Source organism: Vallitalea okinawensis (assembly GCF_002964605.1).
GTDB classification, from domain to species: Bacteria; Bacillota; Clostridia; order Lachnospirales; family PQDH01; genus Vallitalea_A; species Vallitalea_A okinawensis.
In genome coordinates this window covers 2,043-52,302 of the sequence record NZ_KZ672986.1, presented here as the reverse complement: position 1 = coordinate 52,302, position 50,260 = coordinate 2,043, and the positions used below count along the sequence as shown (strand labels likewise).

At 33.9% G+C, this 50,260-nt stretch carries 42 protein-coding genes and 1 riboswitch; all 42 genes read right to left on the bottom strand.

Annotated elements, in window-relative coordinates; genetic code table 11:
* Nucleotides 1–438 precede the first annotated feature (438 nt).
* Nucleotides 439–2,907: a beta-mannosidase gene (locus tag C1Y58_RS00270; protein ID WP_105613989.1), complete on the bottom strand. Its 2,469-nt coding sequence runs from the start codon at nucleotides 2,905–2,907 to the stop codon at nucleotides 439–441.
* Nucleotides 2,908–2,922: 15 nt separating this feature from the next.
* Nucleotides 2,923–3,762, bottom strand: coding sequence for a carbohydrate ABC transporter permease (locus C1Y58_RS00265; RefSeq protein ID WP_242985298.1), 840 nt, complete (start codon nucleotides 3,760–3,762; stop codon nucleotides 2,923–2,925).
* On the bottom strand, nucleotides 3,752–4,642 hold the full coding sequence (locus tag C1Y58_RS00260; RefSeq protein WP_170311469.1) for a carbohydrate ABC transporter permease: 891 nt from the start codon (nucleotides 4,640–4,642) through the stop codon (nucleotides 3,752–3,754). The genes C1Y58_RS00265 and C1Y58_RS00260 overlap by 11 nt, the downstream gene beginning before the upstream one ends.
* A gap of 80 nt (nucleotides 4,643–4,722) precedes the next feature.
* Nucleotides 4,723–6,114 (bottom strand): extracellular solute-binding protein, encoded by a 1,392-nt coding sequence (locus tag C1Y58_RS00255; RefSeq protein WP_157949867.1) that lies wholly within the window; start codon nucleotides 6,112–6,114, stop codon nucleotides 4,723–4,725.
* A gap of 166 nt (nucleotides 6,115–6,280) precedes the next feature.
* Entirely contained in the window at nucleotides 6,281–7,882 is a 1,602-nt protein-coding gene (locus tag C1Y58_RS00250) for a response regulator (protein WP_105613987.1), read from the bottom strand.
* Nucleotides 7,860–9,638 (bottom strand): sensor histidine kinase, encoded by a 1,779-nt coding sequence (locus C1Y58_RS00245; protein WP_105613986.1) that lies wholly within the window; start codon nucleotides 9,636–9,638, stop codon nucleotides 7,860–7,862. Before C1Y58_RS00245 ends, C1Y58_RS00250 begins: the two co-directional genes overlap by 23 nt.
* A 131-nt stretch (nucleotides 9,639–9,769) precedes the next feature.
* Complete coding sequence (locus C1Y58_RS00240) at nucleotides 9,770–10,030, bottom strand: HPr family phosphocarrier protein (protein WP_105613985.1); 261 nt, start codon at nucleotides 10,028–10,030, stop codon at nucleotides 9,770–9,772.
* Between the two features lie 22 nt (nucleotides 10,031–10,052).
* Nucleotides 10,053–11,777: a phosphoenolpyruvate--protein phosphotransferase gene (gene ptsP / locus C1Y58_RS00235; protein WP_242985297.1), complete on the bottom strand. Its 1,725-nt coding sequence runs from the start codon at nucleotides 11,775–11,777 to the stop codon at nucleotides 10,053–10,055.
* A gap of 9 nt (nucleotides 11,778–11,786) precedes the next feature.
* Complete coding sequence (locus tag C1Y58_RS00230) at nucleotides 11,787–12,764, bottom strand: sugar-binding transcriptional regulator (protein WP_105613983.1); 978 nt, start codon at nucleotides 12,762–12,764, stop codon at nucleotides 11,787–11,789.
* A 71-nt stretch (nucleotides 12,765–12,835) separates the two neighbouring features.
* The gene (locus C1Y58_RS00225) at nucleotides 12,836–13,540 is read right to left on the bottom strand and encodes an L-ribulose-5-phosphate 4-epimerase (protein ID WP_105613982.1); all 705 of its coding nucleotides are present in this window, start codon (nucleotides 13,538–13,540) and stop codon (nucleotides 12,836–12,838) included.
* Complete coding sequence (locus C1Y58_RS00220) at nucleotides 13,530–14,396, bottom strand: L-ribulose-5-phosphate 3-epimerase (protein WP_105613981.1); 867 nt, start codon at nucleotides 14,394–14,396, stop codon at nucleotides 13,530–13,532. Before C1Y58_RS00220 ends, C1Y58_RS00225 begins: the two co-directional genes overlap by 11 nt.
* A gap of 23 nt (nucleotides 14,397–14,419) precedes the next feature.
* Nucleotides 14,420–14,698: a PTS sugar transporter subunit IIB gene (locus tag C1Y58_RS00215; protein ID WP_105613980.1), complete on the bottom strand. Its 279-nt coding sequence runs from the start codon at nucleotides 14,696–14,698 to the stop codon at nucleotides 14,420–14,422.
* A 41-nt stretch (nucleotides 14,699–14,739) separates the two neighbouring features.
* Nucleotides 14,740–15,804 carry an L-ascorbate 6-phosphate lactonase gene (gene ulaG, locus C1Y58_RS00210; protein ID WP_105613979.1) on the bottom strand — a complete coding sequence of 355 codons (1,065 nt, stop codon included), beginning with the start codon at nucleotides 15,802–15,804 and terminating at the stop codon, nucleotides 14,740–14,742.
* 34 nt (nucleotides 15,805–15,838) lie between these two features.
* Nucleotides 15,839–16,282 (bottom strand): PTS sugar transporter subunit IIA, encoded by a 444-nt coding sequence (locus C1Y58_RS00205; RefSeq protein WP_105613978.1) that lies wholly within the window; start codon nucleotides 16,280–16,282, stop codon nucleotides 15,839–15,841.
* A 174-nt stretch (nucleotides 16,283–16,456) separates the two neighbouring features.
* Complete coding sequence (locus C1Y58_RS00200; RefSeq protein WP_105613977.1) at nucleotides 16,457–17,878, bottom strand: PTS ascorbate transporter subunit IIC; 1,422 nt, start codon at nucleotides 17,876–17,878, stop codon at nucleotides 16,457–16,459.
* Between the two features lie 139 nt (nucleotides 17,879–18,017).
* Nucleotides 18,018–19,043, bottom strand: coding sequence for a hypothetical protein (locus C1Y58_RS00195; RefSeq protein ID WP_105613976.1), 1,026 nt, complete (start codon nucleotides 19,041–19,043; stop codon nucleotides 18,018–18,020).
* A 372-nt stretch (nucleotides 19,044–19,415) separates the two neighbouring features.
* Nucleotides 19,416–21,230: a metallophosphoesterase family protein gene (locus C1Y58_RS00190; protein ID WP_105613975.1), complete on the bottom strand. Its 1,815-nt coding sequence runs from the start codon at nucleotides 21,228–21,230 to the stop codon at nucleotides 19,416–19,418.
* A gap of 138 nt (nucleotides 21,231–21,368) precedes the next feature.
* Complete coding sequence (locus C1Y58_RS00185) at nucleotides 21,369–22,934, bottom strand: Na+/H+ antiporter NhaC family protein (protein WP_105613974.1); 1,566 nt, start codon at nucleotides 22,932–22,934, stop codon at nucleotides 21,369–21,371.
* 150 nt (nucleotides 22,935–23,084) lie between these two features.
* Nucleotides 23,085–23,266: riboswitch (Lysine riboswitch) on the bottom strand.
* Nucleotides 23,267–23,427: 161 nt separating this feature from the next.
* Complete coding sequence (gene panD, locus C1Y58_RS00180) at nucleotides 23,428–23,784, bottom strand: aspartate 1-decarboxylase (protein ID WP_105613973.1); 357 nt, start codon at nucleotides 23,782–23,784, stop codon at nucleotides 23,428–23,430.
* On the bottom strand, nucleotides 23,784–24,632 hold the full coding sequence (gene panC, locus C1Y58_RS00175) for a pantoate--beta-alanine ligase (protein WP_105613972.1): 849 nt from the start codon (nucleotides 24,630–24,632) through the stop codon (nucleotides 23,784–23,786). The genes panD and panC overlap by 1 nt, the downstream gene beginning before the upstream one ends.
* Nucleotides 24,633–25,475 (bottom strand): 3-methyl-2-oxobutanoate hydroxymethyltransferase, encoded by an 843-nt coding sequence (gene panB, locus C1Y58_RS00170; RefSeq protein ID WP_105613971.1) that lies wholly within the window; start codon nucleotides 25,473–25,475, stop codon nucleotides 24,633–24,635.
* Nucleotides 25,426–26,331, bottom strand: a complete 906-nt coding sequence (locus C1Y58_RS00165) for a Rossmann-like and DUF2520 domain-containing protein (RefSeq protein WP_105613970.1) — start codon at nucleotides 26,329–26,331, stop codon at nucleotides 25,426–25,428. The genes panB and C1Y58_RS00165 overlap by 50 nt, the downstream gene beginning before the upstream one ends.
* Nucleotides 26,332–26,470: 139 nt before the next feature.
* A complete protein-coding gene (gene coaBC / locus C1Y58_RS00160) occupies nucleotides 26,471–27,676 on the bottom strand; it encodes a bifunctional phosphopantothenoylcysteine decarboxylase/phosphopantothenate--cysteine ligase CoaBC (RefSeq protein ID WP_105613969.1) in 1,206 nt (401 codons plus the stop codon).
* 175 nt (nucleotides 27,677–27,851) lie between these two features.
* Nucleotides 27,852–29,312, bottom strand: coding sequence for a DUF4489 domain-containing protein (locus tag C1Y58_RS00155; RefSeq protein ID WP_105613968.1), 1,461 nt, complete (start codon nucleotides 29,310–29,312; stop codon nucleotides 27,852–27,854).
* A 40-nt stretch (nucleotides 29,313–29,352) separates the two neighbouring features.
* A complete protein-coding gene (locus C1Y58_RS00150; protein WP_105613967.1) occupies nucleotides 29,353–30,789 on the bottom strand; it encodes a DUF4489 domain-containing protein in 1,437 nt (478 codons plus the stop codon).
* The gene (locus tag C1Y58_RS00145) at nucleotides 30,786–32,258 is read right to left on the bottom strand and encodes a DUF4489 domain-containing protein (RefSeq protein ID WP_105613966.1); all 1,473 of its coding nucleotides are present in this window, start codon (nucleotides 32,256–32,258) and stop codon (nucleotides 30,786–30,788) included. Before C1Y58_RS00145 ends, C1Y58_RS00150 begins: the two co-directional genes overlap by 4 nt.
* 48 nt (nucleotides 32,259–32,306) lie before the next feature.
* Entirely contained in the window at nucleotides 32,307–33,686 is a 1,380-nt protein-coding gene (locus tag C1Y58_RS00140; protein ID WP_105613965.1) for a DUF4489 domain-containing protein, read from the bottom strand.
* Nucleotides 33,687–33,948: 262 nt separating this feature from the next.
* Nucleotides 33,949–34,665, bottom strand: coding sequence for a DUF4489 domain-containing protein (locus C1Y58_RS00135; protein WP_105613964.1), 717 nt, complete (start codon nucleotides 34,663–34,665; stop codon nucleotides 33,949–33,951).
* A gap of 84 nt (nucleotides 34,666–34,749) precedes the next feature.
* Nucleotides 34,750–35,463, bottom strand: a complete 714-nt coding sequence (locus tag C1Y58_RS00130) for a DUF4489 domain-containing protein (protein ID WP_105613963.1) — start codon at nucleotides 35,461–35,463, stop codon at nucleotides 34,750–34,752.
* A gap of 394 nt (nucleotides 35,464–35,857) precedes the next feature.
* The gene (locus C1Y58_RS00125) at nucleotides 35,858–37,231 is read right to left on the bottom strand and encodes a DUF4489 domain-containing protein (RefSeq protein WP_105613962.1); all 1,374 of its coding nucleotides are present in this window, start codon (nucleotides 37,229–37,231) and stop codon (nucleotides 35,858–35,860) included.
* A gap of 72 nt (nucleotides 37,232–37,303) precedes the next feature.
* Nucleotides 37,304–38,644 (bottom strand): DUF4489 domain-containing protein, encoded by a 1,341-nt coding sequence (locus C1Y58_RS00120; RefSeq protein ID WP_105613961.1) that lies wholly within the window; start codon nucleotides 38,642–38,644, stop codon nucleotides 37,304–37,306.
* A gap of 43 nt (nucleotides 38,645–38,687) precedes the next feature.
* Entirely contained in the window at nucleotides 38,688–39,167 is a 480-nt protein-coding gene (locus C1Y58_RS00115; protein WP_105613960.1) for a DUF4489 domain-containing protein, read from the bottom strand.
* A gap of 53 nt (nucleotides 39,168–39,220) precedes the next feature.
* Entirely contained in the window at nucleotides 39,221–39,718 is a 498-nt protein-coding gene (locus C1Y58_RS00110; RefSeq protein ID WP_105613959.1) for a DUF4489 domain-containing protein, read from the bottom strand.
* Nucleotides 39,719–39,758: 40 nt separating this feature from the next.
* Entirely contained in the window at nucleotides 39,759–40,235 is a 477-nt protein-coding gene (locus tag C1Y58_RS00105) for a DUF4489 domain-containing protein (RefSeq protein ID WP_105613958.1), read from the bottom strand.
* Between the two features lie 196 nt (nucleotides 40,236–40,431).
* The gene (locus tag C1Y58_RS00100) at nucleotides 40,432–40,617 is read right to left on the bottom strand and encodes a hypothetical protein (RefSeq protein ID WP_105613957.1); all 186 of its coding nucleotides are present in this window, start codon (nucleotides 40,615–40,617) and stop codon (nucleotides 40,432–40,434) included.
* 121 nt (nucleotides 40,618–40,738) lie between these two features.
* Entirely contained in the window at nucleotides 40,739–41,767 is a 1,029-nt protein-coding gene (locus C1Y58_RS00095; RefSeq protein ID WP_105613956.1) for a galactose ABC transporter substrate-binding protein, read from the bottom strand.
* Nucleotides 41,768–41,803: 36 nt separating this feature from the next.
* On the bottom strand, nucleotides 41,804–42,826 hold the full coding sequence (gene mglC, locus C1Y58_RS00090) for a galactose/methyl galactoside ABC transporter permease MglC (RefSeq protein WP_242985296.1): 1,023 nt from the start codon (nucleotides 42,824–42,826) through the stop codon (nucleotides 41,804–41,806).
* A 12-nt stretch (nucleotides 42,827–42,838) separates the two neighbouring features.
* Complete coding sequence (mglA, locus tag C1Y58_RS00085; protein WP_105613955.1) at nucleotides 42,839–44,335, bottom strand: galactose/methyl galactoside ABC transporter ATP-binding protein MglA; 1,497 nt, start codon at nucleotides 44,333–44,335, stop codon at nucleotides 42,839–42,841.
* Nucleotides 44,336–44,443: 108 nt separating this feature from the next.
* Entirely contained in the window at nucleotides 44,444–45,478 is a 1,035-nt protein-coding gene (gene mglB / locus C1Y58_RS00080) for a galactose/glucose ABC transporter substrate-binding protein MglB (RefSeq protein WP_105613954.1), read from the bottom strand.
* Between the two features lie 166 nt (nucleotides 45,479–45,644).
* Nucleotides 45,645–46,604: a substrate-binding domain-containing protein gene (locus C1Y58_RS00075; protein WP_105613953.1), complete on the bottom strand. Its 960-nt coding sequence runs from the start codon at nucleotides 46,602–46,604 to the stop codon at nucleotides 45,645–45,647.
* Nucleotides 46,601–48,373 carry a sensor histidine kinase gene (locus tag C1Y58_RS00070; protein ID WP_105613952.1) on the bottom strand — a complete coding sequence of 591 codons (1,773 nt, stop codon included), beginning with the start codon at nucleotides 48,371–48,373 and terminating at the stop codon, nucleotides 46,601–46,603. Before C1Y58_RS00070 ends, C1Y58_RS00075 begins: the two co-directional genes overlap by 4 nt.
* A 9-nt stretch (nucleotides 48,374–48,382) precedes the next feature.
* A complete protein-coding gene (locus C1Y58_RS00065) occupies nucleotides 48,383–49,996 on the bottom strand; it encodes a response regulator (RefSeq protein ID WP_105613951.1) in 1,614 nt (537 codons plus the stop codon).
* Nucleotides 49,997–50,260: the final 264 nt, after the last annotated feature.

Here is a 50,260-nt window from a genome sequence, read left to right as displayed (position 1 = left end):
TAGAATTAAATTCTAACGAAATCAAAGTTTATTTCTTGGGTATGTGTTACACTGTTCAGTTTCCAATGTTCTAAATTGTCATCTGTTGTTTTCGCAACAGAATTATATTCTATCAAATGTTTCGACATTTGTCAATAAGTTTTTGATATCAATTGTAATAATTTGATTTTTATTATTAAATATTGTAATCAATTCACTTTATTTACTTTTATGTCGTTTTGTGTTGTTTTCCTGACAACGAAGACTAGTATATCATCTCTCTCCTACACTGTCAACAGCATATGTAAAGTTATTATTTTCAATCAATTTCTATAATTGATGAAAATCATATTATTAAATAAAATTCAATAGAATAGTTTCTAAAAAGCAAATCAATTGCATATTAACATTCACAATAGCGAAGGGACTCTACACCCCTTCGCCATAGTTACCTTTCTTTTATTGACTCATATCATAGATACTTCTAATACAGATATGATCACTAAGCCATTCTCGATTAATATTTTCAGGTAAAGTATCTTTAGATACATTAATTATTCTCCCAATATCTTTATTCATATCAAAGTAATTATCCTCTAATACTATATCCATATCTTTAAAATCAATTTCTATATATTTCGCATAATTAATTGTTTTAAAGCTGAGTGTAAAGTCTTGACCATTATCAATGACTTCAAATGAAATTTTGGGATCTAAGAATTTAAAATATTTAGGTTCAGTAAATAGGGTACTACCACTACCTATAATTTGATCATCGCATATTAAATAATAATCCATATAGGTAGAGAACCTCTCTTCTTTTGTTAAAAGGTCATTACTAAAGTCTAATGAATCCATATATTTAGATGATAATTGCTTAACTTCAGCATCAATTGTATCACTGTCTAATACTTCACCATTATTCTTTCTTAAATACCATTTTATCTGACCTTTAAAAGTATCAAGTGTTTCATTAGCAACTGCAAAGCGAACTATTGAGTCGGTATCTTCTACAGATAACATGATAGGAGCAAAAAATCTTTTTGCAAAGTAATGTAATGCTTTCCATCTCCCGTAATAATCAATACTAGCCCAAGAGGCTACAGGCCAACAGTCGTTTAATTGCCAATATATCGCTCCCATACATCTATTTCTATTTCTTCTCCAGTGCTCAACACCGTATTTAATAGCCTCTGCTTGTAGTAATTGTGAAGTATAAAGTAAAGAATCAAAGTTCTTAGGATATTTAAAGGTTTGAGCTAAGTACCCTAAAATTCTACCATTAGCTTGGCCATTCTTTTGATGATTTTCCATGACATAAGAAAAAATGTTTCTGTCTTCAGGCAGCGTAAACGATTCAACTGTTTTCAGACATGGAAATGATTGGAATCCAAACTCAGAGCAGAATCTAAAGTAATATTTACGATACTCTTTAAAGGGTTTTAATCGATGCCACACTTCCCAATAATGAACATCACCTCTGTTTTCATCATTTGGATGATCAAAAGATCCACCTGAAGAAGGTGAAGCAATCCAATAGAATCTATTAGGATCATGTTCTTTCGCTACTTCAGGTAATATATATTCAAATTGCTTAATATAATTCGCCTTTAATTTAGGATCTGTACCAAATCCCATATCCCAGTCTGTCCATCCCCACTCTAATTCATTATTTCCGCACCATAATCCTATACAGGGATGATTCCTCAATCGTTTGATATTATCTTCTGTTTCTTTTTTAATATTTTCAATAAAATCATCTGTCAATAAATAGGGTGCACAAGCAAAGAGTAAATCTTGCCATACAATCAATCCCATTTCATCACATAGCTCATAAAAATAATCATCTAAGAAGTAGCCGCCGCCCCATGTACGAATACAGTTAAAATTGACTTCAATACATTGCTCAAGCAGTTTTCTTGTTCTCTCTTTATTACATCTCGTTATAATACTATCTTCTGGGATATAGTTAGCCCCCATTGCAAAAATTGATAGTCCATTAATCTCAAATTCAAAGGATTGACCCCACTCATCTTTTTCTTGCTTGACAGATAGGGTCCTTAAGCCTACTCGACATTCATATGTATCAAGAGTTTCATCCTCATTTTTTAATATAACTTCCACATCGTATAGAGGTTGCTGTCCATAGCCATTAGGCCACCATAATTCTGGGGATGAGATTTCAATAGATAGTTTTTCCTTTTCCTCTTTTAACGCCCTTACCGCCGTCATTATTTCGCCACTTGGTGATGTCACATTGACTGTACAATTTAAAGGGCTGTTATTTAATCTTTTTGTATGAACAAGTAAATCCAGTTGTACTCTATTTTCTTCGTGATTTTGAACAATATAAACATCTTCTAATTCAGCTTGATTATAGCCTACTATTTCTATATCTCTAAATATGCCCATATCCGGTAATTTTGGACCCCAATCCCATCCATACATGCAATGAGCCTTTCGGACTTGTTCAAAACCACTTACCGTATCTGATGCATCATAAATTGGATTCTCTTCATGCTTTTTTAACGCATAGTTGATCATTGAATGGAAATAGAATTTTATTTTATTTTCACCAGCAATTAAGTAATCTTTCACATTAAACTTATAGGTTCGATGCATGTTATCGACCTGAGCTAATAACTGATTATTTAAATAAATATCAACCACTGTATCGAGACCTTGACATACTAAGTTTAATTGGTCCATAGTAAGGAAATCTTGACTTACTTCAAATGCTTTTTCATATACGAAATCATTTTTTAATACCTCATAGGTAGTCCATTCATTATCTCTATAGAATGGATTCTCTAATAATCCTACTCTTAATAGATCTTTACAAACTGATCCCGGTACTTCTGCATTTATCCACTCTGTTTCAGTAGCTTTTCTAAAAAGCCACTCACCGTTCAAGATGATTTGTTTCATACATTTCCCTTCTTCCTATCCTTTTACAGCTCCTTCTGCCATACCTTCTATAATTTTTTTATTAAAGATAAGATATAAAACGAGTACTGGAGCTATTGCTACTACCATAGCTGCCATTTGAGTAGGGTAATCAGTAGCATATTGCCCACTAAAACTCTGTAAAGCCAAAGAAACTGTTTTATACTTGTCAGAGTTAATTAATACTAAAGCAAAAGAAAATTCATTCCAGTTTCCAAAAAAACTCAATATCCCTACAGCTACTAGCATAGGTTTACATAATGGTAGTATAATTGTAAACATTGTCCTAGATAACCCACTTCCATCGATCATGGCTGCTTCATCCAATTCTTTTGGTACACCATTTAGATAACTTTCTAAAAGAAATAATGTAAATGGTAAACCAAATGCAACATAGGGTAAAATGAGTGTAAAACGTTTATTAAAAAATCCAGCATTTTTAAATTGAATAAAAATAGGTATTAATAATGCATGAACAGGAACAAGCATACCAAATAAAAACATGATATATAATATCTTTCTTCCCTTAAAATTAAAACGAGATATAAAATAAGCTAATATAAAGGCTAATATAATAATGATGGTTGTTGATACAGTAGCATTAAACAAGCTGTTAAATGAGTATTTTGCTAAATTACTGTTTTGAAATGCTTTAATATAGTTATCAAAATTAAGCGATTGAGGTAAGGCTATAATATCCCGATTGAATTCACTTGATTCTTTCAATGATGAATAAAAAATCCAAGCAATGGGATAAACACATGAGATAGAAAATATACATATAAACATGTTAATGATTAATTGTCCAACTTTTCTTAGAGTATGATTAATTATCACTTTTTTCCCTCCCTGCTATATACCGAGTGGTTAGTACGATACCCAAACTAATAATTAATATTAATACCGATGCTGCACTACCATAGCCTAATTTATATTTTACAAATGATTGCTTATACGCATATATAGCTAATACCATGGAGCTTGTTCCGGGTCCTCCACCAGTCATAACTAATATATGATCAAATATTTTCATATTACCTGCGATACATAGCATGATACATACAATAATTGTACTTTTAATAAGAGGAAAAATAATATAGACAAGCTTTCTCCATCCTGTAGCACCATCAATTTCTGACATCTCCAGTACAGATGTTGGAATCGTTGACATTCCTGATAAAAGTAAAACCATGTAATAACCAATGTACTTCCATATAAGAGGAATACTAACAAACAAAAGTATGGTTTTAGGATCATCTAAATATGGATGAATTAAAAAATCTAAGTTCAATGTAGATAATAGCCAGTTTAATAGTCCATAATCCTTATTATATATAATAGTCCAAACGAACCCGATAACGACAGAGGATAAAACAACTGGAAAAAATATAACTGATCGATGGATTTTTTTGAATTTTATGAATTTTGATTGTAATAATGCTGATAATACAAGTGCGATACCAATCTGTCCAATAATGCAATATAGAATGATGACTAAGTTATTCTTTAAAGATCTCCAAAATAAATCATCCTGTAAAATATCCATATAATTAGCAAATCCCACAGCCTCCATGTTCGGTCCACCTGACCAATCAAAAAAACTATACCTTATGGCTCCAAATACAGGTAACAATACAACAAAGGAATACCAGATAACAGGAATACCTAAAAATAATAAGAATTGACGCTTACTTGGTTTTAAACTATCATTAATCAAATATCTCACCTCTACTTCATAAACATCTATGTAAACATCTCTCACCAAATGGAGAGATGTTTACATTTATTTGTGTCAATTTACTTAACGTCCTCATATTCTTTCTGAATTCTATCAGCTAACTCTTCAGGGCTTATTGCATCAATTAATAATTCTTGAAGTCCAGAATTCATAACTTCGATTACAGCAGGATCAAAAACTAAGTCATAAGTTGAACAAGGTTCAAATCCAGCTACTATATTGAAATAATCAACTTGTAATGGATGTAATTTTGATTTATCATATGTATCACTTTGAATACTTGGAGTCTTACCATTTTCATACATTTTCTTTGAATACTCTTCAGTAAATAATGACTGATAAAAATCCGTAACATAGGGTACCTTTTCATCTTCTAATTGTGCATTAAGTGAAAGGGCCCAGCCGCCTGTACCACCACTAATATAATTTTGAGGCTGTGATGAACCTTCAACTGCAGGCCAAATTGCTAGTTGAGTTGCATTAAGAACTTCCTCAGAACAATCCTTAATTAATGAACTTAATGCCCAGTTTCCTTCAACAAACATAGCAGCTTCTCCGTTATAATAAGGAACTCTTTGCTGCTTATATTCAACACTATTTAAGTCTTCGTTAAAAGCCCCCATCAATGCTAAATCATACATCACTGCTAATCCTGAAATAAATTCTGGATCTGCAAAGGATGCACCTGTTCCTTCTACAATACTTTTATTCCAATCTTGACCAGTGAATCTTGCACCAATTGTACTTAAATAACATGACTCAGCTAACCAATTTCCTTTATTACCCATTGAAATAGGCAGATACCCTTTACTTTTTATTTTTTCAATGGCTTCAACAAACTCTGGCATTGTTTCTGGGAAGATTTCAATACCACATTCATTAAAGATATCTTCATTATAGTAAATGACGTGAGTAAGTCCACCAGAATCCATGCATAATCCATATATTTGATCATCTACTAGGAAGTTTAGATAACCCCCAGGAATAAAACTATCTCTCCATGCTGGATCTGAATCCAAAATATCATTTAAACTACGCAATCTACCATTTTCAACGAAATTTTTAGTCCAAGATCCTTTCACTTCAAAAAGATCAGGCAATTCATCTGCTGCAGCTAAGATTTGAGCTTTATCTTGATAAGCATCATGAGGAATATATTCGACTTCTATTTTAAGATTTGGATTTAGTTCTTTTGTTTTATCGACAGCATCATAGAAAATCTCTACACGAGCATCTTCATCTTTACTTGCTTCGTTATGTGTTGACATCATTGATACAACAACTTCTTTTTTCTCAGTTTTTTCTGGCTCTGACTTTGTTGTATCACTTTCTTTAGTCACATCTTCACTTACATTATTCGCTACATCATTACTCTCATTATCTTGAGTGCATCCCACAAATGAAAAAACCATTGCCATACAAATTATAAACGCTATTAATTTTTTTAACATATTTCGTAACCTCCCATTAAATTCGTAACAAGGCCTTGTATGTATATTCATTATATAATAATGTGTTAAGAAAAAAAGAGATGTAATCTATAAAAAAGTACTATAATTATCACAATTAGAGTGTGTTGTAAAACTTACAACACACTCTGTAAATATAACTTGTTGTTTATACACTTTTTTTCTTGAATTCTCTTGGTGTACAGCCTTCATATTTCTTAAAATTGTGGGTAAAGTAACGATAATTACTATAGCCAACCATCTCAGCTACCTCATAAGTTTTATATCTAACATCCTTTAATAAATGCTTGGCTTGTTCCACCCGGTATTTTGTTAAATACTCTTTATAATTTTCTCCTGTTTCTTCTTTGAATACTCGACTAAAATAATTAGGTGTGACATAAACAATATTAGCTAATGTTTCCAGAGTAATATTTTCATTATAATGTTGATTCATATAATCAATAGCAACTGTAACGATTGTATTATACGTATTCTTTCTATTCTCTTTAATAAATTGAATGATTGCTTCAAAAACTTCCTTCATCCATTTCTTTAGGTCATATACTGTTTCTAACTTATTAATCTCCATAAAAGGATCTTTTAAGGTTAATTGATCGTAATTAAGTTCCATCTCTTCAAGCAAGTTTAGTCCTAAATAGATAATTCTTAAACACATACTTTTTATTGTATTATAATCTAGTTTTCTATAAATACAATCTTTGATAAGGAGATCGATGGTCTCATTTATACCTTCATCCTCTAATGATTTCACATGCTCAATCATCTTCTTATCATAATCATTTCTTTCTTCAATTAAGAAAAAACCTTCTATAGCTGTATCGTCATTTGAAAACTGAATAATTTTCCCTTTGCCTATATAAGCTTTTTTTCTTAATGCAGTAAAAGCTTCATTATAGCTTTGATCCATTAATGTAACTTTATTGTACTTTTTCCCTACTCCAATTGTAACCGATATCTTAAAGCTATTAAATAGCGTATCCTTTATTTCCTCGCATACATCAAAGATATCCATTTGTGATTGTTTAATGTTGATTACTCCAATAATATAATTAGAGTTATTGGAAAAGATAGTCCCCTCCACATAATCATCTAATATTTCTTGAATGATGGTCATCATATCTTGAGTGATAGTATTCTTTTCAGAAACGGGTAATTCATCTAACATAAAATAATAATTATCTATCTCTAAAATGAATACCTGATACCAAGGTCCATTGAAGTTTAATTTTAACTGTTCACTTTTTGTCATGATGTTTTTTACATCAGTCATTTGCTTATTAATAATTTCATTTAAAAATTGAACCTGCAAAATAGAGAGATTCTCATAAATTAAATGATGATTTAACCTTTGTTGCTCTTTACTTTTTCTTTCCTTTTCAATTTGATCTTTAAGATTGGTTACAGTATGAATCAGTTCATCAGCCCCTATAGGCTTTAATAAAAAATCTTCTACTTGGTATTTAATAGCTTGTTTTGCATACTCAAATTTATCATAGCCTGTGAGAATAATGACTTTAGTGTTTGGAAAATGCGTCTTTATTTTTTTAGTACACTCTAATCCATCCATCATTGGCATTTTAATATCAATAACAGCTATATCTGGTTCATATTGCTTAGTCTTCTCTAGTGCCTCTTCCCCGTTTGATGCTTCAGCAACAATTTCAATACCATACTGATACCAATCAATAGAATCTTTAATTCCTTTCCTTATGACCTTTTCATCATCAGCTACTAACATTTTGATCATTCAATAACCCATCCCCTCTAATAAAAGGTTGCTTTACAAGAACAGTAACTCCTTTTCCCTCCTCTGAAAAGAAATCAATCCCATAACCTTCTCCAAAATGCAATCTTATTCGTTCATTAACATTTTTCATGCCATAACCTTGACTATTTTCTTTCTTATATAAAATTTCATCGATAATATGTTGGTCTATTCCAATACCATCATCCTTGATAATATACACAAGATCCTCCTGTTGTTTGATGATTTTAACCCAAATATTTCCTTCCTCCACCCTCTTGCCTACACCATGAATTAAAGCATTTTCTACTATAGGTTGTAAAACTAACTTAATGACTTTACAATCGAGAATATCATCATCAACATTGATACTAAATGTAACATCATCTTCATATTTAACCTGCTGTATGGTCATATAACTTTTTAGATGATCTAACTCCTTACCAAGTGTAGTAAATTCATTCCCTTTATTTAGAGTCAATCGAAATAATTTTGATAACGCAATAATTAACCGTTCAGATTCATGAGCTTTTTCCATTCTACACTTCCAATAGATCACATCCAATGTGTTATATAGAAAATGTGGATTAATTTGGGCTTCTAAAGCCTTCAGTTCTGCTTCCTTTTGCATAATCTTAGCATAATAAACTTGAGTGAGTAATTCTTCTAATCTTTTAGACATTTTATTAAAAGTAGCGGCTAAGATACCTATCTCATCATTTCGCTTTAAGGTTAGTCTAGCAGAGAAATCTTCTTGTTCAACATCTTCCATCACGTTTTTTAGTTCCTTTAATGGATGAAGAAACTTATAGGAAATTAACCTTGAGAGTATTATGCAAATGATAATACTAATGACCAGAATCATAACGGTTATGTTACGTATAATGTTCATTTCAGATAAAATATCCTCGATGGGTATTAAATTGATCAAATACCAATCTAAATCTTGCATGTAATAATACGTCACTAAAAATTGTTTATTTTCCATGACGGTTTCATAATACCAGAATTGTTCTTCTTGATTTATTCCTTGTAGTAGACTTTTATTGATCTTACTGTTTAACATCTTTTTGTCAGATGAGGAAATAATATTTTGATTGGAATCAATGATATAATAGCTCCCTTTCTTACCATTGATATCTTTTTCATAAATTTTAGCAATATTCTCTTCTTTTACATTAACCCGTAGTATGCCTAATGGTTCTATATTAAGATAGTCATTAATTAACCTGACTTGAGAATATACTGGTACGTTTTTTCTCTGAACATTGACTGTTTCTAATTCTTCGTAAACCCAAATACTTCCTCCATTTTTTTCTATAGCACGTTTTTGCAGCTCCTCATTAATGGATATGACTAACCCAGTTCCATTGATAGTAAATGATAATCCATTATCCCCTTCTATATACATGGAATCAATATACTCTGTTGAGCTAATATGAAACAATAATTGCTCATATATTTCATTATTTAGTTGTGATATATCTTTATGGGACGTATCAGAAGGCATCATTAATAATTGCCTCACTGCTTCATTATATATAATATGTAAGGAAACTTTGTTCACATCTGAAACCACATGTTCCATCATTGAACCTATTTGCTGGACAGTACTTAAGTTGGATTCAGCTATATTCTCTTTTAATATGACAGATACTTGTTTATAAACCATATAGCTTGTCAATATGATTGGTACAATGGATAACAGTATAAAGCAAATGAGTACTTTATGTTCCAGGCTAAAGAATCTTTTTTTCATAGATTTACTCCTTATAGTAGTCTTACTTACATATTTTCAAAATATTTTAAGACTATTATAACATTGTAGAAAAATAGAATAAAGAAAAAAACTCCTTTTAAAATATCTTAAGGAGTTTTATAAATTTAAATCTATTCTTTTATGTTTTTAACAAAATCAACTAACTTTTTTAACCCATCTTGCTCACCTTCACCATCAGTAATAATATCTATACAATCTCCTTTAGCTATTGCTAAAGCTAAAAGTCCAAGTATACTTTTGGCATTCACTTCTTTACCATTCTTCTCAATACTTACGTCGCAAGGAAGACTTGATGCGATTTTTATAAAATCTGCTGCAGGTCTTGCATGTAAACCTGTAGGGTTTGTTACTTCAACTGTTTGTTTTACCATACTAACTAATCATCCCTTTCCATTAATCTTCAATATTAGTCAGAAAATCTTCAACCAATTCTAGGACTTGTTCCTGATTTTCTTTCATGAGCGATTCTTCAAGTAATACCTTAGCATCAATTTTTGATATTTTGGAAGCCAATGAACGTACTTTTAAAACCGTAGGAGCGCTCATACTAATTTCATCCAGCTCCAGTCCAAGTAATAACGGTAGAGCTTTTGTATCGCCACCCATTTCACCGCACATGCCAACCCATTTCTTTTCTTTATGAGCTGCATCTACTACCATGTTAACTAATCGAAGTAGTGATGGGTGAAAGGGTTGATATAGATATGATACCTTTTCATTCATTCTGTCTGCAGCAAATGTATATTGAATAAGATCGTTGGTACCAATTGAGAAAAAGTCCACTTCTTTAGCAAAAACTGATGCTGAAAGTGCTGCTGAAGGAATTTCTATCATAATCCCTAATTTATATTCCGGATTAACTTGAACCCCTTCACTAATCAGCTCTTTTTCTATCTTGTGAATCTCATTACGAACACTACGGAACTCATCGATTGTGGCTATCATTGGAAGCATGATATGTAAATTACCATAAACACTAGCTCGTAATAATGCTCTGATCTGGACTTTGAATATTTCTGGTTCATTTAAGCAAAGACGAATGGCTCTATTCCCTAAGAAGGGATTCAACTCTTTTGGCATTTGATAATAATCTAATTCTTTATCTCCACCAATATCTAAAGTACGAATGACCACTGGACGCTGTTCCATTTTTTCTAATACTGTTTTATAGGCTGAAAACTGTTCTTCTTCTGTAGGGAACTTTTCCCGGCCCATGTATAAAAATTCTGTTCTAAATAGTCCAATGCCATCTGCTCCAACTTCTAAGACTTGATCAATATCTTCAGGGCATCCAATATTAGCAGCAATATCAAAAGAAATACCATCTCTCGTCTTACTCTTAAAGTTCTTAAACTCTTGTAACTTCTTTTTATCTTCAATAAACTGCTGTACGCGCTCTTTATAAGAATGAATAGCATCTTCTGTTGGATGAAGAATGATTTCACCTGTGATACCATTAAGGATAACCCTATCACCTGTCTCTAATTCCTCATAAACATTAGAAGCACCTGTTACTGCTGGTATCTGCATTGTTCTAGCCATTATAGCACTATGACTGGTTCGTCCACCTATTTCTGTTATAAATCCCATGACGTAATGTTTATTAAGACTAGCTGTATCAGATGGTGTTAAATCTTTAGCAAGTATAATAACAGGTTCAAAAAGACTATCTAAGCCCTGAGACTGTACACCTAGTATATGTTCAATCATCCTTTTAGCAACATCTTTAATATCAGCAGCACGTTCTCTTATATACTCATTATCCATAGCTTCAAATATTGAAAGGAATTGCTTCGTAATGGTATCTACAGCATATTCTGCATTAACTTTGTCTGCTACTATCAGATTTTTTATACCATCAATGAGTTCTGGATCTTTAAGTATCTCTAGATGAGCACTAAAGATCGCAGCTGCATCTTCTCCCATGTTTTCTAAAGTATTACATCTAATTACCTCAATCTCATTCATACTTTTATCTAAGCTGACCTCTAATTTTGCCAACTCTTTATCAATATCAATAATATCTTTTTTAATAATAGATAACTCAGTAACTTCGTATTTATAAATCTTTCCTATTTGGATACCCTCGCTTGCGCCAATACCATTAATGATCTTCATAATTCCTCCCTATTTCCTCTCTTCATTATAGAGTTCCATAACATCCTTTAAGGTTTCCTCATCAGATACTAAGGTATGAATAAAACCACCTTTAAGAACACTATAGATAGCTTTAGCTTTCTTACGTCCAGAGGCAATAGCTATGATTTTTTTCTCTTTAATAGTTTGTGTTTTAATTCCAACTACATTTCTGTTGATATCCATATCTAAGAAATTCCCATTCTTATCAAAGAAATGCGCTAGCAAGAAGCCTGTTCCCCCTTGCTGAACTATCTTTTCTTTAATATTAGACTCCACGTAATTATCCCATAAAGTCTGTAACGTATTATCAAGTTTTGATTCCCCATCTTGAATGGAACCTATGCCAGTAACAATTAAATCGCAGTTCTCAATCATTGATAAAGTGTCTTTAATGACGGGCGTATTGATAATAGCTTCTCTGGCTATTGGATCATTAATATAGATGGGAGAGGGTAGTGGATACAATTTCCCTTTAAGTTTACTCGATAATGAACGTCCTATACTCAACATATCATTCACATCGATATCATAACTAATGGCACCGAATAATTCTACAATCCTCATATTTGAAAAGGATTTCGGTTTCATGTGTTTAGCTGTAGTACGCACATGTTTTCCCCAAGATATTCCAAGAGTCATATCGTCTCTAAGAGCCATACTCAATTCCTTCGCTGCTGCTTTACACACCTCATCCAATGTATTCTCACGATTGGATAATGTCTTAGATATAACCACATGAGGTACATTGAAAGACCGTCTAACTTCACTTTGGAGTTTTTCAAACTCACCGTTTTGATAATTGATGGTTATATTAACGATCTGTAAATCTCTCGCTTTTTTTAATAACCTAGATACCTTAGGTCTTGATAAATAAAGTTCTTTAGCTATTTGACTCTGTGTCTTTCCTTCAAGATAATAAAGAACAGATGCATCAATAATAAGTTGATATTCTTCTTTATTGAGCATTTTATCACCTTCTTTCTTTCTAGATTATTTTACATTAACACTTCATATATGGTTGTTGTGATCTATTTAATTTATTGTCCATAATAAGCGTTTTTACCGTGTTTTCTCAAATAATGCTTATTTAATAGCGTTTCTTTAATAGGCTTTATTCTATTACTTATTATTTCAGTACGATAAGCCATTTTAGCCACCTCATCAAGTACCTTGGCATTATGTACTGCATCCTTAGGCGTTGTTCCCCAGCTAAATGGACCATGATTAGAAACTAACATACCGGGTAACTCTAAAGGGTTTAAATTGTTCTGTTGAAGCGTTTCAATCATAACTAATCCTGTATTATATTCATAATCTTGTTCTATTTCTATATCGGTCAGTTCTCTTGTACAAATCACTTGACCATAGAAATAATCTGCATGTGTTGTACCATAACAAGGTATCCCCGTGCCAGCTTGTGCCCAGCATGTTGCCCATTCTGAGTGCGTATGCACAACACTTTGAATAGTGTCAAAAGCCTTATAAAGTACCAAATGGGTCTTCGTATCTGAGGATGGTCTTTTTGTTCCTTGGACAATGTTCCCATCAAGATCAAGTACCACCATATCTCCTGCACTCATTTCTTCATAGCTAACACCACTTGGCTTAATGACCACTAATCCAGACTCTCGATCAATAGCACTTACATTTCCCCAAGTGTAAATCACTAACCCTTGTTTCACCAACTCCATATTGGCTTCAAAAACCTCTTCTTTTAACAGGTCAATTCTTTTATCCAACATTAAACAACTCACCTGCCTTTTCTATTAAATGATTCTTTGCATCCTCTATATAAGCAACGCTCTCCTCAAAAGTAATATCTTTTGTATTATCTGCCCACATCTCAATTAAGAAAGGACCTTTAAAATCTAGTTCACTGAGCTTATTAAAAACTCTGACAAAGTCCACCGTTCCTTCACCAAATGGTACACATTTAAACTGTCCCGGTTTTGTATCTTTAAGATGAATTGCAATAATATGATGAATTCCCTTTTCAAGTTCTATGAAAGGGTCACTAGTCCACTGGCTTAAATTACCTACATCTGCATAAATCTGTAACCAAGGTGAATTAATCATCTCTATATATTCTAAACATCTCGTAATAGTACCTATAAATGGTGTATCCATTATCTCGATAGATAGCATAATATTAGCACTGGCTGCTTTCTTTGTAGCATATTGAAGCCCTTCTAGAAAATACTTCTTAGTTGTTTCATCAGACTCTTCATAGTAAACATCATAACCTGCTAACTGAATATTTCTAACCCCTAAATCTTTTGCCAGTTCAATGGCTTTGTCCATAATAACATAAGCTTTTTGACGTACTTTCTCATCCTTACTCCCAAATGGATATTTGCGATGTGCACTTAAACAGATGGAGTTAATATACATATCTTTTTTGTGAAGCTGTTCTTTAATATACAACCGTTTCTCTTTACTCCACTCTAATCGGTAAAGCCTCTCATCTGATTCATCAATGGACATTTCGATAAATTCAAAACCTGCTGCTTTGGCAATTTTAATCTTTGTAGCCCAGTCAAATTTGTTAGGAATAGCTTTCTCATAGATGCCTAATGGATTGTCACATAATTTATACATAATCGTTCCTCTATTCCCATCAATCAGCTAAGAGCTGATTCAACTTTTTCTTTGATTTCTTGTTCAGATAATAGATTAACCAAGCCAACAACCTTTGCATTACCGGCATTGGAAAACTCCTTAACAAAAACTTGGGATACTAACACTAAATCAAAGTTTCTAGCATCTGATTTTGCTTGCCCAACACTAGCATGATGCACTTCACAATCATAACCCATTTCTTTAAGGACCTTCTCAATTTTCATTTTTATAATTAAACTTGAACCCATTCCATTTCCACATGCAGCTAATACTTTTAACATATTAATTCCTCCATTTTTTTGAATTCAAATACTATACATGACTACAACAATGATTTAAAAGGTAGATCTGGTTCAATGGTAAATGCATCGTGGAATCCTCGATTATACATATATACCATGTCATCTTTATCATCTGGCCATGTAAACTTGCCACCTACTTGCCATATAAAAGGTTTAAATCCATATTTCAAACGGTCTTTTTTCATATTCCATAGAGTCATTATCTCATTAGGATCAGCCATAAAATTGGTCCAAATATCATGATGAATTGGGATAACAACCTTTGTTCTGAGACATTCAGCCATTCTAAGAATACCTTCAGCTGTTAACTTATCTGTCATTCCTCTAGGGTTCTCTCCAAATGAGCCTAAAGCTACGTCTATTTCATGTTCGTTACCATGTTTAGCAAAGTAGTTGGAATAATGGGAATCCCCACTATGATATAAAGTACCACCTGGAGTTTTGAATAAATAATTGAGAGCTAGGTCATCCATCTCTTGTGGCATTTGATTTTTCAGTGTCTTCCCAGCAGGTGCTGTAACCAGTTCAGTTCTATCAAAAGACTCAAGTGCAACAATTTCTGTATCTTTAACTTTGTAGCTTTCCCCTGGTGAAAGAGTAACAAGACGCTCTTCTGGAACACCCCAACTTCTCCATAATTCAACACATGCCTTAGGACCTATGAACTTAATTGTATTATCCGTATTTTGACATACTGCAGCTGCTACATTTTCGTCAATGTGATCCCCATGATCGTGGGTAGCTAAGACAGCATCAATTTCTTTTATTTTAAATGGATCGATTACCACAGGTACGTTTCTTAAATTAGGTTGCAATGCCACACACCCAATCATCCTTTGATGCTGGTGTTGTTCTCTCATTAAGCCATCACCATGTGTTCTCTTACCAGATTTAACCCATAGATCTACACATAAGTTTGTATTATTCTCAGTCTTTAGCCAGATTCCTGTACAACCTAACCACCACATGGCGAATGTTCCTGGTTCTACTTGCGTTTCCTCAATTTCTTCGTTTAGCCAACTACCCCATTCCGGGAAAGTATTAAGAATCCAACTTTCTCTAGTAATATTATTAATTTTACTCATTTTTCTACCATCCATTCCACTATAAATTTATGTTCTAAGTATTAAATATCTCTAATACTTCTTCTGCATTCATTGCATTAAATAATGCTTCTTGCTTGTTTTCATCAGATAAAACCATAACAATAGCCTGTAGCATCTCCAAATGCCTATCAGCATCGACACAAGACAAGGAGATTAATAATCTTGCCTTATTTTCTTCATCATCAGTAAAGGATACTGGTTCCTGTAGTAATGTGACACTATATCCTATTTCCACAGACCCTAATTCAGGTCGTGCATGGGGAATTGCTATATTTGGGGCAATAACAATATAGGGTCCATGTTCTTTTACAGATTCTATCATCCCATCAATATAAGATTGTTTTATCTGTCCTCCAATTAATAAAGGTTTTGCGGCAAGCTGAATAGCTTCTTCCCAACTGCCTACACTATCATAAAATTGTACATAATCTGTTGTTAACTTAAACCCTTGAATCATGAAACATTCCTCTTTCCTTATGATTAAGTCATTTATATTTAATTGAACTTATTCTCACAATATGAACAAGCTATTGCTTCACATATATCTTTTGCACAATTGTTCATCCTAGCTTATGAAAATAGGCTCCCTCGGCTATTTCAAGGTAGCCTATTTATCTCTTGTCTTGTGCTCTTATTTATCTCTCATTGTTGTGAAGTAAGTTTCTTTATGACGCTTGTATTGTAACTGTGGAATAATTAAAAGTAATGGTATTAATACTATAGGAACAATAATACCTAAATAGTTGGTTAAGATAGTCGTTCCCGCAAATAATGTTGCCCAGTCAAACATCCCCATCCATCCAATAACCTCTGCTGGACCAATAAGGAAGTGAAGCACAAGGGCTGAACCAAACACTTGAATAAGTCCTGCACAGAATGGAATTATTGCAGCTGCTCTTCTTCCACCTGCTTTGTTGGCAAATACAGCTAAAGTACCATTATCAAAGAACAAGCAAATGAAGCCAGCAATAATAAGTATAGGCGCTTTTAATATTATAAGTGTAAATATAGCAATCATCTGACCAAAGAAACCAAAGATAAAGCCATATGTTGGTGCTTGAGGTGAGAAACCAAATGTAACAGCACAATCTACAGCTGGTACAGCACCAGATAATAATTTATCAGAGATACCTTGGAATGATGCTGTTAACTCTGCTACGAACATTCTTACACCAGTTAAAAGGATAGTGATGTATACAGCAAAGTAAGCACATGTTTCCCAAATGTAAGTACCAAATAGATACTTATCCGTGTTGTAAGAGAAACTGTCTTTACCAAGAATGATCATAATCGTACCAACGAAAGCTGTCATAATAAGTGAATTGGCTACAACGTTATCATTAAGTATAGAAAGGAAGCCTGCTGTTTTTACAGAGTTGACGTCGTGTTCTTTATTACCAATTTTACCTGCGATCTTATAAGCAACCCAAGAACCAAACATTTGTTGATGACCAATAGTAAATCCTGCACCATCTGTTACCTCTTGTGTGGCTTCTATGATTAAGTTGGACATGACTGACCAATATGTACCCATCAATAATCCAGTTACCAAAATTAATGGTACGGATACCGCTTGACCGCCAGCACCTTCAATTACCCAGTAAAGGGCCCAAAGTAATACCGCAGATTGCTGATACATGATATGTCCTGTTATAAATAATGTTCTAATCTTGGTATACTTTCTAAGTGCTACTAAAAGAATATTAAATGCAAAAGCTATCATCATGACATATCCAACAAATGCTAAAGAATCAACTGTTGATAAAAACTCTGTAGCTGAAGTCTGACCAAAGTATGGATCGATGACCAATGCCTCAATACCGTATCTCTCTGAAAGTGTTGTAATAATAGGTTTAAAAGTAGCAACTAAGCCCCCTGTACCAACTTGCAAAATCTTAAAACCTACGAATGTCTTAATGAAACCTGCTAAAGATTCATACCACTTCTTTCCAAGCAGCATGTAACCAATAAATACAACTGTACCAAGCAACAATGGCGCTTGCCCTAAAAACTTATTAATGAAACTTAAAAAGCCTTGTAAAATGAGTTCCATATTTTTTCCCCCTATTTATTTAGCCTTCTGGCTACATTTTATTTGATGATAGTCCTCCTAGCTTATGAAGCTACTTACCCATGGAGGTCTATCATGACATACATTCTCCAGTTTAACCCCAACTCTATAATGAATTACATTAATCAGTGATTTCGTAAATGGCTACTTCACCAATTTGACGATTAGCAGCTAAAATAATGTCTTTATCTTCTAGATTAACCACAGCAATATTACTTGGTCCACCAGTGTTGTCAACTAGAGTTTCCTTTATTTCCCCATTATCACCAACAGTATAAATAATCATCTCCATATCACCTTTTCTACCGGCAATGATAAATGCTGACTGACCAAGAATTTTCCCACCCCATACGACGTGGCCAAATTCATAATTGTGTTCATAAATGACTTTCCAATTACCATCTATTTGCTTATAAATTTTTCCTTTATCACCATGGAACTTTTCAATCGTTGCGATTTCTAACTCTCCATCATCATCAATATCACAAATGGCGCAATCACTGACTTCAAAATTAAAAAACTGTTCTATTTCCCATTGTCCAGTAGGAGTACTAGGTGGATAGGTAACAAAAATACCTTCAACACCTGTAATCATAAAAGCTTTCTTACCTTGCCAAGTTGTTGCACAAAATCCATGGTTTTTAGTAATCCCTTCATATACCACTTGAAGGTCAAAAGGTTTACAGATATCTTTGTGAAACTTACCTACGACGATTTTACCTGGATCTGACCAATCTTCTTTAAAAGCCTTACTATTGCATAGTATACCTCCAATAAAGTGAAGCTCATCGTCTAGAAGAAATACATCGAAGCGGTGAAGATAAGGTATCGTCATAATTGGCGTAACTACCCATTGATCCTTTTCTGTTAATTTTGCATGAACAATTCTACTTTCTTCAGCATTAAAGGTTGGTAAGAATTTTTGAGTGGCAATAAACTCATTTTCTTTACCTGGAACTGGGATGATGTTCATTGTTCCACCTGGACCATCCCATACTATAGTATGTTCTAATGTACTGGCATTATAAGCTCTACATTGGTTTGCACCCTCCGAGGCAATAATGTAATGCATTTCTTCATTTAAATCCATAATGGCAGTGGCATATGCTCTCTCAAGTTGCCCTATTACTTTTTTTGTTATATTCATGTCTTCTTTCCCACCTCATTAAATATGACTTATTATAAGATCACTCTATTATTAGTTATTCTTTTGATTTTGTTAAAATTTTATAGGTTTTTAACTGCTAAGCTGTTTTGTATGTTATAAGTATACAACATATGATTACATAATTGCACATATCCAATGATTATGAACATATTCTCACTATTTTTTAGAATTAAACTGCACATTTGTTCACTTTCAAGTTTCGACTAAATATTTTTTCAATATTTTTTTACAAAAAAGTAATACTTTTCACCAACATAAGTAAAGTAACTGCACGTATATACAGGAAAGTAGGGTCAAAAAAAAGGACAGTTTCATACTGTCCTTAACACTCTCTATATAGCCTATGTATTCTTAAAATACCCATGATCCGATATATGTATTATCTTTATGACCTCTTTCATTGAACTCAGTCAGCAAAACCCTTTTATTATTACTTTCAACTACAAGTATTTCTCCAAAATCAAAATCTCCAGATAGAAGTTCAGTAATAGTGACCTTTTCATTTGTAAAATCATATAGATAAATACCATTATCAATTTTGATAACAACACTGTTCTCATTCAAAATCTTAAATACTACATTATCGGGTAAGTGAATATTCTTGGATGATTTAGTTACAATGCTTCCTTGCTTTCGTCGCACAAACCATAGGTTGTCTCCATCATCCTCTATGGTTAATAAAACATCATTTTTCATCTCCATGGCTTTTACTTCATTACTACTTATTTGAGTGGTATTTCCCTTAGGGACATTAAGTTTAAATAGGTGACGGTTACTATCTATGATATACAGTTCTTCGCTATCTCCCTTGATACTTACTGGTAGAAATTCCATCTTCATAACAGATTTTAGATGACATTTAGCTTTCTTACTTAACTCAATGATATGTATTCTATCCCTTATCCCAATAGCAAAAACTCTAACCGTTAAGGCGTGTATAGCACTTATCTTTCCTGGAGACTTCACATGAACGAAAGAATCAGCTTTCACATCTCTAACATATTTTCTCGGATCTCTACTTTTTGCAAAGCTTAAGTTACCTGATTGGGCTTTAATGATATATTCCTCTGTGGCACAAGCAGCATCCAATGTTTTTCCTACATGATAACTCCCCATCAAACAACCATGCTCCATATTGCTATCCCATAGATATCCCTTCTCAGTCAACAGTAAATAACGGTCATCTATAAAAGACATCATACCATCCTCTATTAATCGATCATCCCCTAATCTACAATGAGCTATGAACGTTGCTTCTTTGCTTGATGGCAGCTTCAGATTCTGTTTCACTCGTGTTTGAATTTCGGGTTGAGAACCTATAAGATTAGTAATGGATTTATTCATCAACCAATCCGGCTCTTCTTTTACCCCTCTCTTAACATGATCCAATGTAGATACCATTATTGCATCATCTAGTATATCAATTACACGGCTATGGCGATTACCGTCACGTGTATGATGACTATGTACTCCGGTTGTAAAGAAGTGTGTACCATTCCTTTTACTATAAGCATCCTGATGATCGTGACCTAGATGGTAATGAGCCGAGAACCACATAGTAATTTCAGGATAATTTTTAACTAACTCCATTAATTTAAATGGATTAAAATTTTGGTTAAGATAAGCATTGGTTGAACGAATATGAACTTCAGGTATATCCCTTAGTCCAGTAGTGGCGATAGGTGCATGAGAAAAAAATAGACATGGTATACCGGGTCGTTCCATTAGTTTTTCCTCGATCCAACTCAACTGTTCTTCTGAAATATAACATTCTTGGACACATAAGCATTCTATATCTTCTGGCATTTTATCATTGCAAACAAAGAATAATCTATAGGAAGGAAACTCTAAAACATCGTAAGTGGAACTAAGATTGAATGTCTCCATAAAAGCCTTAGCAAATGTTCCTTTTTCAATCATATAATTTCCCATTTCAAAATGGAGATCATGGTTACCTATAATGGGTCTAATGGGAGATTTTAAATGAGATAAATGTTGGAAAGCTTCTTTCAATCCCTCTACTAACCCTATGTTTTTGTTTGTTCCAAAGTCGCCTAAAGGTATGACTAAATCAGGTTTCACCGAGTTGATATCTTCAATCATTTGAGCTGTTGTGTTTTGATCATGTTTGTCCATATGAAAGTCACCTAGAACTACAATTCTCATGTCTTCACTCCTCGTATTATTTATTCTTCTCGATTATACTATAGTTCGAGTCATATTCACATAGTCAAAATGAATTAAATGATGATATAAAATAACCCAGCCTATCTATAAGAGATCTAGGCTGGGTAATTCAATCTATTATGCTCGAATCTTATTTGTAGATTTACTTTCATCAGTGGCTTTTACACCAAATAACATTACAATAGCGATCAGTGCGCAAACGCCTAAGAATAAAGATACAAAAGGATTTAAGCCAAAACCAGCTGGTACGAATCCTACAATAATGGCTACACCTGCAACAACTAAAGCATAAGGCGTCTGTGTCTTGACATGTGCTATATGATCACATGCACTAGCCATAGATGACATGATTGTTGTATCCGATACTGGTGAACAATGATCACCAAATACAGCTCCTGTTAAAACAGCTCCGATAACAGGTACTAGGAATTCTGGTCCACCAATTTGAACAGCTAAAGGTATGGCTAATGGCATAACGATAGAATTAGCTCCCCATGATGACCCTGTTGAAAATGCAACGATACATGGGATAATAAACATCATAATTGGTAATAAAAATCCTGGTAAGTTAATTTGTTGAGAAAGATCCACTATAAACTCAGCGGTTCCTAACTCTCCATTAACACCACCTAATGACCATGCTAATACTAGAATAAGTGCTGCAATGGTCATGGATTTTACACCCGAAATCCATGAATCCATGATCTCTTTGATTGAAAGTAGTCTCTGTACTAATGTCATAATAGCAGCTATGATCAATCCTCCAAAAGAAGCCCAAAGTAATACAACACTAGCATCAGCATCACCAAAAGCTTGTTTCACTGTTGCACCGTCCAGACCACCACCATTGATAAAAAGACCTATTAAGGTAATTGCAATGACAGAAATAATAGGAATAATGGCATTGTACCACTTACCGTTTTCAATATCCGAATCCATTGAAGAGACTTCATCAGACACTAATGGTGTGGCACCGTCTGCTAAGAGTTTTCCCATTTTAGAAGCTCTTCTTTCAGCTTTAGCCATTGGACCGAAGTCACGTCTAGATACGATAATGATGACTACAAAGATTAATGCTAGAATACTATAAAAACGATATGGGAGTGTATCTAAGAAAACATCATAAGCACTCAAATTAAGAGACATTTCTTGAATCCCATCATTAATTAATCCTAGCTCGAAGCCAACCCAAGTTGAGATTAATGCTATACTGGATACAGGTGCCGCAGTTGAGTCAACAATATAGGCTAATTTCTCACGTGGAACCCCCATCTTATCAGTAATACTTCTCATGGTATTACCAACAATTAATGAGTTAGCATAATCATCAAAGAAGATCAATAGACCCATTGCCCAAGTTGCTAATAAAGTTGACCGACTATTTTTAGCTTTTGAAACAATAAGATTAGCAATTCCCTTTGTCCCACCATTCTTGCTGAGGACTCCAATAAGTCCACCGATGGATAAACAGAAAATCAATATAGAAATATTCCAAGAGTCCGTAAGTGACCCAACAATATGTGTGTTTAAGGTTTCAGTAAATCCAAGTAATGGATTACCCCCAACTAAAATTGTAGCTCCAATGAAAACAGCTACGAATAATGATAATAATACTTCACCAGTTACAAGTGCAAGCACAATAGCAATTACTGGCGGTAACAATGATAACCATCCAAAATCCATGATTATTTCCTCCCTCTTATATTCGAGTTATATATTTAATTGAGTCTATCTTTTAGGTAATGAACAGACGGGAGGCATTAAAAAAACACCTAACAAGAGTTATTAGGTGTATATGATCTATACTAGACATACCTATCCCTTCTTAGCCCTATATGAGATAGCTCTCCATCAGGTAATGGGCATCTAACCTGATGACAGTCCTACACCTGTTTGATGTAGACCCAGCTCTAGATGTTGGTTTCTAAAGCTTCGGCGATGGCTCCTTTCACTATACCTCACAGGCTTCCGGCCTCAATACAGTTACTGATAGATATCGCACCTCTACCTCATCTTTTGGGATGAGGTATCTTTTGTTTAATTTACCTCTAATAATTTAACATAGCATTTCTCCAATGTCAACAACTTTTATACTGTAAATTTCATCCTTATAATCTAACTTAGTTCACTAAGGCTTCATTAGATATGATTATGTGTATCATAATAGTTTGCAAATCTAAAAATGCTTAACTATCTTATTATGTTCATCTAATAAAGCAACTTTTGGAACTAACTCTTTTGCTTCTTCACGATCCATCAACGCATAAGCAATAATAATAACTACATCTTCTCTTTGAGCTAGTCTTGCAGCAGCCCCGTTTAAGCAGATAGTTCCACTATTTCTCTCTCCTTTAATCACATAGGTTTCAAAACGAGCTCCATTATTATTGTTAACAATCTGCACTTTTTGCCCAGGTAAAATACCTGTAGCTTCAATCAATGCTTCGTCAATAGTGATACTTCCCTCATAGTTAAGGTTAGCATCTGTTACTCGTGCTTTGTGTAATTTACCTGTCATCATTTCAATTAACATTAATTTACCTCCAATCGAAGATTATCTATAAGTCGTGTCTTACCCATTTTTACTGCTAAAGCTATAAGAATTTTACCTTCTAATACATCTATGTCTTCTAGTGTTTTCTCACTTACTATACTAACATAATCAATTGTAGCGGCTGGTTGTGTTTGAATCATCTGCTCCATCAAGTCTCTGATCTCGGTGGCAGAACGCTGCCCTTGTTCAATCCGTGATTTAGCTTCCTGTAAAGCTTTATACAGAATAGTAGCTTGTTTTCTTTCTTCCTTGCTTAAATAAGCATTTCTAGAGCTCATTGCCAAACCATCTTTTTCTCGAACAATCGGACAAACTACTACTTTTAAAGGCATGTTAAGATCTTCAACCATTCGCTTAATAACAATAGCTTGTTGAGCATCTTTTTGCCCAAAATAAGCTCGATTAGGTTGAACGATATTAAATAATTTTGTGACAATGGTTGTTACCCCTTCAAAATGTGTTGGTCTAGAAGCACCACATAAATGATTTGTAAGTCCATTAACATTGACAAAAGTGGCATGATGAGTTTTATACATCATCTCATTATCTGGTATAAATATTATATCTGCTCCAGCTTCTTCGGCTAATTTCTTATCATTTTCTAAGTCCCTTGGATATTGATCTAAATCCTCATTAGGTCCAAATTGAGTTGGGTTAATATAAATACTCAATACTGTTATATCATTTTCCTTAGCTGATGATTCAATTAGGGATAAATGACCTTTATGCAAATAGCCCATGGTTGGTACAAATCCAATAGCCTTACCATCATAACGATATTGATCTAAAAGATTTCTTAATTTCTTAATCTCTTGACAAACTTGCATTTATTCCCCTCCTCCATATATTTTCCCAATAACCTCATCACTGAGGTGGAAGCTATGTTCTTCTGCTGGAAACTTTTTATCCTTTACTTCATTGACATATGCTTTTGTTGCAGTTTGCATCTCAGTTCTCATATCGGCATACTGTTTGACGAATTTAGGGATCATACGAGAGTATAACCCTAAGACATCATGACTGACTAACACTTGACCATTACAACTCACACCAGCACCAATACCGATGGTTGGAATACTAATTTCATCTGATATCATCTTAGCCAGTTCCATAGGTACACATTCAAGAACAATTGCAAAAGCTCCAGCTTTCTCAAGTTCTTTTGCATCTTCTAAGAGTCTTTTAGCCTCTCCCTCTGTTTTTCCTTGAATATAATACCCACCTAATTGATTGATGGACTGTGGGGTAAGCCCTATATGTCCCATAACAGGTATTCCTGCATTAACGATAGCCTTCACTTGGTCTAATACTTCTTTACCACCTTCAAGCTTAACAGCATTAGCTTTTCCTTCCTGTATGAGTCGCCCAGCATTTCTAACAGCCTCATACACCCCTAGGTGATAAGAAAGAAATGGTAAATCAGCTACTATTAATGCTCTTTTACTTCCTCTACTTACTGCTTTGACATGATGGAGCATATCTGCCATGGTTACCCTTGTGGTATCCTCATATCCTAAAACAACCATGCCCAATGAATCGCCAACTAATAGGATATCAACCCCAGCTTCATCAAAAATTTCAGCTGTTGGATAATCATATGCCGTTAGCATGGTTATGATTTCATTTTTCGTTTTCATTCTTCTGATAGTTTCTGTTGTTACCTTTTTCATTTTGTAATACCTCCTTAAGACCATCTAGAGTGTATTCATCTAATTGATTTTGTTTACGCACAATGCTTAAGGTGCTTTCACCTAATAAACGATAAATTTCTTCTATATGTTTATTCTCTTTAGAAATAGCTTGTAAATGTGTTCTTATTGTTCCAACATCACCTCGAGCAATAGGTCCTGTTAGAGCTGCTTCAGACCCTTTTTCTAAAAAGTTATGCAGTGTACCAGTTGCTAAAGGTTCTATAAGTTCTATAGCTGAATGTTGTTCAAATCCAGCTTTAACTAAGCATTCTATCCCTATATCCATTAATGTAACAAGATAATTGGATACTATACAGGCTGCAGCATGATATAGGGATTTTTGTTCAGTTTTTAATTCACGCACTTTTAGATGAACAACTTGCAATATCTTTTTTAATTCGTTCATCTGAGTACCTTTTCCTTCTAATGTAAGTGGTGTTTGACCTAATACTTTTAATGCATAATCCTCATCAGCAAAAGATAACATGGGGTGTAGAGATGCAACGGTAACTCCTTGTTGAAATAAGGGTTCTAATAATGCCGAAGAGTGAACCCCACTGGTATGGCATACTATTTTACTCTTCCAGTCAAGGTTGAGCTTTCCTAAATGTACAGCCATATCACCAATCCTATCATCAGGCATAGTCATCATAATTAACTGTGATGTAGTAATTAAGTCACGTAATTCTTTAAAGGCTTGACTTTTAGTGAGTTCTGCACCTTTACTTGCTGATTCATAGGATCGACTATAATAACCAGTAATTTGTACTCCATGCTTAGCAAAATACCTTCCTAATGTTTTCCCTACTTGTCCTGCTCCAATAAATCCAATCATATTGAACCTCCTGCTAGCTTGCAATCAAAAAACCCTCCTTGAACAGACAGTGTCCAAGAAGGGTATACTTCACCTAAGGTATCTTGTCCGTCTCTGTCCATGGGATCAAAGCAGATATAAACGATAATATTTTATTATTCTATCCATCTTTTCTGATATCAATAATATTTTCAAGTATGATATGGGCTAAATCTTTTTTAGGCATTAGAGGATAACTTTTTTCGTTTCCATCTTTATGCACCAAGGTTACTTTATTCGTATCTGACTTAAAACCTGCCCCAGCTTTTGTTATATCATTTATAACAATTAAATCCGTTTGTTTAGCTTTTAACTTCTTAATACCATTTTCCATGACATCATTGGTTTCAGCTGCGAATCCCACAATAATTTGGTGGTCTTCTTTATGCATACCGATCCATTTTAGTATGTCTGGGTTACGATTTAATTGAAGTTCTAAGTCTTCATCGGACTTTTTAATCTTATTATCACGATAATATCTTGGTCGATAATCTGCTACTGCGGCTGATTTAATGATAATATCTTGCTCTGATAAGTTTTCTTTAACAATGCTAAACATCTCTTCAGCTGTTTGGATCTGTACAAAATCCTTTAAGCCAGTAGGTTCTCTTAGGGTAACAGGGCCTGATATTAATGTAACCTCTGCTCCTTTTAAGACGGCTGCTTCTGCAATGGCATAACCCATCTTTCCTGAAGAATGATTCGTTAGATAGCGTACAGGATCTAAAGGTTCCCTAGTTGGTCCCGCTGTTATAAGAACTTTAAGACCTTTCATGGGCTGATCCTTTATTAATTCTCGATTTATTGCTTGGATTATTGTATCAACATCGGCTAATTTTCCTTTACCCATATCACCACAGGCTAATCTTCCTGATTCCGGTTCAATGAATTGATAGCCAAATTCTTTAAGACTTTTAATATTCTTTTGAACAATAGGATTGTCGTACATATTGGTATTCATAGCAGGTGCTACAAGAACAGGCGCTTTTGTAGCCATGACTGTTGTAGATAGCATATCATCTGCTATACCATTGGCCATTTTACCAATTATATTAGCTGTGGCTGGCGCTACTAAAAAGATATCCGCTGCCTTAGCCAAAGCAATATGCTCGATATCCCACTTCTCCACCTTTTCAAACATATCTACCACAACTGGTTGCTGACTCAATGATTGAAAAGTTAAGGGTGCAACAAATTCTGTAGCTGCTTCAGTCATGATGACATGGACAGTAGCATTTAGCTTTTTTAAACGGCTTACCACATCACAAACTTTATAAACGGCAATACCACCACTTACACCTATTACAATGGTTTTTCCTTTTAACATCTCGGAATCTCCTTTCGGTGTATTATCTTCAATATAACATGACAGTTATCAAAAATCAATATGAAATAGTTGACTACCTCTTTTAAGAATCCAAAAGCTATAAGTCTTCATTTACTGACTTATAGCTTTATATGCTAATTAATTCAAAATTACTATATTTCTAATAAATCTTAGTTTAGTAACCTTCTTGTACTAATACAGCTATCCTTCCGTTGCTAACAGTGACCTCTGCCGCTTCTATTTCGATTGGTGTTACCTTTACAAAATAAGTACAACATCCTCTATTACATATTGTTTGCTCACAGAATGTAAAATCAAATGATTCTGTAACCTGAATGCTATCCTGATCTATACGAGCAAGTGCCCAAACGCCTTGCGATTCCTCAATACCATCCTCACAAACTCTAAGTAATTCATATCTAAGTAAGGCATTTAACTCCTGACCATCAAAATTTGTTCTTTCAAAACTTACAATACTTGAAAACTCGATATTGATTTTGGGTTGACATAAATTATTAGTATCTATGGTAACCTGAGCTAATTGAAAAGCTGAGTCATCAGAAGAAGTAAAGGTTCTACTCCCTGTGCCACTTCCACATTCCAATAATGTTCTTTTAGGTTCACTCTTTGGTTGTACTAATTTTTTACTTTCCAATTTAGATGATTGAGCTAGTGCAGTCATCCTAGAATTACTGATCATTGCAAATTCTTGCTCCTCTGTAGGTACTTCAATAGGTGTTAACATCACGAAATACTCACAGCATCCAATAAAACTCAAACATTCACAATAAGTAAATCCAAATCCCTGAGCTGTTTGAATTTCTCCACTTATTGCTCCTACATTATATATCCAGTTCCCCAGTGAAATTGCTGATCTTTTACCACATCTTCTAAACAGCTGGAATTGAAAATTAACTGATTCGGCGGGAACTTCCTCATGGATATAGCTTATAATGCTGGAAAACTCAATCAAAACAGTAGGTTCACAAAGAGATGCGGTATCTAACTCAACACTTGCAATTCGAACCGGGGGCTCATCTTCTGTTCCAAAGATAACACTTCCATTACCTTGTCCACAAGATAATATGGTTTCTTTTGGTTTAACATATTCAGAGACATAATCCTCCTGGAAGTCATGTGAAATGCAACCCTCAGCAGATTGACCCATAGCAGCCATTCTGCCATCACTGACTGTTACTCTAACATCAGTTATTTCAAGAGGCGTTACCTTTACAAAATAATCACAACAGTCAGGACAGTTATTGCATTCACAGAAAATAAAATTAAACGATTCTTGGGCAACATCTAAAAAATCAGAATCGGATATATTAATTTTTTCAAAATTCCACGTTCCCAGTGAAAATGGGGATTCCCCTTTACAAGTTTTAAATAATTCATACTTTAATCGAACTGTTCCGTTAGAATTCAATCTTTCTACTCGGACTAAACTGGAAAACTTAAATAGAACTCTAGGTTTATCTAAACAACTAGTATTAAGAGAAACTCTTGCCATTTGGAAGGGCGTATCATTAATTGAAGTAAAGGTTTTACTTCCACTTCCTAGACCACATTCTAAAAGTATGTCTCCTTTCTCTCGTTGGTAAGGTATATATTCTACGTATTGACTATTTGACATATCTAAACCTCCAATTGGTTATTCTATATTTGGATCACACTTAATCACAACATGAAGAACTTACTATAGCAGCAATTCTACCATTGTCAACTGTTGCCACAGTTTGTACATCAGTACCTACTGTCACTTCTAGCGCAGTAACCGTTACAAAATAATCACAACATCCTTTACATATGATCTCATCACAATAAACAAAATCAAATGACTCAGTAGTACTATTCCTCTGGCTGCCAACACCATTAGTCAATTCGAATTCCCATACACCTAATGTAAGAGGTTGTCTATTATCACACACTCTAAATAATTCATACCGTAATTGTATAGCAGAATTAGCGTCATCCAGCAAATTCTCCACGTTTGCACTTACAATACTTGAAAACTGAATATCTACTATCGGTTTAAATAAAAAAGTGCTATCAATTGTAACATGGGCTAATTGAAAAGCTTGTTCACTAGCTGATGTAAATGTCCTGCTTCCACTACTGTCTCCACATATGAGCATTATTTCATTCTGTTTTTTATGCAATAATCTTCTATTCAAATAGTCTTTGAAAAACATCTTGGTTCCTTGTGCTGTTGCTACCATCTCAGCACTGTAAACCGTCACATCATCATTAACCCCGGTGCCTGACTCTTCAATTACTCGTGGAATAACTCTTACAAAATATTCACAACTACAGGATATGGCTTGACATTCACAAAAGATAAAATTAAAAGTTTTGTTGGTTAACTCTCGGGAGTTCTCGACTTCAAAGGTCCATAGACCACGAGATACTGGCTCACTATCACCACACACTCTCAATAATTCAAATTGAAGTATTGTATCTACAATATCCTCAGATAGCTTAATAATACTTGAAAACTCGATTAAGATACTTGGTTGATCTAACCAAGTAGTATCTATTGACACATGGGCTATATCAACTGGAAGGAACAAGCTATTTTCTTTAAATACAGCGCCACCATTGCCTTCTCCACAGACCAGTATAGTATCTCTTGGTTCTATCTTTCTTCTCTTTTCATCTTTTAATGATATTAATGCAGCCATCTGTCCATTACTCACCATTGCTGAGGTGTTAATTAATTGAAGAGGTGTGACACTCACAAAATAATCACAACAATCGGTCACCTTTTGCTGATCACAGTAATTAAAGTTAAATGATTCTTCCAATCGTCGAAGTCTGGTGTTAAAAGAATCCTCTTTCTCAAATATCCACGTTCCTAAACATGTAGGTTCTACACCCTCACAGCTTCTAAATAATTCATACTTTAACCTAGCTGTTCTGCCTCCCTCAGCTTCTTTCTCTAATACAACTTCACTTGAAAACTTGATTAATACTTCTGTTTTATCCAAGCAGCTTGTTTCAAGTGTAACATGAGCTAATTGAAAGGATGTCTCATTAGATGATGTAAATGTTCTACTTCCAGACCCTTCACCACATACAAGTCGTATATCACAATCTCTATCTACACTCATTTAAATTGAACCTCCTTTCCTTCTGCTAAGGCAGCTATTCTACCATTCCCCACTGTAGCAACACTTAATATGTCGGTACCTTCTATTATTTCAATAGCTGTAACGGTTACAAAATAATCACAACAACCTGGATCTACTGAACGGTCACAGTAAACAAAATCAAATGTTTCTGTACCGGCTATGTTTTCAGCACCGTTTTCAGTCCGCTCAAATTCCCAGACTCCTAATGAAGTGGTTCTTTTATTCTCACATTTTCTAAACAGTTCATAGCGTAATTGTATCGATGCCTCCAAGTCCTCTCCTGCTCCTACCAGTTGATAACTGACTAGACTTGAAAATTGAATATTGACTATAGGCTTACATAAGCAAGATGTATCTACAGAAACATTAGCTAATTGAAAAGTCTGATCACTTTGTGATGTAAATGTTCTACTTCCAGTGCTTGTACCGCATGCTAGTAATAAGTTTTTAGATTGTGTACACTTTAATAGAGGATCTTTGGTTGGATATACATTAGATGATTGAATAACAGCAATCATTCTAGCACTATAAACTGTTACATCATCATCAACCCCTCCTCCTTCACTTATATCAAGTGGTGTTACCCTTACAAAATAATCACAGCAATCTGATATATCTTCAATATCACAATATATAAAACTAAAAGCTCTATTAACCAAAATATCCGAGTCTGTTGCTTCAAATATCCAAGATCCTCGTAATACAGGTTCTCCCTCATCACATCCCCTCAATAAATCAAATCTTAGAATTACATCTTCTATATCTTCTGCTAGTTTAATTATGCTGGAAAATTCAATTAAGATTTTAGGTTTCATTAAACCTGTTACATCAACAGAAACATGTGCTATATCGCTTGCTAACCGTAATCCATCTTCTTTAAAAACAATGCCCCCATTCCCTTTTCCACAAGCAATAGTACTATTGATATCAAATTTCTTATTATCGTAATCCACACTATGAAGACATACTTGACTCAATGCCGCTATTCTACCATTACTAACAGTAGCCGTATAATTTGTTATTTCCAAAGGTGTAACTCTTACAAAATAATTACATTCATACACACATTTTGAAGAATCACAGAAAACGAAATTGAAGGATTCCTCTACGGTATTAAATCTATTATTAGCAATATCAGATTTCTCAAAGATCCATGAACCTAAGGTTATTGCCTCCTCTCCATCACATGATCTTAATAACTCGTACTGTAACTTTACAGCACCCGAAAGAGCATCCAATCGATTTAATCTAACTGAGCTAGAGAACTTTATCAAATTTTCTTTTTTATTTATTCTTATGGTCTCTAGAGTAACGAAAGCTATTTGAAAAGGAGTATCATCAGTTGAGAAAAAAGTTTTACTCCCTGAGCCTTGACCACATTCTAAAAACACTTTTTGCTCTTTACAGTTAATTGGTTTATACTCTTGATAATGTTGATTGTATGGCATTTATATACCTCCATTCTTTTATATTTATTGATTATTTTTATACTCACTTCAAGATGATTGAGCCAATGCAGCCATTCTACCATTACTTACAGTGGCAGTTATTAACCCGTCTGTTAGTTCAATGGGTGTAACCTCTACAAAATAATCACAGCATCCTACACAAGTCTTACAATCACAATAGGTGAAGTCAAAAACACCGGTTGATCGATCTATAATACGAAAGTCTATCCACCCAACTATCCAAACACCTATGGACATGGGTTCTCTATTGTCACAAACCCTAAATAGTTCATACCGTAATTGAGCTCTTCCTTGATCCACAAGCTGTTGGAAGCTTAAAATACTTGAAAACTCAATGTTCACAATCGGCTTACATAGACAAGTTGTATCGATAGTTGTATGAGCCAATTGAAAAGCAGAATCACTTGATGATGTGAATACTTTACTACCAGTTCCTGAACCACATTCCATTAACGTTTTCTTACCTTTATTCTCAATACTTTTGCCATAGACTCTGACATCACTATCTGATAATTGAGCTATAGCTACTAGATTTGCATGATCGACTGTCACACCTAAATAAATGGCTGGAGCCCCTACAATTAACTCAATAGCTCTTACTGTAACAAAATATTCACAGCAACCCGTACAAGGTATATCATCGCAAAAGACAAATGTAAAGGTATTATCTATGGCCGATGGTACAGCAGTATTTTTCCTTTCAAAAGTCCAAATCCCTCGAGATAGAGCTTCTTTGTCATCACAGACTCTAAATAATTCAAACTCCAGTCGAACATCTTGTACTCTAAAAGCACTTTCTATAACACTGGAAAACTCTATTAAAATCTTAGGTCCTGTTAAACATGAGGTATCAATTGCAACATGTGCTACATTAACAGGCGGTTGTGACACCGTTGCTTGTCTAAAAATTGCACTGCCATTCTCTTGTCCACATACCAAAAGGATATCTTTTGCTTTTGGTAGTCTTCGCTCTACATTTAAAGTATTAGAAAGTGCCGCTATTCTACCATTACTCACCGTTGTAGTAGCTCCTGTAATTTCAAGAGGTGTTACTCTAACAAAATACTCACAACATTGTGAACAGTTGATAGACTCACAAAAAATAAAACTAAAGGACTCTTCTTGGCTCTCAAATACAACAGGTGCAGACCCAACCTCCTCAAACATCCAAGTTCCAATAGATACGGGGTCCTCATTACCACATACTCTCAATAACTCATACTGCAAACGTACAGTTGCACCACTGACGAATGCCTCCATAAGAACTAAACTAGAAAATTTAATTAATACATCTTGTCCATTTATATAGCTTGTATCTAGATTGACATGTGTTAATTGAAAGGGCATATCTTTAGCTGATATAAAAGTTCTACTACCAGTTCCTTCACCACACTCTAGTAATATCATTCAAAGTCCTCCTTTCGATTAATATTGTAGTATATAAATAAATTAGAGATAATTTGTCTAAATCTTGCAGATTAACTATTGTTGGATAAGGATTGGGGTATAATTTCTCTATTTTATACTATATAATATGTTTTTAGTTTGAATCCGTGCTATTCTCGCACTAAATGAATCTGAAGTAACAGAAAGAATATTTTCCTCAAAAAAAGACCGCCAACTTTGTTGACAGTCTAAACTAATTAATGCTTTGACAATTGTGATTAAATTAGCATTCTTGAATTTTAACAACAAGTTGTCCCATGGCTACTGTTGCATTTGCATTACTAAGTGTTGTAACAGAGTTTGTACTTACTAATTGAGCAGTTACTCTTACAAAGTAATCAATGCATCCTTGGCAAGGCGATGAGCAGATGCACTTATTAAAACTAAATGTATCACAAGTTTGTAAGTCCTGTGCTTCAGTAGTAATAGTTTCACCTGTTGAAGTTACTAATGTAATAGAACCTCCTGATAAGAATCTTCTGAATGTCCAACTACCTATGGTTATTTCGCTTCCACCATTACGTCTGCAAACTAATTCATAGAGAAGAACTACTTCAGCATCTTGTTGAATTACATCAATCGTTGTTGAATCTAATCCTGCCGTTGGGTTCAATTCTGAGCAGACTTGGCTTGAAAAGTAAATGTCTGTTACAGGTTTGCTGAAGCATGATGTATCAACAGTTACATAAGCAGCAGTAAATATTTGTCCAGTTGAATTAAACTGCATCATACCACCTGGAGTACCGCATTCTACTAATATTTTCTTTGGACATGGACTCATTGTTTTACAAACAACGCAATCTCTTTCTTTGCCGCACCCACAAGTACATTTACATTCATGCTCTCTCCAGTCATAATCTCTGCCATGACCTTTTTTATCATAGTCATAACCTTTTTTTGAGTCATAATCTTTATCGCAGCTACAAGATCTTTTTGACACTATTCATTTCCTCCTTTATAAAAAAAAGACCGCCAACTTCGTTGACAGTCTAGATATAATTAATGCTTTGTCAATGTGATTGAATTAGCACTCTTGAATTTTTGCAACAAGTTGTCCCATAGAGACTGTTGCATTTGCGTTAGCAAGTGTTGTAACAGAGTTTGTACTTACTAATTGAGCAGTTACTCTTACAAAGTAATCAATGCATCCTTGGCAAGGTGATGAGCAGATACACTTGTTAAAAGTAAATGTATCAGAAGTTTGTAAGTCCTGTGCATTATTTGATGTAATATCAAGTGCTGGTGCTACTAATGAACCACCTGATAAAAATCTTCTGAAAGTCCAGCTTCCTATGGTTATTTCACTTCCACCATTACGTCTGCAAACTAATTCATAGAGAAGAACTACTTCAGCATCTTGTTGAACTACATCATTAAGTACTGAATCTAATCCTGCTGTTGGATCTAATTCTGCACTAACTTGACTTGAAAAGTAAATATCTGTTACAGGTTTGCAGAAGCATGATGTATCAACAGTTACATTAGCAGCTGTATAGGTTTGTCCAGTAGCATTAAACTGCATCATACCACCTGGAGTACCGCATTCAACTAATATTTTCTTTGGACATGGACTCATAGGTTTGCAAACAGCACACTCTCTTTCTTTACCGCAGCCACAAGTGCATTTGCATTCACGCTCTCTCCAGTCATAATCTTTTCTGTCACAGCCTTTTCTTTCATAGTCATAATCTTTTTTCTCTACATAATCTTTATCACAGCTACAAGATCTTTTTGACATTATTCATTTCCTCCTTTATGGAAAATTATTAAGTATAGGCAGATTTCATAAAAATACTTATCATACAACTGTAGTTCTTAGACTACAAGCTTGTACGATAATTTATACTTAACTATGGTATTCAAATTCTTATAATACTAAGCTGTTTATAAGGATTTTAATACTTTTCTATCTTTTTAATATATATTATGCTACCCCTTCGTACTATGTGAAAAATAAAAGAAAGTTTTATCAATTTAGTATGTATATTCTACTGCTTTCTTCTTTTGTTCCTTCATTATAATATTTTAATCTATCTTTTAGCGGTGTCATCTATATTTCTATTTCTTTAGATTTACCTCTACCCTAAAAAGAAATATATTTTGATAAGCTAACCCTTTATTTACTATATACTTTAATAAACATGATCTCCCACCAAAGCACTTATTTGAACGTTATCAATCATTAAGTTAGCTGTCAATAAATTCTCAATAGATACTTGTACAAAATATTCACAACATCCTGAACAATCAGCATCATCACAAAAGTTAAACTCATAGGCATCAATCCATCTGGTGTTTTCAAAAGCATTATCAATTCTTTTTGCTTCAAATGCCCAATTGTTGAGTAGTACAGGTTTTCCGTTATCACAAACTCTAAAGAGTTCAAATTTTAATCGTCCTTGCGCATCATCCTCTGTAGCTAGATAACTAACTATACTTGAAAATTCAATGCTTACTACAGGTTTATAGAGATTATTTGTATCAATCTTTACTCTCCCAACGGGTATGGGAGGTATATCAAGGTTAACAAAGTTTGCATTCATACTTTGGCCACAAGCCAGTAAGGTTGATTCTTCTGTCTTTTCTGATTCCCCCACCAATGCAGCAATATGAACATCTGTTATCGATATGGTATTGATTTCATCTAAGCCCCCTACAGATACTTCCACAAAGTAGTCACAGCATTCAGCATTACTTAAGCGTTCGCAAAAAATAAAGTTATAAGAAGTAGATAGTCTTATATCCAAAAAATCTTCTATTAAAAATACCTCATAAATCCAATTATTGACTAAGACAGGTTCCTCATCACCGCAATCTCTGAACAACATGAAATTAAGTGACGCTTTTGCATCATCATCTCCAGCCAATAGATTAACTATACTTGAGAATTCAACCTCTACAACAGGTTTACTCAAGCCTTTGGTGTTAACTGTAACCTGGCCTAGGCTAGCTGAAGAAGGTGTTGGAATTATAGGTTGGGTTTGATTATTACCGTTAAATGAAGCACTTGTACCTTCACCACAAAATAATAATGTATCATGAGTTATAGCTTGAATTTGGACGTTATCAATGGATACTGTAGCATTAACAATATTATCAGCGGATACTGAAACAAAATACTCACATACCTTGGAATAATTTAAGTAATCACAATATATAAAAGAAAAAGATTTGGTTAATCCTATTATTTCAAATGCGTTTTCTATCAGTGAAGCTTCATATGTCCATGTGTCTAATAGTAAAGCCTCCCCCTGATCACATACCCTAAATAAGTTGAATGTTAAAAGAGTTTGCGAATCATCATCTGTACTTGTAAGGTTAACAACACTTGAAAATTTAATTTTGACCTGTGCCTTACATCCTTCTCTTCCATTGACTGTTACTAAACCTACAGTTGCTGGTGTTGTATCTGGTATTGAAAACTGTGCACTACCGCCTTGTCCACAGAATATTTGTAGAGGTTGATGGATTGATTTATCTTTCATAACTCTATTTTGATCAATCATATGATATTCCTCCTTTCAATAAGTTTACTTCACTATTGGGCTCCTGTATTTATATACAGTAACATCTTTTGTCTACGCCCCGGCCAATGCTGTGATATGGACATTGTCAACTAGAATAATAGCAGTTACTAAGTTTTCTATGGATACCTCAACAAAATAGTCACAACAGCCAATACATCCTGGATCATCACAGAAATTGAAATCGAAAGTGTCTATAAATTTTGTATCCTCTTGAACATCATCAATTCTTTTTAATTCAAAATTCCAATTATTTAATAGAATAGCTTCTCCTTTATCACAAACTCTAAAAAGTGTAAATCTTAATCGCCCCTGTGCAGCACCTTGTGAAGCTAAATAACTAACGACACTTGAGAATTCAATACTTACTTTCGGTTTACACAATGCATTTGTATCAATCTGAACATGACCTACATTTATTGCAGGGACATCTGTGTTAACAAAGGCAGCACTTCGACCTTGCCCACACTCTAATTGAGATATTTTATTTATTTTTTTTGATTCGCTAACTAATGCTGCTATATGAACGTCTGTAATCGATAAACTATCAATAAATTGTAGTCCACCTACAGATACCTTTATAAAATAATCACAACAATCTAGACCACTTAGGCATTCACAAAATGAAAAACTATAAGCAGTAGATAACCTTATATTACCAAATCCCTGGTCATTGATTGTGTAAACTTCGTACAGCCAGTTATTTACTAATACTGGTTCTATATCATCACATGCTCTAAACAGCTGAAAGTTTAAAGATGCTTTCTCATCACCATCTGTGGCTACTAAGTTAATAATACTTGAAAATTCAAATTCTACTACTGGTTTACGTAAACCACTTGTATTGACCATCACTTGACCTAATTCAGCTAGAGAAGGATCAGGAATTAATGGCTGACCTGTGGTATTACCTTGAAAAAAAGCACTCATACCTTCTCCACAGGATATTAAGGTTGGATGGGCTATGGCTTGTATTTGAACATTATCAATGGATACACTGGCTCGTACAATGTTATCCACTGATACTTCTACAAAATATTCACAAAGTCTTGAGCTGTTTATACGATCACAATAATTGAATGTAAAAGATTTCGTCAGCTCAATAACTTCAAAAACATCATCTATAAAAAATATCTCATATTGCCAATTGTCTAATTCAATGGGTTCCTCATTTTCACATGTTCTAAACAATCTAAATGTTAATATAACTTCCGGCTCATCATCAGTACTTGTTAAGCTAATAATACTCGAGAACTTAATCTTAACTAAAGATCTACACAATTTAATACCATCAACTGTAACATGACCAATATTAGCTGGAGTAGCATCATTAGTTGAGAATTGCGCACTACCACCTTGCCCACAGAATATCTGAAATGGTTGATTTGCTATCATAGACTACATTCCTCCTTTTCTTTTTTTAATCACTCTGAGGTGTTTATTGCACTAATGCTGTCATGTGAACATTATTGACTACTATATTGGCTGTAAGCAAGTTCTCTAGTGATATTTCAACAAAATACTCGCAACATTCCGAACAAGATGAGACATCACAGAAGTTAAAACTAAATGTTTTAATGAATCTTGTTCCTTCAAAAGCATCTTCAATCCTAAATACTTCATAGGTCCAATTATTTAATAACTCCGGTGGTTTTTCATTACAAGCTTTAAATAACCCAAAGGTTAATCTTGCCTCTGCTCCATCTGCATTTGGAGCTAGACCATCTTCTGTTGCCAAAAAACTAACGATACTAGAAAACGCTAGACTAACTGTTGGTCGATTAATATTAGTAGCATCAACAAAAACCCTTCCTATAATTACTGAAGGATCATCAGGGTTTACAAAGGCTCCATTTCCGCCCTGACCGCAAAATAGCAGAGTAGGTTGACTACTAGCCTTTTTTATCAAATTTGACATTATTGTTATCCTCCTTTTTCAATTTTTAATTTATTCATGTTAGTAGTACCCACTCAACCTGCTAAAGCTGTAATATGGACATTGTTGATTTGTACACTTGATTGTTGTAACCCTCCTACAAAAGCTTCTACAAAATATTCACAGCAATCTCCATCATTTAAACATTCACAAAAATTAAAAGCAAAAGAAGTGGACAATCTTTCCCTAATAGTTGTATTCTCTAATTCGAAGACTTCATAGGACCAGCTGTTAACGACAACTGGTTCTTCATCATCACAGTTTCTATACAAAAGAAAGCTTAATGATGCTTTTGCATCAGACCCTGCAGCTAAAAAACTAACAATACTTGAGAACTCAATTTCAATCACTGGCTTCATGCGATGCCTTGTATCCACTGTAACTTGTGCTATCCTAGCTGAAGAGGGTATGGGAACTGTAGGTGTGAAAGTGTCAGTACCTGGAAATGATGTACTTACACCTCGCCCGCAGAATAAAGTTACTTCACGGGGATTTTTATGATCATAATCTGATTTCTTAATTGACGTTGACATAAGGTTAATTCCTCCTTTTCAGAAATTCATTTACTACTTACTACTGAGCTATCGCTTGAATTTGTACATCATCTACGGATATAGTAGCATTGACCAAATTGTCTACAGACACCTCAACAAAATACTCGCTTAACCTAAATAAATTTAAGCGGTCACAAAAAATAAATGCAAAGGAAGTGTTGAGTCTTAGTTCCGTGTTGATGTTATTGATTTGGAATGCTTCATATACCCAGCTATTTAATGGCATGGGCACACCATTATCTACACCTCTGAATAATCTAAATGTTAATAAGGCTTGTGGTAAGTTAGCCAAACCTGTTAGATTAACAATACTTGAAAACTTAAATCTAACAAGTGGCTCACATAATTCCCTAGTATCTACTGTCACTGAACCTATATTAACTGGTGGGTCATCTGGACTTGAAAACTCAGCGTTTCCTCCTTGTCCACAAAATAGACATAATGGTTTATTCACAAGTTCTTTCTTACATCTACAGTCTTTTTTATTCGTTAACATGGATTAATTCCTCCTTCTTTAATATTTCTTTCAATACTTACTTTGGCTTGTACAATATAACTTGGCTATTTAGTAACTTTTCTATAGTTACACTCTTTTATACCCATAACAATCTCTACAATATAATATGAGGTTATTGAACTCTTTGTTCTAAAAACACCTCAAACTTACAAAAGTAGAGGTGTTTCGAGATTAATTATAATACTTCATTTTCTAAATCAATGATTCTATCATCTAATTCTTTAATTTTCTTCTCTATTTCTTCTATTTTGTCTATATTTACTCTTCTTCTACGTTTTGACCTATGTGAAGACTTCTTTTTCTTAGATTTCTCCCTCTCAATTGTTTCATTGTTATCGCCATGATGTCTTTTTCTTGACATAATAAACCTCCAGTTCACCACTCATAATGTTTTCTCTATATCATATTCATTAGCAGTAAGAAAGGTACAAGTTATGAATAAAAAGACACCTTAACTCCACATAGAGTAAGGTGTCTCATTGTTAATCTATATTAGGAAGAACTTTTTCGTAGGGTATCCATAAATAAGTTCCGTTAACGATATCAGGTATGTAATCATTGGGATCTTCATTTATTGCTAAATAATAAGCCATGTTCATCACCATCTTACCTTGTTCAGCATTATCATTATTAACTGTACCAATGATCTCTCCTGTTTCCAAGGCTTCAATAGCAGATTCAATGGCATCAACTCCAACAACAGGTATGTTATATGCCACCTCACTTGCTTTCATTGCGTCAATGGCGCCTAGAGCCATGGCATCATTATTACTGAAAATAAATTCTATATCATCCCCAAAGAAATCCAGCCATGTCGCCATCTTATCTTTCGCTTCACTTCTTTGCCAATTTGCTGTATCCCTTACTAGTTCTTCAACTTCTATACCTTGCTCCACTACAGCATTAATAGCATATTTGGTTCTTAGAAGGGCATCTTGATGTCCTGGTTGTCCTTCTAGCATGACATATTGCATAATGCCATCTCCGTTTTTATCAACTTGAGGATTATCCATCCAATAGCTTACGGCAATTTCACCTTGAATAATGCCTGAATCTTCTGCTTTTGCACCTACGTAATAAGTCTTCTCCCATCTTGCCATATCGACTTCAACCGGCTCTCTATTAAAAAATACAATAGGTATATCAGCTTGCTTTGCTTTATCAATCACATTGGCAGCATTACTTCTGTCTACAAGATTGATAGCTAAAGCATCATAGTCCTCCTGAATAAAGTGATCGATTTGATCATCCTGAATATCTTGCTGATTTTTCCCATCCACAATATCAACGATGATTTCCTGTGGATTCATAGCATTGATTTCCTCTGCTTGTTCTATGATGGTTGCTTTCACAGATGAAATAAACTGATCATCGAATCTATAGATTAATATACCTATTTTTATCTCATTTTCAACATAGCTGTCTTGTTGCATAACTTCATCTGCTTTTAAACAGCCTATGTTCATTACCATCAATAGTATCAGTAAAATTGCTACAACATTCTTCCCCATAACTCAACACCTCAAGTTTAAAGGTAGTCATACACCTTATTTCTTACCATATTTTCTTGAGTCAATAGCAACAGCCGTTATGATAATAAGACCTTTAATGATGTATTGCAGATAAGGATTAACCCCTATAAAAGATAATCCATAGGCTATGACTTGAAAAATTAATACCCCTGTCACAATCCCAGATACAGAACCAACACCACCATTAAAGGATAAACCACCTACGATACATGCTGAAATAGCATCTAACTCATACATATTTCCAGTGTTATTTGTTGCACTACCAATCCTTGCCGCCTCTAATGAACCACCTAAGCCATATAATAAGCCTGCAACAGTAAATACAAGAATAGTATATGCTGTTACATTAACCCCAGAAACAAAGGCTGCTTCTTTATTACCACCGATTGCATATATGTTCTTTCCAAACTTAGTCTTGTTCCATAGCACCCAGATAATCACCGTAATGACCACTGCGTAGATAATCAGATACGGTAAGTCGAAACTTCCAATACTAAATGAATCTTGCGCAAATGAAGTAAATTTTGAATCTAATCCTCCGATTGGCTGTGCACCATATGGTGGCCGGTCGTAATAAATAGAATTAACGCCGTATACAATGACCATCATACCTAATGTTGCAATAAAAGGATCTACATTTAATTTTGCAACAACAAACCCATTAATAGAACTAAAAAAGGCACAAACTAGCATGACGATAAGAATGGGTATGATAATGCTCAATTGAGGTAGATCAGGATACATCCGATAAGCATAGTCCGGCGCTTGAAGTAAAGAAGCTGAAATAACGGCTGCTAATCCAACTTGTCTACCTAGTGATAAATCTGTCCCTTTAGCTACGATAATTCCACCAACCCCAAGTGCCATAATAATACGTGTTGAAGCTTGTGTAAGGATATTTTTCAAATTTCTCATGGAAACAAAATCAGGTGATAATATAATTATAACAATTAATAATCCCAAAAGCACGAGATAAATTGCATTATTCATTAAAAATTCCGAAATATTACCTTTTTTTAGTTTGATACTTTCTAACACTTCCGTTCCCCCCTATAAATATTTAGCTGATAATCTCAATATTTCTTCTTGGGTTGTTTCTCTTGTATTAACAATTCCTGCAACGCGCCCATTACTCATTACAAGAATTCTATCTGTAATGCCAAGTAACTCAGGCATCTCTGAAGATACCATAATGATACCTTTATCTCTATTGGCTAGTTCAATCATCAATTGATATATATCAAATTTAGCTCCTACATCTATCCCTCGGGTAGGTTCATCTAAGAGTAGTATTTCTGGTTCAGTTAATAACCATCTACCAAGTATGACTTTCTGCTGATTACCACCAGATAGAGACTTTATTCGTGTTTTTTGAGAAGGTGTTTTAACAGACAGACTTTCTATAACCCATGATGTATCCACTTCCATCTTTTTATCATCTAAGAGCTTATAAATTTTTTGATATTTATCAATATTAGCAATAATAGAATTAAATAAGATATTGGATACACCAAAGATCCCTGTTGCTCGACGTTCTTCAGTAACTAATGCGAACCCATTTTTGATAGCTACTCGGGGATTTTTATTTCTGATTTTTTTCCCATGAAGAAGAACTTCTCCAGTTTTCATATGCCTTGCACCGAATAGTGTTTCAATTAGTTCAGTTCTTCTTGAGCCGACTAGACCCGATACACCTAAAATCTCTCCTTTTCGAAGTTGAAAGGATGCGTCGACAACTGCTGGTTGATAAGTTGCTGTCAAATTTTTAACCTCTAAGATGACCTCGCTAGGTACATTCGTCTTCTCAGGGAAACGATGGGTTAGATCACGACCAACCATTAAATTAATAATTTCATCCGTTGTTACCTCTCTTGCATCTTTCGTGGCTATCCATTTACCATCTCGCATAACGGTGACTTCATCTGAAATCTCTAAGATTTCTTCCATTTTATGTGATATGTAAATAATACCTACACCATCCTCTTTAAGTGCACGAATGATATTAAATAAATGCATTACCTCTTTTTCAGTCAGAGATGAAGTTGGTTCATCCATAACAATTATCTTTGAATTATAAGAAACTGCTTTTGATATTTCAACCATCTGACTTTCAGAAATGGATAGATCTTTGACTTTTTGTCTGGGATCCAAGTTAATATCCAACTTTTTAAAAATATCAAGAGTATCCTTATACATCTTTTCTTCATCTATAAATAAACCCTTCTTTGGAAATCTTCCTAACCAAATATTATCCATTATTCTTGTTTGCCTAACTTGATTAAGTTCTTGATGTACCATTGATACACCATTATCTAATGATTGCTTAGCCGATTCAAATTCTACCTGTTTACCTTCTAAAAATATTTCACCTTCATCTTTATGATAAATACCAAATAAACATTTCATAAGTGTTGACTTCCCTGCACCATTTTCGCCCATTAACGCATGTACAGTACCAGCCTTGACTGTTAGCTTTGCACTATCTAATGCTTTTACACCTGGAAAGGATTTTGAGATACTCCTCATTTCCAATAGACTATTTTCCATATGCAATCCCCCTCCTATAAAGGACTTTAGCATAATACTATGCTGACATAGATAAGCCGAAGATGCATATAACATCTTCGGCATCTTTTATCGACTTACGTATTGTAGTTATTCGCCGTAACAGTCTTTTGCCACTTGAATATTATCGAGTTTAATTGCAACATAAGGTACACGAACTGCTTTTGTATCATCTAACGTCCAATCAGTTCCTTCAAGAGGATCTTTCCCTGCAGCCACATTAAGGGCTAAGTCAACAGTAGCTTTACCTTGGTTTGCAGCATCATTAAGAACTGATCCTACCAATGTACCTTCTTCAATCTTAACTAATGCGTCTGGAATTGCGTCTACACCTACGATTGGCATATACATATCTCCTGTAAAGTAACCTTCACTTTGCAATGAAGAAATAGCACCTAAAGCCATGGCATCATTATTACAGATAACGTATTCTATCGCATCACCATGTTTTGCAATCCATGCATCCATTAGCTCTTTTGCTTTAACAGTGTCCCACATACCTGTTTGAAGTTCTAACTCTTCAACTTCTATTCCTTTTTCCACTACTGTTTGAACAGAGAATGTTGTTCTGGCTTCTGCATCTGGATGCCCTGGTTCACCTTTTAATAGAACATATTGCATTTTACCATCACCATTTTTATCCCACTCAGGATGAGCTTCCCATGATTCTGCGATGAGTTCACCTTGAATAATACCAGATTCTGAAGATGTTGTTCCTACATACCAAGCTTTATCATAACTTGCCATATCTTCAGCACTAGGTTCTTTATTAAAGAATACTACTGGTAAATCTTCTTTCTTAGCTTTAGCAATAATTGTTGAAGCTGCTTGTGGATCAACTAAATTCACAGCTAAAGAGTTGACACCTTTAGAAATCATCATTTCAATCTGCTCATTTTGCTTTGCTTGATCATTTTGAGAATCGTTTAGAACTAACTCTGCTTTGCCCTCTGCATTGGTTTCAATTGCTCTTCTAACAAAAGACATAAAGTTATCATCAAATTTGTAAATTGTAACCCCAACTGATGGTTGACCTCCACCTGCCGATGTGTCAGTACTACTGCACCCTATCATAAGTCCTCCAACTAGTACAACAACGAGAATCAGTGATAATAGTTTTTTCATAATAACCCTCCCTCAATATTCTTAGCATATTCCTATAAATATGCTATATTTGACTTTACAATTTCTTGTAAATATCACTAATTAAATTATATTTATTTCACTTCAATAATGAAATAAATATTCTACGGAGAGTTATCAAAATTCTAATATGTACTTATAAACATTCTTACTTAATTGAAAATATTATTTTTTGCATATCACTATCATACATGTTTTCCGACGAAATAATGACTGTATCAATATACTCCTGATTAGGGATTTCTTGTCCTTTTAATTGATAAATAGTGTTCTTAACTCCGTAGTAGCCAATACTGAAATAGTTCTGGACCACTTGCTTATGAATAACACCATTATCGAGATAGTTAATAATGTGATCTGAATTATCGAATCCTAGAACACATATATCTTCATTCATTTCTTCTACAGCCTTAGCAATACCTATAGTTATCACATCATTCATTCCAATAATAGCGTCAAGACGATCATGCTCTTCAAGTAAAGATCGGGTTATCCTTCCTGCTGAGAACTCATCAGAGAGTGAATTCTCCATGCAAATGATTTCTATCGATGAGTGAATTTCTAAATAATCTAATAGTCCTTTTTCTCTATAGGAAAGATCTCTAGCATTATCTGTAACCACCCCTACGTTTCCTGTATCACCAACAAGCTCTATTAATGCTACTGCCATTCTCTCCCCAGACTTATAATGATTGGTACCAACATAACTCATAGAAACTTTTGGCTTTGTTTCTGATCCCATTATCATGACTAGGATATCATGATCAAAAGTCTTATTGATGATATCTTCAAGTTTTGTAAAATTAATAGGAGCGATAATAACAGCATCTACCTGATTATCAATAGCTGTTTCCATTAGATTAATCTGAGCATTAACATCTTTCTCATAGTCTGGTGCGAAAATTTGAATATTTGCCCCATACTCATTTGCCGCAGCATAAGCTCCTTGATTGATTAACTCCCAATCATATCCATATTTTGATTTTGTGATTATAGTAATTTCCAAGACTTTATCATTGTCTATACTTGATATATTAAGAAAGAGTACATAAGTAGAAAGGAGTAGAACACCTATTGCTATAATCCATTTTTTTCTTCTATTTGTCATATATTATCACCTCTAATAATAGGTAACCAAAGTTTCACCGTCGTACCTTCTTCGAGTTCGCTCTCAATATCAAGACCATATGCTCTTCCAAATCGAAGTTTAATGCGCTCATCAACATTTTTAACCCCAACACCATTCCCTTTTTTCTTAGTAGTTTGATTATCTTTACCTTCCCTAATTTTCTTCAGTTGTTCTTGGCTTATACCTAATCCATTATCTATAACTTCAAATAGAAGAAAATGTTCTACAATCTTTGCGTTTATTTGAATATCACCTTGATCTACCATGTATTCGATACCGTGATAGATAGCATTTTCAATCATAGGCTGAAGTATCAATTTCATTGTCTTTAAGGATTTTACTTCTTCATCAGCTGTAATGTTAAACTCAAATTTATCCTTATATCTAATTTTCTGAATAAGCATATAATTTCTGGCATGCTCAAGCTCCTCAGCAACAGTAATTATATTGGCTCCTTTACTAATACTGATTCGAAAAAACCGTGCAAGAGAAGTAACCAACTCGATTACCTCTTCATTCTGGTCACTTTCAGCCATCCATATAATGGAATCTAGCGTATTGTATAGGAAATGAGGGTTTATCTGAGCTTGTAAAGCATTTAACTCTGTTTGCCGTTTAGCTTCATGCTCACGTTGATTTTCTTCAATAAGTTCCTTGATTTTTTTAACCATCACGTTAAAAGAATCTGCTAATTGCAGTACCTCTCTTTCTCCATTGGTTATTATTACTTGTGTATTGAAGTTACCTTCTTCTACCTTCCTCATATACCTTCCAAGTTTCATAATAGGCTGTGATATCTTACCTGATATATACCATGATAACCAAATGATAATCAGTAAAATAATAGGAATTGTGAAAAGAACCTCTCTCGCTATCCTCGTATTATTACTAGCAATGTCATCAATATATGATACCCCAACGATGTTCCAATCTACAAAACTCAATGTTTTATGAACAATTAAAAATTCTTCTCCCATGCCGTTTTGATTTACCTGCCAGTTCTCATTACTTATATTGATGTTATTAATTTCAAATTCTTCTTTTAATCCAGCAAACACTAGTGCTTGCTGTGGATGATAAATGATCTCATCATGACTGTTCCTGATGTAGACATAGCCTCTTCCTCCCAAATTAAGGTTGCTACATATATTATGGATGGTTTGAATACCCATATCCACGACAAGTACAGCCTTTTCTTTCCTACCTTTATTCTGAATTTCGATGGGTTTTGAAATAGTAATGACCCAAGGATGTTGATCAACAAAAACATTCTGAACATGAGGTTCTGATATCGAATACATGATTTCTTGCTGAGAGATTTTATTGAACCACACTTCATTTTTAACATCATAACCTGCTTTTAAATTATGACCTGGAACACTGGTCAATCTATTACCACTTAAATCAAAAATTGTTATGGATGCTAGATTATTTCTTGTACTATAAAACATATGTAATTCTGAGGATAGTTTGAAATCCACATTATTGTCATTTTGGATTATTAAATTATGTATATCACTTGTTGTCTTTATTCCCTGCTCCAAATAATCTTCTATGTTAATTTTTAGTTGATCCATGATTTGATCATATGCTACACGTGAGCTTTCAACTAGCGTGTTAGAAAACTTCGTATACATGGATATCCCCGTATATAGCATGGGTAGAATTGAAACGATGATACAAGCAATTGCAATAACAAATTGGATGCTATTAAAGCGAAAGTAATTGCTCTTTATAATCTTTTTCATATAAATCCCCTACTTGTATTGTTTTTTATACTGCGATGGAGAAATTCCCATTCTCTTTTTAAAGCAAAAGGAAAAATAATTAGGTGAGGCAAATCCTACCTCAAGGGCAATTTCAAAGGTCTTCATATCCGTCGTTAAGAGTAATTCTTTACCTGCCTCTAACCGAATATCTAGTAGATAGTTCATAAAAGCTTCACCTGTTTCTTTTTTGAAAATTGTGCTAAAGTAATTAGGACTATAATGAAGATATTCACTTATTTTTTCTATGTTCAATTCCATATCATTATAATGAGCTATGACATATTCCTTTGCTTTGGATACCATCCTTGTAGTACTTTGAACTCTTCCCAGCATATTATGTTCAATAATCTTCTCTCCAACTTGATCTAATTCATTTTTGATATCTTCTAAATGGTTGTTTTCACTTAATATACTGAAGATATTCATATTTTTTCTTGTCAGTTCTGACATTTCAATATTAATTTCTTTTGCAGTTTTAATCATGATGGTGACTGATTCTAATAGATATATCTGATATTCATTAATAGGCGCATTGCACCTTGTAATTTCATTAAACATTTGATCTGTGTATAGGAAAAATTCTTCTTTCGTACCTGCTTTGAGAATTCTAACAAGACGCTTTTGATCGATTTCATTTAATTGAAGTCTTTTATTTATATGATCTTCTAAATCATTGATGTATATAACTTGATTATTACCTACAACCATTTTGTAGTCATGTGCATTGAATGCACTCTTTAGTGAATGATGAAGATCTAAAACATTTTTGCAGACATGTCCAACACCAATAGTAATTGTAAACTGTAAATATTTCTCTACACCTTGTCTAATTTCTTCTAACTTTGGTATATAATCTTGAATAAATTCTATTTCACTTTTCTTATTGGATTTTGCAATAATGATGACTTGATTATTTTCTAAGAAATAAGGTCCTATCTGAGCTTTTTCATCTATTTCTTTAACCATATGTAATAAAGCAACTTTCTTTAATTCTGACTTTTTTAAATCTATAGTCTTTCTCTCTTTATAGTAGTGATCTATCTTAATAACGGCTACTAAGTACAATTCCCCTTTTAAATCTACATCATAATAATCTAACCATCGGTTAATTTCTTCATAATTATACTCTCCATTGACTACAGCCTTTAGGAATATATTTTTCATGACAGGATAGCTTTTTTCATAATGATCTTTCAAATGGTCTAAATCTCTTCTTTCTTTTATTTCATTATCAATCTTCTCTTTCATCTGTTGAAGTACTTTTATTAATTCTTTAGATGAAATAGGTTTTAAAATATAATCAGAAATTTTAAGATCTATCCCTTTTTTAGCATACTCAAATTCATCAAAACCAGTCAAAACAATGATTTTTGTAAAAGGATACTTTTCTAAAATAAGCTCCGAAAGCTCTAACCCGTCCATATAGGGCATCTTAATATCTGTAATAACAACATCCGGCTTATGTTGTTCAAACATATCATAAGCCTCTTTACCATTTTCAGCCTCACAAATAATTTCAAAGCCATATTGATTCCAATCTATTTTATTAATGACACTCTTTCGAACTGTATACTCATCATCCACTAACATTAACTTATACATACACTTTCCCCTTTTATATCATAGAAATAATATAGATAACATTTAGTATATTCTAACAATTTTTTTTTAGTATTTCAAATCAAATAGGTAAATAAACCTTACTTATATTCATCTTATAAACTAAAACCTCTCATGCATAGTTGATATAACCAATGATAGTCTATTATTGCTTGTTTTAGATACATTAGCTTTAGCTAAAGAAAGAACGTCAAAAAGCTCTCTATACTTATTTGTATAGAGAGCTTTATTAACCTCTTTATGATC

Bases quoted from the DNA above. Each gene is read 5' to 3' on its own strand.
- C1Y58_RS00105 (WP_105613958.1), bottom strand. From the start codon at position 40,235: ATGTTAACGAATAAAAAAGACTGTAGATGTAAGAAAGAACTTGTGAAT.
- C1Y58_RS00270 (WP_105613989.1), bottom strand. From the start codon at position 2,907: ATGAAACAAATCATCTTGAACGGTGAGTGGCTTTTTAGAAAAGCTACT.
- C1Y58_RS00120 (WP_105613961.1), bottom strand. From the start codon at position 38,644: ATGATAGCAAATCAACCATTTCAGATATTCTGTGGGCAAGGTGGTAGT.
- mglA (WP_105613955.1), bottom strand. From the start codon at position 44,335: ATGGAAAATAGTCTATTGGAAATGAGGAGTATCTCAAAATCCTTTCCA.
- C1Y58_RS00070 (WP_105613952.1), bottom strand. From the start codon at position 48,373: ATGAAAAAGATTATAAAGAGCAATTACTTTCGCTTTAATAGCATCCAA.
- C1Y58_RS00250 (WP_105613987.1), bottom strand. From the start codon at position 7,882: ATGATCAAAATGTTAGTAGCTGATGATGAAAAGGTCATAAGGAAAGGA.
- C1Y58_RS00220 (WP_105613981.1), bottom strand. From the start codon at position 14,396: ATGTATAAATTATGTGACAATCCATTAGGCATCTATGAGAAAGCTATT.
- C1Y58_RS00110 (WP_105613959.1), bottom strand. From the start codon at position 39,718: ATGTCAACGTCAATTAAGAAATCAGATTATGATCATAAAAATCCCCGT.
- C1Y58_RS00230 (WP_105613983.1), bottom strand. From the start codon at position 12,764: ATGCTCAATAAAGAAGAATATCAACTTATTATTGATGCATCTGTTCTT.
- C1Y58_RS00100 (WP_105613957.1), bottom strand. From the start codon at position 40,617: ATGTCAAGAAAAAGACATCATGGCGATAACAATGAAACAATTGAGAGG.
- coaBC (WP_105613969.1), bottom strand. From the start codon at position 27,676: ATGTTAAAAGGAAAAACCATTGTAATAGGTGTAAGTGGTGGTATTGCC.
- C1Y58_RS00150 (WP_105613967.1), bottom strand. From the start codon at position 30,789: ATGAGTGTAGATAGAGATTGTGATATACGACTTGTATGTGGTGAAGGG.
- C1Y58_RS00145 (WP_105613966.1), bottom strand. From the start codon at position 32,258: ATGCCATACAATCAACATTATCAAGAGTATAAACCAATTAACTGTAAA.
- C1Y58_RS00065 (WP_105613951.1), bottom strand. From the start codon at position 49,996: ATGTATAAGTTAATGTTAGTGGATGATGAGTATACAGTTCGAAAGAGT.
- C1Y58_RS00115 (WP_105613960.1), bottom strand. From the start codon at position 39,167: ATGTCAAATTTGATAAAAAAGGCTAGTAGTCAACCTACTCTGCTATTT.
- C1Y58_RS00190 (WP_105613975.1), bottom strand. From the start codon at position 21,230: ATGAGAATTGTAGTTCTAGGTGACTTTCATATGGACAAACATGATCAA.
- C1Y58_RS00215 (WP_105613980.1), bottom strand. From the start codon at position 14,698: ATGTTAAAAGTATTAGCTGCATGTGGAAATGGAATGGGTTCAAGTTTA.
- C1Y58_RS00140 (WP_105613965.1), bottom strand. From the start codon at position 33,686: ATGATATTACTAGAGTGTGGTGAAGGAACTGGTAGTAGAACTTTTATA.
- mglB (WP_105613954.1), bottom strand. From the start codon at position 45,478: ATGAAAAAACTATTATCACTGATTCTCGTTGTTGTACTAGTTGGAGGA.
- C1Y58_RS00185 (WP_105613974.1), bottom strand. From the start codon at position 22,934: ATGGATTTTGGATGGTTATCATTGTTACCGCCAGTAATTGCTATTGTG.
- C1Y58_RS00125 (WP_105613962.1), bottom strand. From the start codon at position 37,231: ATGATTGATCAAAATAGAGTTATGAAAGATAAATCAATCCATCAACCT.
- C1Y58_RS00165 (WP_105613970.1), bottom strand. From the start codon at position 26,331: ATGATTGGATTTATTGGAGCAGGACAAGTAGGGAAAACATTAGGAAGG.
- C1Y58_RS00255 (WP_157949867.1), bottom strand. From the start codon at position 6,114: ATGTTAAAAAAATTAATAGCGTTTATAATTTGTATGGCAATGGTTTTT.
- ptsP (WP_242985297.1), bottom strand. From the start codon at position 11,777: ATGAAGATCATTAATGGTATTGGCGCAAGCGAGGGTATCCAAATAGGA.
- C1Y58_RS00095 (WP_105613956.1), bottom strand. From the start codon at position 41,767: ATGGGGAAGAATGTTGTAGCAATTTTACTGATACTATTGATGGTAATG.
- C1Y58_RS00240 (WP_105613985.1), bottom strand. From the start codon at position 10,030: ATGGTAAAACAAACAGTTGAAGTAACAAACCCTACAGGTTTACATGCA.
- C1Y58_RS00195 (WP_105613976.1), bottom strand. From the start codon at position 19,043: ATGAATATAACAAAAAAAGTAATAGGGCAACTTGAGAGAGCATATGCC.
- C1Y58_RS00205 (WP_105613978.1), bottom strand. From the start codon at position 16,282: ATGATTCAAGGGTTTAAGTTAACAACAGATTATGTACAATTTTATGAT.
- C1Y58_RS00155 (WP_105613968.1), bottom strand. From the start codon at position 29,312: ATGTCAAATAGTCAATACGTAGAATATATACCTTACCAACGAGAGAAA.
- C1Y58_RS00075 (WP_105613953.1), bottom strand. From the start codon at position 46,604: ATGACAAATAGAAGAAAAAAATGGATTATAGCAATAGGTGTTCTACTC.
- C1Y58_RS00225 (WP_105613982.1), bottom strand. From the start codon at position 13,540: ATGTTGGATAAAAGAATTGACCTGTTAAAAGAAGAGGTTTTTGAAGCC.
- panC (WP_105613972.1), bottom strand. From the start codon at position 24,632: ATGCAAGTTTGTCAAGAGATTAAGAAATTAAGAAATCTTTTAGATCAA.
- C1Y58_RS00130 (WP_105613963.1), bottom strand. From the start codon at position 35,463: ATGTCAAAAAGATCTTGTAGCTGTGATAAAGATTATGTAGAGAAAAAA.
- panB (WP_105613971.1), bottom strand. From the start codon at position 25,475: ATGAAAAAGGTAACAACAGAAACTATCAGAAGAATGAAAACGAAAAAT.
- panD (WP_105613973.1), bottom strand. From the start codon at position 23,784: ATGTTAATTGAAATGATGACAGGTAAATTACACAAAGCACGAGTAACA.
- C1Y58_RS00245 (WP_105613986.1), bottom strand. From the start codon at position 9,638: ATGAAAAAAAGATTCTTTAGCCTGGAACATAAAGTACTCATTTGCTTT.
- ulaG (WP_105613979.1), bottom strand. From the start codon at position 15,804: ATGAGTAAAATTAATAATATTACTAGAGAAAGTTGGATTCTTAATACT.
- C1Y58_RS00200 (WP_105613977.1), bottom strand. From the start codon at position 17,878: ATGGAACTCATTTTACAAGGCTTTTTAAGTTTCATTAATAAGTTTTTA.